This window comes from Acrocarpospora corrugata (assembly GCF_009687845.1).
Classification (GTDB): Bacteria; Actinomycetota; Actinomycetes; order Streptosporangiales; family Streptosporangiaceae; genus Acrocarpospora; species Acrocarpospora corrugata.
In genome coordinates, this window is record NZ_BLAD01000095.1 from 5,049 (window position 1) to 50,684 (window position 45,636).

At 68.6% G+C, this 45,636-nt stretch carries 40 protein-coding genes; 21 read left to right on the forward strand and 19 right to left on the reverse strand.

What is annotated here, in order from left to right:
• The 5 genes from Acor_RS42515 to Acor_RS35865 all read left to right on the forward strand — a co-directional run.
• Positions 1 to 276: hypothetical protein (locus tag Acor_RS42515; RefSeq protein WP_170317245.1), on the forward strand; the 276-nt coding region annotated here is incomplete at its 5' end.
• Entirely contained in the window at positions 269 to 682 is a 414-nt protein-coding gene (locus Acor_RS35850) for a roadblock/LC7 domain-containing protein (RefSeq protein WP_155341222.1), read from the forward strand. The genes Acor_RS42515 and Acor_RS35850, both read left to right, overlap by 8 nt.
• Positions 672 to 1,025 carry a DUF742 domain-containing protein gene (locus Acor_RS35855; RefSeq protein ID WP_155341223.1) on the forward strand — a complete coding sequence of 118 codons (354 nt, stop codon included), beginning with the start codon at positions 672 to 674 and terminating at the stop codon, positions 1,023 to 1,025. Before Acor_RS35850 ends, Acor_RS35855 begins: the two co-directional genes overlap by 11 nt.
• Complete coding sequence (locus tag Acor_RS35860) at positions 1,006 to 1,584, forward strand: GTP-binding protein (protein ID WP_155341224.1); 579 nt, start codon at positions 1,006 to 1,008, stop codon at positions 1,582 to 1,584. The genes Acor_RS35855 and Acor_RS35860 overlap by 20 nt, the downstream gene beginning before the upstream one ends.
• 291 nt (positions 1,585 to 1,875) lie before the next feature.
• A complete protein-coding gene (locus Acor_RS35865) occupies positions 1,876 to 3,702 on the forward strand; it encodes a hypothetical protein (RefSeq protein WP_155341225.1) in 1,827 nt (608 codons plus the stop codon).
• 20 nt (positions 3,703 to 3,722) lie between these two features.
• On the opposite strand, the gene Acor_RS35870 is transcribed toward Acor_RS35865, so the two are convergent.
• From Acor_RS35870 to Acor_RS35885, 4 genes are all read right to left on the reverse strand, one after another.
• Complete coding sequence (locus Acor_RS35870; protein WP_155341226.1) at positions 3,723 to 4,193, reverse strand: hypothetical protein; 471 nt, start codon at positions 4,191 to 4,193, stop codon at positions 3,723 to 3,725.
• 170 nt (positions 4,194 to 4,363) lie between these two features.
• Positions 4,364 to 6,262, reverse strand: a complete 1,899-nt coding sequence (locus tag Acor_RS35875; RefSeq protein WP_155341227.1) for a WD40 repeat domain-containing protein — start codon at positions 6,260 to 6,262, stop codon at positions 4,364 to 4,366.
• Between the two features lie 73 nt (positions 6,263 to 6,335).
• Positions 6,336 to 8,159 carry a WD40 repeat domain-containing protein gene (locus Acor_RS35880; RefSeq protein WP_155341228.1) on the reverse strand — a complete coding sequence of 608 codons (1,824 nt, stop codon included), beginning with the start codon at positions 8,157 to 8,159 and terminating at the stop codon, positions 6,336 to 6,338.
• Positions 8,160 to 8,260: 101 nt separating this feature from the next.
• Positions 8,261 to 11,722, reverse strand: a complete 3,462-nt coding sequence (locus tag Acor_RS35885; protein WP_246239585.1) for a discoidin domain-containing protein — start codon at positions 11,720 to 11,722, stop codon at positions 8,261 to 8,263.
• Positions 11,723 to 11,997: 275 nt separating this feature from the next.
• Here Acor_RS35885 and Acor_RS35890 point away from each other — a divergent pair, with 275 nt between their 5' ends.
• From Acor_RS35890 to hisG, 3 genes are all read left to right on the forward strand, one after another.
• Positions 11,998 to 14,403: a glycoside hydrolase family 3 C-terminal domain-containing protein gene (locus Acor_RS35890; protein WP_155341229.1), complete on the forward strand. Its 2,406-nt coding sequence runs from the start codon at positions 11,998 to 12,000 to the stop codon at positions 14,401 to 14,403.
• A 312-nt stretch (positions 14,404 to 14,715) separates the two neighbouring features.
• Complete coding sequence (locus tag Acor_RS35895; protein ID WP_155341230.1) at positions 14,716 to 16,068, forward strand: DUF1996 domain-containing protein; 1,353 nt, start codon at positions 14,716 to 14,718, stop codon at positions 16,066 to 16,068.
• Between the two features lie 189 nt (positions 16,069 to 16,257).
• Positions 16,258 to 17,109: an ATP phosphoribosyltransferase gene (gene hisG, locus Acor_RS35900; RefSeq protein ID WP_155341231.1), complete on the forward strand. Its 852-nt coding sequence runs from the start codon at positions 16,258 to 16,260 to the stop codon at positions 17,107 to 17,109.
• Here hisG and Acor_RS35905 read toward each other — a convergent pair whose 3' ends face one another.
• Complete coding sequence (locus Acor_RS35905) at positions 17,110 to 18,306, reverse strand: RNA polymerase sigma factor (protein ID WP_155341232.1); 1,197 nt, start codon at positions 18,304 to 18,306, stop codon at positions 17,110 to 17,112. It abuts the gene before it with no gap.
• Positions 18,306 to 18,650 carry a YciI family protein gene (locus Acor_RS35910; RefSeq protein WP_155341233.1) on the reverse strand — a complete coding sequence of 115 codons (345 nt, stop codon included), beginning with the start codon at positions 18,648 to 18,650 and terminating at the stop codon, positions 18,306 to 18,308. The genes Acor_RS35905 and Acor_RS35910 overlap by 1 nt, the downstream gene beginning before the upstream one ends.
• A gap of 151 nt (positions 18,651 to 18,801) precedes the next feature.
• Here Acor_RS35910 and Acor_RS35915 point away from each other — a divergent pair, with 151 nt between their 5' ends.
• Both Acor_RS35915 and Acor_RS35920 read left to right on the forward strand, forming a co-directional pair.
• Positions 18,802 to 19,674, forward strand: a complete 873-nt coding sequence (locus Acor_RS35915) for an SIR2 family NAD-dependent protein deacylase (RefSeq protein WP_170317246.1) — start codon at positions 18,802 to 18,804, stop codon at positions 19,672 to 19,674.
• A 39-nt stretch (positions 19,675 to 19,713) separates the two neighbouring features.
• A complete protein-coding gene (locus Acor_RS35920) occupies positions 19,714 to 21,480 on the forward strand; it encodes an nSTAND1 domain-containing NTPase (RefSeq protein WP_340163131.1) in 1,767 nt (588 codons plus the stop codon).
• On the opposite strand, the gene Acor_RS35925 is transcribed toward Acor_RS35920, so the two are convergent.
• Complete coding sequence (locus Acor_RS35925; RefSeq protein WP_155341236.1) at positions 21,464 to 22,531, reverse strand: pentapeptide repeat-containing protein; 1,068 nt, start codon at positions 22,529 to 22,531, stop codon at positions 21,464 to 21,466. The genes Acor_RS35920 and Acor_RS35925 overlap by 17 nt on opposite strands.
• Before the next feature lie 240 nt (positions 22,532 to 22,771).
• Between Acor_RS35925 and Acor_RS35930 the strand changes: the two genes are divergently transcribed.
• On the forward strand, positions 22,772 to 25,066 hold the full coding sequence (locus Acor_RS35930) for a M48 family metalloprotease (RefSeq protein ID WP_155341237.1): 2,295 nt from the start codon (positions 22,772 to 22,774) through the stop codon (positions 25,064 to 25,066).
• Here the strand turns inward: Acor_RS35930 and Acor_RS35935 are convergent.
• Together Acor_RS35935 and Acor_RS35940 are read right to left on the reverse strand one after the other, a co-directional pair.
• Positions 25,044 to 26,258 carry a hypothetical protein gene (locus tag Acor_RS35935; RefSeq protein WP_155341238.1) on the reverse strand — a complete coding sequence of 405 codons (1,215 nt, stop codon included), beginning with the start codon at positions 26,256 to 26,258 and terminating at the stop codon, positions 25,044 to 25,046. The genes Acor_RS35930 and Acor_RS35935 overlap by 23 nt on opposite strands.
• Before the next feature lie 27 nt (positions 26,259 to 26,285).
• Positions 26,286 to 28,988 carry a CHAT domain-containing protein gene (locus tag Acor_RS35940; protein ID WP_155341239.1) on the reverse strand — a complete coding sequence of 901 codons (2,703 nt, stop codon included), beginning with the start codon at positions 28,986 to 28,988 and terminating at the stop codon, positions 26,286 to 26,288.
• A 262-nt stretch (positions 28,989 to 29,250) separates the two neighbouring features.
• On the opposite strand from Acor_RS35940, the gene Acor_RS35945 reads away from it, so the two are divergent.
• Both Acor_RS35945 and Acor_RS35950 read left to right on the forward strand, forming a co-directional pair.
• A complete protein-coding gene (locus Acor_RS35945) occupies positions 29,251 to 32,148 on the forward strand; it encodes an AAA family ATPase (RefSeq protein WP_170317247.1) in 2,898 nt (965 codons plus the stop codon).
• 33 nt (positions 32,149 to 32,181) lie between these two features.
• Positions 32,182 to 33,198: a DUF4124 domain-containing protein gene (locus tag Acor_RS35950; protein WP_155341241.1), complete on the forward strand. Its 1,017-nt coding sequence runs from the start codon at positions 32,182 to 32,184 to the stop codon at positions 33,196 to 33,198.
• A gap of 61 nt (positions 33,199 to 33,259) precedes the next feature.
• Here Acor_RS35950 and Acor_RS42520 read toward each other — a convergent pair whose 3' ends face one another.
• Entirely contained in the window at positions 33,260 to 33,409 is a 150-nt protein-coding gene (locus tag Acor_RS42520; protein ID WP_170317248.1) for a GPGG-motif small membrane protein, read from the reverse strand.
• Positions 33,410 to 33,575: 166 nt separating this feature from the next.
• Here Acor_RS42520 and Acor_RS35955 point away from each other — a divergent pair, with 166 nt between their 5' ends.
• Together Acor_RS35955 and Acor_RS35960 are read left to right on the forward strand one after the other, a co-directional pair.
• Entirely contained in the window at positions 33,576 to 34,271 is a 696-nt protein-coding gene (locus tag Acor_RS35955) for a ThuA domain-containing protein (protein WP_155341242.1), read from the forward strand.
• 124 nt (positions 34,272 to 34,395) lie between these two features.
• Complete coding sequence (locus Acor_RS35960; RefSeq protein WP_155341243.1) at positions 34,396 to 35,490, forward strand: Gfo/Idh/MocA family protein; 1,095 nt, start codon at positions 34,396 to 34,398, stop codon at positions 35,488 to 35,490.
• A gap of 290 nt (positions 35,491 to 35,780) precedes the next feature.
• Here Acor_RS35960 and Acor_RS35965 read toward each other — a convergent pair whose 3' ends face one another.
• The 3 genes from Acor_RS35965 to Acor_RS35975 are packed head-to-tail and all read right to left on the reverse strand — an operon-like array spanning position 35,781 to position 38,127.
• On the reverse strand, positions 35,781 to 36,056 hold the full coding sequence (locus tag Acor_RS35965; protein WP_155341244.1) for a hypothetical protein: 276 nt from the start codon (positions 36,054 to 36,056) through the stop codon (positions 35,781 to 35,783).
• A 19-nt stretch (positions 36,057 to 36,075) separates the two neighbouring features.
• Positions 36,076 to 36,426 (reverse strand): MmcQ/YjbR family DNA-binding protein, encoded by a 351-nt coding sequence (locus Acor_RS35970; RefSeq protein ID WP_174876242.1) that lies wholly within the window; start codon positions 36,424 to 36,426, stop codon positions 36,076 to 36,078.
• 33 nt (positions 36,427 to 36,459) lie between these two features.
• Positions 36,460 to 38,127, reverse strand: coding sequence for a serine/threonine-protein kinase (locus Acor_RS35975; RefSeq protein ID WP_155341245.1), 1,668 nt, complete (start codon positions 38,125 to 38,127; stop codon positions 36,460 to 36,462).
• 238 nt (positions 38,128 to 38,365) lie between these two features.
• Here Acor_RS35975 and Acor_RS35980 point away from each other — a divergent pair, with 238 nt between their 5' ends.
• Positions 38,366 to 38,725, forward strand: coding sequence for a peptidase inhibitor family I36 protein (locus Acor_RS35980; RefSeq protein WP_155341246.1), 360 nt, complete (start codon positions 38,366 to 38,368; stop codon positions 38,723 to 38,725).
• A 56-nt stretch (positions 38,726 to 38,781) separates the two neighbouring features.
• On the opposite strand, the gene Acor_RS35985 is transcribed toward Acor_RS35980, so the two are convergent.
• A complete protein-coding gene (locus Acor_RS35985; RefSeq protein WP_155341247.1) occupies positions 38,782 to 39,024 on the reverse strand; it encodes a type B 50S ribosomal protein L31 in 243 nt (80 codons plus the stop codon).
• 3 nt (positions 39,025 to 39,027) lie between these two features.
• Positions 39,028 to 39,192 (reverse strand): 50S ribosomal protein L33, encoded by a 165-nt coding sequence (gene rpmG, locus Acor_RS35990; RefSeq protein ID WP_155341248.1) that lies wholly within the window; start codon positions 39,190 to 39,192, stop codon positions 39,028 to 39,030.
• Positions 39,193 to 39,312: 120 nt separating this feature from the next.
• Here rpmG and Acor_RS35995 point away from each other — a divergent pair, with 120 nt between their 5' ends.
• From Acor_RS35995 to Acor_RS36015, 5 genes are all read left to right on the forward strand, one after another.
• On the forward strand, positions 39,313 to 39,513 hold the full coding sequence (locus Acor_RS35995) for a hypothetical protein (protein ID WP_155341249.1): 201 nt from the start codon (positions 39,313 to 39,315) through the stop codon (positions 39,511 to 39,513).
• A gap of 109 nt (positions 39,514 to 39,622) precedes the next feature.
• Positions 39,623 to 40,207, forward strand: coding sequence for a hypothetical protein (locus tag Acor_RS36000; RefSeq protein ID WP_155341250.1), 585 nt, complete (start codon positions 39,623 to 39,625; stop codon positions 40,205 to 40,207).
• A gap of 30 nt (positions 40,208 to 40,237) precedes the next feature.
• Complete coding sequence (locus Acor_RS36005) at positions 40,238 to 40,993, forward strand: alanyl-tRNA editing protein (RefSeq protein ID WP_155341251.1); 756 nt, start codon at positions 40,238 to 40,240, stop codon at positions 40,991 to 40,993.
• A gap of 54 nt (positions 40,994 to 41,047) precedes the next feature.
• Entirely contained in the window at positions 41,048 to 41,356 is a 309-nt protein-coding gene (locus tag Acor_RS36010) for a hypothetical protein (RefSeq protein WP_155341252.1), read from the forward strand.
• A gap of 208 nt (positions 41,357 to 41,564) precedes the next feature.
• Complete coding sequence (locus Acor_RS36015) at positions 41,565 to 42,422, forward strand: PASTA domain-containing protein (RefSeq protein ID WP_155341253.1); 858 nt, start codon at positions 41,565 to 41,567, stop codon at positions 42,420 to 42,422.
• On the opposite strand, the gene Acor_RS36020 is transcribed toward Acor_RS36015, so the two are convergent.
• The 4 genes from Acor_RS36020 to Acor_RS36035 all read right to left on the reverse strand — a co-directional run bounded on the left by Acor_RS36020 (position 42,391) and on the right by Acor_RS36035 (position 45,497).
• On the reverse strand, positions 42,391 to 43,068 hold the full coding sequence (locus tag Acor_RS36020; RefSeq protein WP_218034691.1) for a hypothetical protein: 678 nt from the start codon (positions 43,066 to 43,068) through the stop codon (positions 42,391 to 42,393). The two genes, Acor_RS36015 and Acor_RS36020, sit on opposite strands and share 32 nt — an antisense overlap.
• Positions 43,065 to 43,733 carry a class I SAM-dependent methyltransferase gene (locus tag Acor_RS36025; RefSeq protein ID WP_155341254.1) on the reverse strand — a complete coding sequence of 223 codons (669 nt, stop codon included), beginning with the start codon at positions 43,731 to 43,733 and terminating at the stop codon, positions 43,065 to 43,067. Before Acor_RS36025 ends, Acor_RS36020 begins: the two co-directional genes overlap by 4 nt.
• A gap of 18 nt (positions 43,734 to 43,751) precedes the next feature.
• Positions 43,752 to 44,612, reverse strand: coding sequence for a helix-turn-helix transcriptional regulator (locus tag Acor_RS36030; RefSeq protein ID WP_246239588.1), 861 nt, complete (start codon positions 44,610 to 44,612; stop codon positions 43,752 to 43,754).
• Between the two features lie 129 nt (positions 44,613 to 44,741).
• Positions 44,742 to 45,497 (reverse strand): SDR family NAD(P)-dependent oxidoreductase, encoded by a 756-nt coding sequence (locus Acor_RS36035; RefSeq protein WP_155341255.1) that lies wholly within the window; start codon positions 45,495 to 45,497, stop codon positions 44,742 to 44,744.
• Positions 45,498 to 45,636: the final 139 nt, after the last annotated feature.

The following is a 45,636-nucleotide window of genomic DNA, read 5'->3' on the forward strand; positions in this document are numbered from 1 at the left end:
GTACGGCAGCCGCCCCCGCCGCCCCCCATCACCGTCGAAGACGACGACCTGGAAGAGCTGGAAGGGCTGCCGCAGCGAGTGCCCCAGACGCACCTCGCCACCCAGCTACGCGGGACCGAGCCGGCGCGGCCCACCGAAGAAGTCGACATTGACGCGTCCACGGCGGAGCGGCGGGCCGGTCTGATGACCGCCATGCAGCGCGGCTGGGAACGCGGGCGCAGGGAAACGGGTCAGCCCGACCTGTACGGCGGACGAAAGGACAGGACGGATGGCTGAACTCGTGAAGGAACTGGACTGGCTGCTCGACGATCTGATCCGGCGCACGCCCGGCGTGCTGCACGCGATCGTGCTCTCCGCCGACGGGCTGCCGATGGGCGGTTCCCAGGGCCTCAACCGGGAAGACACCGAGCACCTGGCGGCGATCGCGGCGGGCAGCCACAGCCTGGCCCAGGGGGCGGGCCGCCGGTTCGGGGCCGGCGGCGTCCGGCAGACGATCATCGAGCTGGATTCGGCGTTCCTGTTCGTCACCGCCGCGGGGGAGGGCGCCCGGCTGGCCGTCATGACCACCTCGGACGCCGACCTCGGGGTCGTCACCTACGAACTGACGATGCTGGTGAAACGGGTCGGGGAGCATCTGAGCACGCGACCACGGGCCGCGAGTGGGCAGGTTCATGGGCGCTGACGAAGACCCGGGCCCGCTGGTCCGCATGTACGTGGTCACCGGCGGGCGGGCCCGGCCGATCGGGGAGGCGTTCGACGTCGTCGCGGTGGTGACGACGCTCGGCATGCCGTACGAGCAGGCGGGACTGTCGCCGGAGCACCTCACGGTGCTGCGGATGTGCGTCCGGCCGGCCACGGTGGCCGACATCGGCGTGTACCTGCGCCTGCCGCTCAACATCATCCGGGTGCTGCTGAGCGACCTGCGGCGGGAGGGCCTGGTGTCGATAGACCGGCCGGCCGTCTCCGCCGCCGCCATGAACGAGCGGATCTATCAGGAAGTGCTCAATGGACTACGCGCGCTCTGAGACCTTGGCGATCAAGATCCTGGTCGCGGGCGGCTTCGGCGTGGGCAAGACCACGATGGTCTCGGCGGTGAGCGAGATCCAGCCGCTGCACACCGAGGAACTGCTCAGCGACCGGAGCGCCGCGGTGGACGACACGACCGGGGTGGAGCAGAAGACGACCACCACGGTCGCGCTCGACTTCGGCCGGATCACCCTCCGCGAGGGCCTCTGGATCTACCTGTTCGGCACGCCGGGACAGGACCGGTTCTGGTTCATGTGGGATGAGCTGTCCATCGGCGCGCTCGGCGCGGTGGTGATCGCCGACACCCGGCGGCTGGGCGAGGCGTTCGCGGCGGTGGACTACTTCGAGCAGCGGAAGATCCCGTTCGTGGTGACGGTGAACTGCTTCGACGGCGCCCGCCGCCACTCACCGGAGGCCGTCCGCAGGGCGCTCGCCCTGCCGGCGCACGTGCCGGTGGTGCTCTCCGACGTCCGCGACCGCGAGTCGGTGAAGGAGATCCTGCTCACCCTGGTACGGCACGCCCGCGAACACGCGCCCTCACTGACCGCCATGCCGTAAAACTCCGGCGAGCGGAAGTGCCGATAACCAAACGGTCTTTCCCGGTTACGGTGGAGTATGGGACCTTCGGCTTGGATCGGTAGGTATCCGCGCGGGAGCGAGGGCCCGGATGGCTGAGATGGCGAATCCGATGCGTGTTCACGCAGGGCGGTGGTGATGCCGCCCTACAGTTCCGAGTTCCGGGGGGTCGACGCCGACCGACTGCTGGCGATGATCAATTCGCTGGACCGGGACGCGGAGGCGTTGCAGGCGTTCGTACGGCGGTTCCGGGGAGAGTTCGCGCGGCTCGGGGTGGAGACGTCGGCGCTGACGGAGCTGGAACGGATCGGCGCGTGGACCCGGGATCAGCTGCCGGTGATGCGCCGCCGCCACGAACTGGCGGCGGCGGCCAACCGGCTGAGCGGAGCCGGGTTCGTGGAGATCCCCGGCGTCACGATGTCACTGACCGAGGCGTATGCCAAGGGCCGGGATCTGGCCGCCCTGTTCGGCACCGGCATCATCTCCAACAACGATTTCACCGCGGAGTTCAAGGGTGAACTGGTGCATCAGCACATCGGTGAACTCAAGCACCTGGCCGGCGACGCGGACGCTTCGGCCGCGTTCGTGGCGGGGCTGTCCGGGCCGGTGCGGCAGGGGTTGCCGAACCTGCTGCTGAACACGGGCAGTTCGACGGCGCGTGCGGATCTGGCGGCGTTCTCCGCCGTGTTCGGCGCGGCGTTGCGGGCCACGAAACCGCCTCCGGGGATGGCCGAGTACCAGCGCGAACTGGCGGCTCCGACGAATGCCGACGCGGCTTGGCAACGGCTGGCGTTGCTGAAGGGCTCGGGCGCGCCTTCGCAGGTGCTGGCGCGGACCGCGCGGCTGGTCCTGGACGAGTTTGCGGCCGATCCTGGGCAGGACTGGTTCGGCGGCGCGCTGGACGAGTACCGCGCCTACGGGTTGCCGGGCGACTCGGTCACGCTGGCGTTGCAGGTGATCGCCGATGACCCGGTGGCGGTCCGGTCGGTGTTCGCCGAGATGGGCCGCCCGCCGGTGGAACTGACCCGCCCGGAGCGGATGAACCTGCTGTTCGAGTACGCCCGGCATCGTGACGCTGACGTTGCTGACGCGCTTGGCCGGACGATGGCGACGGGATCGGGAGTCCACAACGAACAACCAGGCGCGCACAGCGCCGACGCGGCGGCCTTCGCCTTCGACGCGATCACCACGAGTGCGTCCCTGGGCCAGGACATGCCAGCGTCCGCCCAGGGTTCTATGGCCGAACTGGCCGCCTCTTACGGCCACGAAATGATCGCCGGCGCCCGCATCGAGGATGGCGAATCCCGCGACTCCGGCATGACCGCGCCGCCCCACCTCTCGACCATTCCCGGGTTGACACCGAGCTTCTATCTGAGCCCCCAAGGCACCTACGGCTTCCTGAAGACCTTCGCCGCCGAACAGAAAAACACCGACACCTTCGACAAGGCCATGGGCGAACTACGCCATGACCTGCTGGTTCAAGCCGCCCGCCTGGACGGCGAGGCCTTGCGGGGCAGTCCGCCCAAGGATCCCGGCTACTTCGAGGTGACGGCGGGTGGGATCGGCGACCTGGCGGGCATGGAGTACGCGGCGGCGTTGAAGACTCGCGGTGACATGGACGCCTTTGACGAGCAGATGCGCGGCATCGTGACCGATACCGCATCACTCGCGCTGGGTGCGGCACCCAGTCCCGAGAAGGGGGTGCGCTGGTTGATCTGGCAGTTGGGAATGTTCGGCACGGGCAAGGCGCTGGACGCCTGGGAGGACGGGGACCCGGCGGACACAAGGGTGAGCAAACTTGACGGTGCGCGCGACAAATGGATTCTCGCCCAGCGCTATGACATCGCCACCAAGTTGTGGGAGGGAGGATTTCCCGCCGATCCGCCATGGCCGGCCTCACTGATGAAGGACGGCAGGCCACTTCCGCTGGAAGAGCCGCTCAAGGACAGCAAGATCTTCGAGACGTTCTCGGCTTGGTCGGATTCCACGGACACGGATGGTGACGGCTCGACTTTTGACAAGAAGCTCGCTATGGGGATCCGCGGCACAATTAGCCCCGAGTCCGCAGTGACCGCAAAAGGTTACGAAAAGCAGCCGTAACCTCGTTCCTTATCGGCTGGCTACTCGCACTGGGTCTCGCCGGTGATCTGGGCGGCGATCCTGGTGTCCGATGGCAGCGAAATGATGCCGGAGAACCGTAGCCCAGCCTTGTTGACCCAAACGATGGTGCGCGTTGGGATGACGTCTGCTTGGCTGGGCCCGCTGACATCTCTCAGGTATCCCCGTTCGGCGAAACTGAATCCGATCTGCCTGGTCGCTCCGTCGAGCTTGTTGTCCGGATCAGGGTTGAGCGTCGGCAGTTCCGCAGCGGCGGTGAAGACGCGCTTGAACTTGCCATCACCACACGGGACGTCAGTGGTCGCCGGATTCGTGATCTGGACGGACTCGTCCACCCAGTCGTCCCACGCCATGACGTGCCTGCCGTCCGCGGCGAGCCGGGCACCGGCTTCCTCCAAGGACGGGCCGGCGGAACACCCGGCCGCCGCAACCGCTGCCAGCAGGCCGGTAAGGCAACTTCGCGCGAGACGCAAACCGTACCTCCACGATGCCGTGACTCGGCTTTGGCCGGTATTCCCCGCATCAACCCACCTCAGACCCCCGGGCAAGGCGCGGAATACGGAGCCAGGCATTATCGCCACGAACGCGAATGACCAGTCAAGCCGTTGCACCACCCGAGCATGAGGGTGGACCAGAAATCGGCTCATCGGCCGCCCAGGTCCCACAGGCGGACTCGTTCGTCGCGGCCGGCCATGATCAGTAGAGTGTGGCCGTTCAGGTGGGTCAGTTGGATGACGCCGTAGCGGCGGCCGATGGTGATCGGTGGGCCGAGTTGGCGGCCGTCGGTGAGGTTCCAGATGCGGGCGGTGCCGTCGGCGGACGAGGTGACGGCGATCGGGCGGTCGCCGATGAGGCCGGTTCTGATGTGGCTGATCAGTTCGCTGTGGCCGGTCAGCTGGAAGAGTTCGCGGCCGGTGCCGAGGTCCCAGACCCGGACGGCCGCCCCCATGCCGGACAGCACCAGCGTGGTGCAGCGTGCCTGGGCGACGGCGGGGCGGGCATCGCGGGAGCCCAGGGAGCGTACGTCGAGGATGGTGCCGAGGCGGCGGCCGGTCTGCAGGTCCCACATCCTGAGCCGGTTCCGGACGTCGATCACAACGTCCCGGCCGGCCACCTGGGTGAGGAGGACACGGCCGATCGGCTGCTCGCCGGTGACCGGAACGGGCGACCCGATGGGCGCGCCGGTGTTCAGGTCGCGCAGCCGTACCCGCCCGGCCTCCTCGCCGAGGTGCGCGGCCCGCCCGTGGAACGAGATGACCCAGCCGGCGCCGAGCCCGTCGAAGGCGGGTTCGACGGTGCCGCCGGGGTTGAGCCACCAGAAGCGCTGCGTGCCGTCCCAGGTCGCCAGGAACGGCCTCAGCCCGGGGACCTCGGTGAACAGCGGCTGCTTCACGCCGGCCGGGCTGGTCAGCGGCGAGCCGACACGCTGCCGGGTGACCAGGTCCCACACCATGACCGTTCCGTCGGCGCCGCCACTGACGACGACCCGGCGTCCGTCGAGTTCGGCGACGCTGAAGGATTCGACCTCGTCGATATGACCGTTCGGGGTGGTAGCGGCGAGGAGCGTCTCGGTGGTCAGATCCCATAAGCGGAGCGCGTTGTCGCCGCCCCCGGTGAGCGCGACCGGCCTTCCGTCCAGTTCGCCGACGACCAGATGGACCCGATCGTAGATCGATCGCGTGTACCCGCCCTCCGGCTCCTGCGGCGGCGGGTTGCCGCCGAGCCGGCCGATCTCCGTCCTGGTCGCCGGATCCCAGAGAGAGACCGTGCCGACCGGCGGGAACGCGGTGCCGAGCTCGTACTCAACGGCGCCACGATTGACGGTGAGCAGCACGGTCCTGCCGTTGATCGTCGCCTTCCGCACGGTCGAGAAGTCACCACCGATCGTGCCGGTCTCCTTCCCTGTGGCGAGGTCCCAGAGCGTGACCTGGTCGAGGCCGGGATCGTTCTCGTCGCCGCCGTTGTCGTTCACCGCGGCGGTGAGCCGCCCGCCGAGCGTGAACAGCACGAGCGCGCCCACGCTGTTGTCCTCGCCGAGGTGCATCACCCGGCCGACCTGACGGCCGGTGGCGACAGCGACGACACGCATCTCGTCCCCCACGGTCACCCGCACCATCCGCCCGTTCATCCTGGCCGTCGACACGAGCGTGTTGCCCGGGTTCGCCGGAGCGGGCGGCACCTCCACGGTGAGGCCGTCGCCCGGGACGATCTCGCGGGAGCGCGCGGGTTCGCCGATCGGCGTCAGTCCGGGCAGCGCCCAGACCCGCATCGTGCCCTCCTGCCCGGTGCTGACCGCGACCGCCCGTCCGCCGAGCCGCCCGAACGCCACTGCGGTGATGTTGGTGTGCTCGTCACCGCCGAAGGTCGCCGCCGGTCCGAACGCGGCCGGCGCGGGCGTGCCCGGCCGCTGGTCGCAGAGCGTCTCCGGGTACGGCCAGCGTGGCAGACCCGCTCCCGACGCCGCTCCCGACGCCGTTCCGGACGACCCCCGGGGGATCACCGCCACGACCAGCAGGCAAACAGCGACCAGCCATCTCCTCATGCCGGATGAGATACCGAAATATCACCCACAGTTCGAGCCGTGACCTCATCGTGACGCTCTCGGTGATCGAGTTTCACCGGCCAAGGTCCCACCTCCGGACCCGCTCATCGCGCCCCGCGCCGATCAGCAGCGTCCGGCCCTCCCAGTAGGTCAGCTGGATCATGCCGTACCGGAAGCCGACCGCGATCGGCGCTCCGATCTGCTTGCCGTCGGCCAGGTTCCACACCCGGGCGGTGCCGTCCTCCCCCGCCGTGACCGCGATCGGAAGGTCACCGATCGTGCCGTACCTGATCTGGTGCACACGTCCGCCATGCCCGGTCAGCCGGAAGAGTTCGCGGCCGGTGCGCAGATCCCAGACCCGGACGCCGGTGTCGCTCCCGGTCAGCGCGACGGTGGTGCAGCGCGCGTGGCCGACGGCGGGCGGCGCGTTCCGGTGGCCGGACGAGCGCACGTCGGGGATCGTGCCGATACGCCGTCCCGTGTACAGATCCCACAATGTCATCCATTCGCGTACATCGATGAGGACCGGCCGCCCGCCCAACTCGGCGAGCGTCACCTGGGAGAGGGGATTCGGGCCGGTGACCCGGATGGCGGTGCCGATGTGCTCGCGAGTGGCCAGGTCGCGCAGGCGGATCCATCCCGATTGCCCGCTGATGGCGGCGAAGCCGTCGCCGAACGGGACGACCCAGCCGCTCATCAGGGGCAGCAACCGCTGGACCACACCCTGGCCGGTCGGCTCGGCGTCCACCCGGACAGGGGACCCGTCGAGGAGCAGCGGCGGTCGCTCCGGCATCTCGGTGGAGGCGGGACGCCAGTCCGGCTGGAACACCGGCATGCCGAGCCGCGCGCCGGTGACGAGATCCCACATCAGCAGCGTGCCGTTGACGCTCACGCTGACCACCACCCGGCGGCCGTCCTGCTCCCCCACGGTGAACGTGCCGACCTCGTTGACGTGGCCGTTGGGCCGGGTGGCCGCGATCGGGGCGGCCGTGGTCAGGTCCCAGAGCCGTAGCGTGTTGTCGAAGCCGCCGGTCAGGGCGACGGGTTCGCCGTCCATCGTGCCGACGGCGAGACGCACTTCGGTGTTGCTGCTGGCCGAATCCTCCACCACGGGCGGCGGCGGGTTCCCGGGCAGCCGGGCGATCTCGGCCCGCGTGACGGGGTTCCAGATCGAGACGCTCCCGCTGCGCCTGGGGCCGCCTTCCGCCCCCGGGTCGAAGCCGGTGTTGACGGTGACCAGCACGAGCGCGCCGTCGACGGTGGCCGCGCGCACCGTGGAGAAGTGCCCGTCGATCGCGCCGACCAGTTCGCCGGAGGCGAGATCGCGCAGGTCAAGCTGGTCCGCGCACCGGCATTCGTCGCCGCCGGTGTCGGCGATGGCCGCGACGAGCGTCCCGCCCATGGGGAACACGACCATCCCCAGGACCGAGTTGTCCTCGCCCAGCTCCACCACCGGGCCGACCTCACGGCCGGTGCCCGCGTCCAGGACACGCAGCCTGTCGTCGGCGGTGACCCGGACGGGTCGCCCGTTCAGCCGGCCGGTCGGCTCGGGTTCCGGATCGAGGACGAGACCACCGCCGGAAACGATCGTCGCGGACTTCACCGGCTCGCCGATCGGCGTGAGGCCCGGCAGTCCCCACATCCGCATCGTGCCCTCCTGCCCGGTGCTGACGGCGACCGAACGCCCGCGAAACCGCCCGAAGGCGACGCCGGTGATGTTGGTGTGCTCGTCCCCGCCGAAGACCACAGGCGCCCCGAACCCGTCCGGCGGCGCGGTCCGCGCCCGCTCGGCGCAGTCCTTCTCCGGGTACGGCCACGCGGGCACGACCACCGCCGCCGAAGCGCCCGGACTCACGCCCAGAACCAGCAGGCAAACGACGATCAGCAGCTTCTTCACGCGAGTTGAGATACCGGATTCCGGCCGGCGGTTCGAGCCGTGACCTCATCGTGATCTGTGGCGGCCGCCGCGCCCGGCGTGGCGCGACGGCCGTCCCGGCGTCAGCTGTAGACGCCGAACTCCCAGAGCGAGTACCCGTACGCGGTGCCGCGCTGGGTCATGTTCACCCGGACGTATCTGGCCGACACGTTCAGGTCGATGCCGTCGAAACCGCCGTCACCCGTGGTGGTGGTGAAGACGTTGGTCCAGGTGGTGCCGTTGGGCGAGGTCTGGACCTGGTACGACTTGCCGTACGCGGACTCCCAGCCGAGCTGCACGTGCCTGATCGCGGTGGTCGCGCCCAGGTCGACCTGGATCCACTGCGGGTCGGCCCACTCGCTGGCCCACCGGGAGGTGTAGCTGCCGTCGGTGGCCCGGTTCGGGTTGAACGGCCCGCCGTCGCCGGTCGCCTGGAACGTCGACGCGGTGGTCGTCTTGCCGACGGCCACGTTGGTGCCTGCCACCACCGGCGGGACCACCCGGAACGACTTCTGCTCGATGCCGACGTTGCCGTGGCCGTCGTAGGCGTAGACGTACGCCTTCCACACGCCCATCTGCTGCGGCGCCGTCACCGAGAAGCGGCCAGGGGCGGTCTGGGTGAAGCGGACGTGGTCGAAGCCGCGGTTGCCGTTGATGTGCTTGTTGCTGAACATCAGGTTGTAGCGGATCAGGTCGCTGTTCGGGTCGGTGGCGGCGACCTCGACGGTGAACTGCTGCCCGGCGGGGACGGCCGTCTGCGGCGTCACCGTCATGGAGCTGATCTCCGGCGGGGTGTTCGCCGAGGGCTGCCCGGTGTACGCCTGCCGGAGCGCGTGGAAGCCGAGCCGCCGCCAGCCGCCGGTGAGCGTGTTCAGCCAGACGCCGCCGAAGTCGTTCTCCAGCCCGTAGTGGAACTCGGTGGCGCCGAGCGCGACCCCGGTGTGGTTGTGTATGGCGTTCCAGCTGGCCGTGTACTGGGCGCGTTTCTGCAGGTCGGTCGGCTCGGTCGGGACGCCGTTGACGTCGTTGGGGACCTCCCACTCGCCGTCGGGGCCGGCCTCGGTGACGATGTACGGCTTGGTGTAGCCGCCGCTGACCCAGTCGGTGCGCACGGTGCCGATCGCGCCGTAGGAGTTCACCGCGAGCAGGTCGAGCGACGGGGAGTGCGCCTTGTAGTAGGTCCAGGCGTGCGTGTACGCGTCGGTCGAGGTGACCGGGTGGTTGGGGTCGGCGGCGTGGATCGCGTCGGCGACCTCGTTGACGAACTTGGCGTACGCCACCCGGCGGGCCTCCACCACGTCGGCGGCCAGCCCGTGGTCCTGCATGGTCAGGATGACCTCGTTGCCGACGTCCCACATCAGCACGCCCTGCCGGTTCTTCAGGGCGTTCACCCGCGCCACGATCTCGTTCTTCACGCTGGTCTTGTACGCGGTGTCGTTGACGTAGTCGGCGCCCTGGTTGAGCCAGTGCCCGACGATCACCTTGATGCCCTGCTGCGCGGCCCGGTCGAGCAGGGTGGGCGTGTTGGCGTCGTCCACGCCCCAGGTGCGGATGGTGTTCACGCCCATCGCCTTGAGGTCGCGCATGTACCCGTCGGCGGCGGCCTGCGGCGGCCCGTAGGTCAGGCCCTTGATCTCGAACGGCCCGCCGTTGACGGTCAGCTGCCAGTTGCCCTGGGTGCCCGTCACCCGCACCACACTCGGCCCGGCCGGGGTGGCCGGATCGGTCATCGGCGCGGGCGTCGTCCCGGTCTGCCTGGCGACCGACACCCAGTCCACGTTCAGCGTGCCGCCGGAGGTGGTGGCCGCGGTCGGCGTCGTCGTCCCCGCCAGCGCGTTCGGCAGCGAGCCGCCGACGGCGAGGTCGAACCTGAGGTAGAAGCCGTGGTGCACGGCGGCCTGCCAGGCGGTCACGCCGACCTGGCTCTCCCGGACCACCCAGGTCTGGCGGCCGTCCAGGTAGAACCGGATCTCCTCGTCCTGCTTGGTCCTGTCGATGATCTGGGTGTACTCGTGGTAGCCGGTCTGGCAGCCGTCACAGGAGGCGAAACCGCTGGTCCTGCCGCTGTACTCGTTGCACACGCCGTCCGGGGCGGTGCCGCAGTGGAGGGTGTTGGCGAGCTGGCTGCGGCCGTTGACGTTGGTCATGATGTCGGTCTCGCCGACGGTCGGCCAGTTGTTGTAGTTGCCTCGGTAGGCGGCGCCGGTGGCGCGGAAGCCCGGCCAGTAGCCGAGCGGGTTGGCGACGTCGGGCTGCTTCAGGCGGGCGGTGAAGCGGAGCAGCTGGCCCGGCTGGGGGGCGAAGTCGGTGCGCTGGGTCTCGACGCGGCCGGAGGTCCAGTTGCCCGCGCCGTCCTTGAGCGCCTTGATGGCGAGGGTGCCGGCGCCGTCCAGGGCGACGTTGGCGGTGGAGGCGGACATGGTCTCCACTTCGCCGGTGCCCCAGTTGGCTGCGCCGCCGGGGTACTGGGTGCCGGTGCGGAGGAGCCAGTTGGCGGCGCTCGGGGAGGTGTTGGCGGGGCCGGTGAAGTCGTCGCGCCAGACTTCGGTCCAGATGCCGGGGTCAGGGGACGGGGAAGGGCTCGGCGACGGGGACGGAGACGGGCTCGGGCTGGTGATTGTTCCGGTGTAGACGGCCATCTCGTACAGCGAGTAGCCCCAGCCGGTGTTGCGGGCGGTGCCGTGCATACGGATATACCGGCCGGTGCCGGAGATGTTCAGGGTTTGGGTGCCGCCGGTGCCCGTGGTGGTCGAGTAGATGTCCGTCCAGGTCGTCGCGTTGGGCGAGGTCTGGATCTTGAAGGCGGTGGCGTACGCGCCTTCCCAGGTCAGGACCACCCGGCAGATCTGGTAGGTGGCGCCGAGGTCGATCTGAAGCCACTGCGGGTCGCTGTACGCGCTGGACCAGCGGGTGGTGGTCGGGTTGCCGTCGACGGCGGCGGAGGCGGGAGTGCCGGCGTTCTCCAGCGAGGAGGCCGTGGCGGTCTTGCCCTGGGCGACGTTGGTCGTTCCGCAGGCGGTGGGGCTGGGGGACGGGGACGGCGATGCCGTCGAGCCGTACACCTGGAACTCCCAGAGGGAGTAGCCGTAGCCGGTGCCCCGGGCGGTGCCGTTCATGCGGACGTACCGGCCGGTGCCGGTCACGGCGAGGGTCTGGGTGCCGCCGGTGCCCGTGGTCGTGGTGTAGACGTCGGTCCAGGTCGTGCCGTTGGGCGAAGTCTGGATCTTGAAGGCGGAGGCGTACGCGGCTTCCCAGGTCAGGACCACCTGGGAGATCGTCGCGGTCGTGCCGAGGTCGACCTGGATCCACTGCGGGTCGCTGAAGGCGCTGGCCCAGCGGGTGACGGTCAGGTCCCCGTCGACGGCGGCCGAGGCGGCGAAGGCCGCGCCCTCGGCGGAGGAGGCCGTGGCCGGTTTACCCTGCGACAGCAGTGTGTCGGCGGCCAGGGCCGGGGTGATGAGGGCCAGGCCGGCCGCGATGAGTGCGGCGATCATGGCGGTGACCAGGCCTAATCGGAGTCGGCCTGAACTGGGGGACGGGTGCACGGGCTCTCCTCGGAACGGGCGGCACCGGCCGCGGGGCCGTGCCGGGAACTTTGGGGAGAGCGCTCTCCATACCGAGAGATTGGCGCTGAGGAACAAGCCTTGTCAAGGGGGAAACGTCCGAATCCGAAATGTTCTGCTCACTTTCGCGACACACGATTTTTCCGAATTTATTAGTGTGCGGGTTGAGGGCGGGGCCATTGACACAGCTTCGGGGTGGGCTTGAACCTTGGCCTTGATGGAGAGCGCTCTCCGTACTCGACCCGAGAGGACCTGGCGTGATCGACGACGAGCTCGACCCCCTGGTGGAGAAGCTGGACCTGGCCCAGAAGGTACGGCTGCTCGCCGGTGCGACCGTGTGGCGCACCCACGCCGAGCCCGCCATCGGCCTCCGCGAGATGCTCACCTCCGACGGTCCGGTGGGGGTGCGCGGGGAAGGCTGGGACGAACGGCACACATCGCTGACCCTGCCGTCGCCCACAGGGCTGGCGGCCAGCTGGGACGAGGAGCTGGTGGAGCGGCTGGGCGCCCTGCTCGCGGCGGAGGCCCGGCGCAAGGGCGTCCGCGTCCTGCTCGCGCCCAACCTCAACCTGCACCGATCCGCGCTCGGCGGCCGGCACTTCGAGTGCTTCTCCGAGGATCCGCTGCTCACCGGCCGGATCGGCGCGGCCTACATCCGGGGTGTGCAGTCCGGCGGGGTCGCGGCTACCGCCAAGCACTTCACCGCGAACGACTCGGAGACCGACCGGATGACCGTCGACGCCCGAGTCGATGCCCAGACCTTGCACGAGCTCTACCTGGCCCCCTTCGAGGCGGCGATCGAGGCGGGCGTGTGGGTGGTCATGTCCGCTTACAACGCGGTGAACGGCACCACGATGTCGGAGAACACGCTGCTCACCGACCCGCTGAAGTCCCCCTGGGGCTTCGACGGCGTGGTCATCTCCGACTGGGGCGGCGTCCGCTCCACCGTCCCGTCCGCCCTGGCGGCACAGGACCTCGCGATGCCGGGCCCGAACCCATGCTGGGGCGACGCCCTCCTCGCGGCGGTGGAATCCGGCGAGGTCCCCGAGTCGGCCGTCGACGACAAGGTCCGCCGCATCCTCCGGCTGGCCATGCGCGTGGGCGCGCTGGACTTGGAGGAGCAGCAGGACGACGTCACGCCGGCATCACACGAATCGGGCGATACCGCGCTGTTGCGTCAGGCGGTGGCCGCCGGATGCGTGCTGCTGCGGAACGAAGGCGGGCTGCTGCCGCTGGACGCCCGGAAGCTGGGGCGGGTCGCGGTGATCGGGCCGAACGCGGCCGTCGCCCGGATCCAGGGCGGTGGCAGCGCGGGGGTCTATCCGGAATCGGTGGTCTCGCCGCTGGATGGGATTCGGGTGGCGCTGTCCGGAGTCGCCGAGGTCGCGTACGCCCCCGGGATGGCGACGAGCGACCTTCCCACGCCGCTGGAGGCCGCCAACGCGCGTGATCCCCGGACAGGGGAACCAGGCGTGCTGGTCCGGATCCTGGACGCCGATGAGAGGGAGGTCCACGCGGAGCACCGCCTGACCGGACGGCTGCTCGAACCGACCCTGGCCGAAGCCGCCGCCACCGTCGAAGTCCGCGCCCTGCTGCGGCCGGGAGTGGCCGGGGAGTGGCGGCTGGCGATCGCCGGATGGGGCAGGGTCTCCCTGGAGGTCGACGGAACGCTCCTGCTCGACGAAGAGATCCCCCGCAACACCGACGACCCGGCCACCGTGCACCTGCACCCGCCGTTCCGTACCGTCTCCGTACCGCTCGGCACCGGGGCGGACGTCGAACTGGTCGCCAGGCGGGAACTCGCCCACGACACCGGACGCGCCACCGTCCTGGCCGCCGACCCGCCCCGCCTCGACGACGACCGCGAACTCGCCGCCGCGGCCGAGCTGGCCAGGAACTCCGATGTGGCCATCGTCGTCGTCGGCACCACCGAGGAGATCGAAAGCGAGGGCCGCGACCGCACCGGCCTCGACCTTCCCGGCCGCCAGAACGACCTGGTCGCCGCCGTCGCCGCCGCCAACCCGCGCACGGTCGTGCTGGTCAACTCCGGCGGCCCGATCGCCATGCCCTGGCACACCCGGGTCCCCGCCCTTCTGCTGACCTGGTTCCCCGGCCAGCAAGCCGGGCACGGCCTCGCCGACGTCCTGTTCGGGGCGGCGGAACCCGGCGGACGGCTCCCCACCACCTGGCACGAGACCGCCATCGCCGCCACCACCCCGGTCGCCGGCGTCCTCGACTACGCGGAGGGCCTGCACATCGGGTATCGCGCCTGGGCGCAGCGCGCCGACTCTCCCGCGTACTGGTTCGGCCACGGCCTCGGCTACACCACCTGGTCCTACGAAGCCATCTCCGCCGACGACCCGCTCACCGTCCGGGTCCGCCTCCGCAACACCGGCCCCCGCCCCGGCCGCGAGGTGGTCCAGCTCTACCTCTCCCGCCCGCACACCACCGTCCCCCGCCCCCACCACTGGCTGGCCGCCTACACCACCGCCACCGCGAACCCCGGCGAGTCCACCGAGGTCACCCTCCACCTGACCGCCCGCGCCTACCAGCACTGGTCCCCCGCCCACGCGTCCTGGCAGACCGAACCGGGCTCTTTCACCCTCTCCGCGGGCCCCAACGCCAACGCCCTCCCTCTCGCCACCGCCACCGAGGCCCCTTGACCGGGCTCCACAACCCTGCCACCAGGCCATTTGACAGTGGAGAGCGCTCTCCACCCGCGCGACGGACCGATCCAATGCGATGGGCTCTAGCTGCGGATTCTCCGTACCCTCCCGAAAAGAGCGATCCGACCGCGCGGCAGGCACTGACAGCGGGGGTGAGTCCGTTTCAGGGGTGTGAACTGGGAGTTTCGGATTGGTGTTGTGAGGTGTCTTGACAAGTCCGGACAATCGGGGCCAATCTCACTGGAGAGCGCTCTCCCCCTCGTGGTCCGTGCCGGACGGCGAGGCACCCCCCATGCATAAGGAGAGGCCGTGCATCCATCCAGAAGTCCGGGTCGCTACCAATTGGGCCTGATCATCGCCACCCTGGTCGCGCTCGTCGCCGCGGGTCTGACGGTGGTCTCCACCGCCGCGTCGGCAGCCGACGCCCTGTTGTCCCAAGGCCGCCCCGCCTCCGCCTCCTCCACCGAGGGCGGCGGCTACGGCGCGGGAGCCGCGGTCGACGGCAACAACGGCACCCGCTGGGCCAGCGCGTTCAGCGACCCGCAATGGCTCCAGGTCGACCTCGGCGCCAGCGCGACGATCTCCCAGGTCGTGCTCGCCTGGGAAGGCGCGTACGGCAAGACCTTCAAAATCCAGACCTCGACCAACAACACCACCTGGACGGACATCTACTCGACCACCACCGGCGCCGGCGGCACCCAGACCCTGAACGTCACCGGTTCCGGCAGATACGTCCGCATGTACGGCACCGCCCGCGGCACCGGCTACGGCTACTCCCTCTGGGAATTCAAGGTGTACGGCACCGGCGGCGGCGGATCCACGCCCATGCCCAGCCCGACCTTCACCGACGAGGTCACCCACCACGAGTTCCAGGCCAACTGCAGCTTCACCCAGAACCGCCCCGACGACCCGATCGTCTACCCGGGCCTCCCCGGCGCCTCCCACATGCACACCTTCGTCGGCAACCGCACCACCAACGCGAGCAGCACCGCGGCGTCCCTGCTCGCGGGCACCACCTCGTGCACCAACCCGCACGACCGCTCCGCGTACTGGTTCCCGAGCTTCTACAAGGGCGCGGACCTGATCCAGCCCATCGGCGACCAGGTCATCTACTACAAGTCGGGCATCCTCGAATACTGGCGCGTCCAGAACTTCCCGCAGGGACTGCGCTTCGTCGTCGGCAGCCCGACCGCCACCCTGGAGCAGTTCCGCGACTCCCCCGGCACCGTGGAAGGCTTCGAATGCGGAAGCATCTCCTTCAGCTGGGACATTCCGACGAACTGCCCCGCGGGTAGCCAGGTGAACGTCCGCTACCAGTCGCCCAGCTGCTGGAACGGCGTCAACCTGGACAGCGCCGACCACAAGAGCCACATGTCCTACCCGGTCAGCGGCTACTGCCCCGCGTCCCACCCGGTCCCCGTGCCGATGCTCGAGTTCAAGATCGCCTTCCCGGCGAGCGGCGACCTCAGCCAGGCCCGCCTGGCCAGCGGACGCGGCTATACCTGGCACTACGACTTCTTCAACGCCTGGGACAACCCCGCCATCCTGCAAGCCCTGGTGACCCACTGCATCAACGGTGGCCTCCAGTGCAACCCGCGCGGCTACGACCAGTACAAGCCGCACCGCGGCGCGGCCCTGACCCCCGCCTTCGAACTGCCCTGACCACCCTCGACGCACGTCCCGGACCCGGCCCCCGGCGCACCCGGGCCCGGGGACGTGCCCCCTCCAGCTGACTCCCCTGGCGAGATGGTGACAGCGTGGACGCCGTCGACCTCGCCTCCCTCGTCTCCGCGGAAGCCTGTGGCACTATCGGTAATGGGATCTTCACGTACCGAGACCAGAGGACATCTCATGCTGCGCATCGCCATCCCCAACAAAGGTTCCCTGTCCGAACCGGCGTCCGCGATGCTGGCTGAGGCCGGTTATCGCCAGCGCGCGCAGGTCAAGGACCTCGTGGTGGTGGATGAGGCGAACGGGGTGGAGTTCTTCTTTCTCCGCCCGCGCGACATCGCCGTCTACGTCGGTTCCGGCCGGCTCGACGTCGGCATCACCGGGCGTGATCTGCTGCTGGACTCCGGGGCGGCGGCCGAGGAGATCATGCCCCTGGGCTTCGCCCGCTCGACCTTCCACTTCGCCGGGACGCCCGGCGTGGCCGCCTCGGTCCATGACCTGGAGGGCATGCGGATCGCCACCTCCTTCTCCGGCCTGGTCGCCAAACACCTGGCCGACAAGGGCGTGACGCCCGCCGCGATCGTCCACCTGGACGGCGCGGTCGAAACCTCGCTGCGCCTGGGCGTCGCCGAAGTCATCGCGGACGTGGTCGAAACCGGCTCCACCCTCGCCGCCCTCGGCCTGAAGATCATCGGTTCCCCCATCATGACCTCGGAAGCCATCGTGATCCGCCCCGTCGGCGCGCAGCCCGCCCACGAGGCAGAGCAGCGTTTCCTGCACCGCCTCAAAGGCGTCCTGATCGCCCGCAAATACGTCCTGATGGACTACGACATCCGCAACGAACACGTGGACCACGCCATCTCCCTCACGCCCGGCCTCGAATCCCCCACCATCTCCCCGCTCCACCGCCACGGCTGGACGGCCGTCCGCTCGATGGTCCCCGCCGACCAGGCGCAGACCATCATGGACGAACTCGAATCCGCCGGCGCCCGCGCCATCCTGATCACCCAGATCCACGGCTGCCGCACCTGATCATCGCGGCCCGAGCTCGTCCAGGCTCCGGCGCAGGAACTCGCGTTCGACCTCGTTCTCCGTCCTGGTCAGCGCCGTCTCATAGGCGGCGGCCGCCTCTCCGTCCCGGCCGAGGCGCTGGAGCAGGTTCGCGCGGATCGCGTGGAACAGGTGGTAGCGGTCGAGATCGAGTTCGTCGACGAGGCCGAGCGCCTCCGCCGGCCCGCGCAGCTCCGCCACCGCGACCGCGCGATTGAGCGCCGCCACCGGCGAGGGCGCCACCACCAGCAACTGGTCGTACAGCTGGAGCACCTGGCCCCAGTCGGTGCCGCCCGCGTCCGTGTGCACCGCGTTGATCGCCGCCTGGATCTGGTACGGCCCCGGCCTGCCCCGCCGCAGGCACCGCCGGACCAGCGCCCGCCCTTCGGTGATCAGCTCCCGATCCCACCGGCCGCGATCCTGCCCGGCCAGCGGCACGAGCACGCCCCCGGCGGCCCGCGCGTCCCGCCGCGCCTCGGTGAGCAGCATCAACGCGAGCAACCCCACCGCCTCCGGCTCGTCGGGCATGAGCTCGACCAGCACCCGGGCCAGCCGGATCGCCTCCGCGCACAGATCCTCCCGGACCAGCCGGCCGCCCGACGTGGCGAGATACCCCTCATTGAAGATCAGGTAAAGCACCGCCAGGACCGCCCGCACCCGATCGGGCAGATCCACCTCACGCGGCACCCGGTACGGAATGCCCGCGTCCCGGATCTTCCCCTTCGCCCGGACCAGCCGCTGCGCCATCGTCGGCTCCGGCACCTGGAACGCGTGCGCGATCTCCGCCGTGGTCAGCCCGCCCAGCAGCCGCAGGGTCAGCGCCACCTGCGCGGCCGTCCCCAGCGCCGGATGGCAGCAGATGAAGACCAGGCGAAGCCGGTCGTCGCGCACCACGCCCTCCTCCATCGGTTCCGTCTCGGCGTGCAGCAGCGCGGCCTGCGCGTGTTTGGCGTCCCTGGCGGCTTCCTTGCGGAGCCGGTCGACCGCCCGGTTCCGGGCGGTGACGATGATCCATCCGGCCGGGCTGGGTGGTTCTCCGTTCTCCGGCCAGAGCCGTACGGCCGCGGCGAACGCGTCCTGGACCGCTTCCTCGGCGATGTCGAGGTCGCCGAAGACGCGGGCCAGGACGGCCACCGCGCGGCCGTACTCGGCCCGGAAGATCCGTTCGATCTCGTGCATCAGCCCTCGTTGACGGGGCGCACCTCGATCGGCAGCGTGGTGATCCGGCTGAGCTTGCCGCCCCATTCGAGCGCCGCGTCCAAATCCTCGGCCCGGATCACCGTGAACCCCCCGAGATGCTCCTTGCCCTCCACATACGGCCCATCGGTGAACAGCAGGTCGCCGTCCTTCGCCCGGACCACGGTGGCGGTGCTCGCCGGATGCAGTCCTCCGGCGAACACCCACGCGCCCGCGTCCCGGAGCTCCTGGTTCCACACTTCCAGCTCGCGCATGATCGCCCCCAGATCGACCTCGGGCGGCGGGTCGCCGTCGGGCTGATAGACGCTGAGCAGGTACTGCTTCATCTCGAATCCCTCCTAGTCCAGCTTCTCACCCCCTAGACGAACGACCTGGGCCCGGATCGACACCGCTGAATGCGCACCCGGAACGCCCGCCGATCATGCGGTTTCTGACGGCATAATGGCCAGATCGGGTCACCTGGCTGCGGAGTACCGTGTGGACGAAAAGGACTGGAACCGGCTGGTCCATCAGCTACGCCACGGCGACTGCACGCCTTTCCTGGGCGCGGGCGCGGTGGCGGGCACGCTGCCGACCGCCCGTGAACTTTCCGAGGATCTGGCCGCACGTTACGACTATCCGTTCGGCGACTCGCACAACCTGGCGCGAGTAACCGAATACGCCGTCGTCTCCCAGGGCTACGACTCCGTAGAGACCAAATTCGCGTTCGCCGACCGCTTGAATCACTATCCACGGCCGCTGGCCGAGGCACACGAACCGCATACCGCGCTGGCCGCCTTTCCCATCTCCGTGTACATCACGACCAACTACGACGACTTCATGTTGAACGCGCTGCGGGCGGCGGGGAAGGCTCCCCAGCTGGCGATCTGCCCCTGGAACGAGCCGCGCTGGGATGAGGAAGTCCAGCTGGCAGCCTGGGATCCCACGCCCGAGCAACCGCTGGTCTTTCACCTCCACGGGCAGGCCCAGTCCCCCAGTTCACTCGTTCTCACCGAGGGTGATTATCTGGATTTCCTGATCCGGCTGGCCGAGGACCGGAGCACTGGGAAAGGGGAACTGCTGCCGCCGACGGTGCTGCGCGCGCTCACCACGCAGCCGTTGCTCTTTCTCGGGTACGGGGTGCAGGACTGGCCCTTCCGCACCGTCTTCCAGGGTTTGCTGCGGACGATGCCTTCCATGAACAGAAGGCGAAGCATCAGCGTCACGCTGATGCCGCCGACCTCGTCGCCGGGCCAGCATGACGCCGTCAGGAGGTATCTCGCCAAATACCTCGACGGCTGGAACATCAGCATCTACATAGGTACCGTCAAGGAATTCTTCAGAGAATTGCATCAGCGGGCGGGCGGTTAGACGACCGTGCCCGCTTCCTTTCCTCTGGACCACCCCTACGTGGGGCCTCGGCCCTACTCCTGGGCGGATCGGACTCAGTTCTACGGCAGGAAGCACGAGAACAGGCGGGTCCGAGACCTCTGGGAAGGGTCTCGATTCTTGGTGCTCCACGGTCCGCGAGGGTGCGGAAAGTCCTCGCTGCTGGCTGCCGGAGTCATGCCGGCCCTGAACGACAGCAACGTGGTGCTGCCGATCGGGCGGATTTCGCTGGGGGCCGGTGGGGTCACTCCGAATCATGGCATCGGCAATGTGCACACCTTCTCCTTGTTGTCCTGCTGGTCTCCGGAACAACGGCCCGTCGAGATCCAGGACATGACCCTCGTCGACTACTTCAGGAACCTGCCGTCCAGCCTCGACGAATACGGCGAGTCCCGGACCGTGCTGGCGGCGATCGACCAGTTCGAAGACCTTTTCACGGCCTATCCCGGGCGTTCCGCGGACCGCGTGGAATTCATGGACCAGCTCTCCACGGTCATGCAGGAGTGGCCCACCCTGCACGTCCTGGTCACACTCAGGGACGAGTTCTATGCGGATTTCCTGGCCTATGAGGACAAGCTGCCCCGGCTTGAACTGGCGCGCGAACGTCTCCTGCCGCTGTCGGCGTACGGGGCCGTACAGGCGATCACGGGCCCGCTCGGCGGCACAGAACGGTTCCTCGCGCCCGGCCTGGTGGAGTCCTTTGTCGCGGACCTCTCCTCCCAGCGATTCTCCGACGGGCTGGGAGATTCGGTCACGATATCCACGGACAGAGTCGATCCGATCCGCCTGCAGACCGCGTGCTCGACCTACTGGACCAGCCTCAACAGTGACCTGCACCAGATCGAGGCGGGCCATCTCCCGGCGTTGAGTGAACCGCGGGAGGAACTCCTCGCGTGGTACCGGGCGGCGGTCGCCCGGGTGGCCGGCCGGCTCGACCTGTCGGCTCACCTGCTACTGGCCTGGGTCAGCGCCACCTTCCTGGCGCACGATGGGCGCGCGCGGTGCGCGCTGGAAGGCCCGGCCGCGACCAGGGGGATGGCCCACCACGTGCCCGCCGCCTTGGAGCGTGAGAATGTTCTGGTCGCGCACCACCGTCTCGGCTCCCGCTGGTACGGCCTGGCGCACGCCTTGCTCGCGGAGCCGGTCAGGGTGGCGCTGCCCGGAGGCTGCGGCGACCATCCCCAGACCTGGCGTCACCTCGCCGCCGCCGAAGACGCCTGGAGCCAGGGAGCCGCCGCTGCGGCCCGCTATCAGTGCACGATCGGCCTGAAAGCGGCGACGGAGCCGATGGCCGTCATCGACCTGCACGCCCTGCTCGGTCTCATGGCCGACGTGGACAGCGACCTGCCGACCGCGAGATCTCACTACGCCGAGGCGCTCAACGTCGCCAAATCCACCCAGGACACGGCACGCACCGTGAATCTGGCCCTGGCCATGGGCCGCCTCGAACGCAAGGCCAAGCAGGCGGCGAGCGCGATCGCCTGGCACCAGCAGGCGGTGGACCTCGGCCCGTCCGATCCCCGCGCGTTCCGTGAACTCGGCGCCAGCTGTTACGAGGCGGGCGATCGCCGCGAAGCCCTTGAGGCGTACAACGCCAGCCTGGTTCTGGACGCCCGCTCCTTCGAGGCGTTGGAGGCCACGACCGGCCTGCTGATCGATCTCGGCTGTGACCGGGAGGCGGTGGAGCAGGCCGCGCGGGCACTATCGGTGGCCCCGGACCCGGTGGCGGCCGCACGGATCAAGGAGCTCCGGCTGGTCGCGCAGCGGAGAATCAGTCAGGGGAACTGAGCCAGCCAGGTGGGAGATCGACGCCACGGGACTTCCTGGCCGCGTCGGCAAGACCGCGTGGTGCCTGGCCGGTCGCGAGCCTGAAGTCGGTCCGGCCGTCGGCACCCACCGTCAGCCCGGCGAAACTCGCCACACCGGTGCCGAATTCAGCGCCGGCGAACATGATGGTCCCTCGGGCCACTGTCGCCGCGTCGAAGTCGACGCTTCCCGACAGAAACTTCGCCCTGGAGAAGTCGATGTCCGCCGAGAGGTGCGCCCGGCGGAATTGAACCCGCGCACCCACGACGACGATGTCCGCGAAACTCACCGCGCCAGTGAAGATCGCCCTCGTGAAGTCGACCACTCCGCCGGAGAAGGTCACACCCGCGAAGTCGTCCTCGTCGAATTCGACATAGCTGAAGTCGAAGTCGTATCCGTGCCACGAATTCGGCGCCTCGTCCCGGAGGCGGGCGGTGACGATCCGGAGGATGGTGCGGCGGATCTCCCGCATGGCGCCGAACTCCAGGACGTCGGCGGGGGATGGCTGACCCTCGGTCAACGCCCGGTTGGGGACACGGAGGAAGGCGCACAGCACGTCGATCATGGTTTGCCGTAGTCCCCTGCTGGGCGCCTCGTCGGCCAGCCCGGCCAGCGCGTGAATCCCCGCCAGCCGTACCGCCGGGGAGTCGTGACCGAGCTGATCGGCGGCGGTGGCGAAACGCTCGTTGAACAGCTTGGTGTCCTCGCGGCGTTCGGCGCGCTGCTGGCGACGTTCCGCGGCTTCCAGGACCTTCTGCCGCCGGTACGCGACGACCAGCGCGATCGTCCCGCCCACTCCAGCGATGATCCCGAAGCTCAGTTTGACCAGGTCGAGCAGACGAGCCAGCGGCAGGCCAGCCGTCCCGACTGCCGCCAGCGCGGGAAACCCCATCACCCACAGCGACGCGAGCAGCAGCCCTGCCCCCAGGGCGACAGCGCCGGTCAACGCCAGCGCCAGCACGGGCCCGAGCCGGGCAAGCCGGGGTTCCGCGACCGCCTCCACCGGATCGGCCAGTTCGGTCTTCTTCGCCACCCAACCACGATGAGGCATCCGTACCGAAATGTCTGCCCAACCAATCGTGGATCTGTTGACCGAATAGAGGTCTTGACTAGCGGACGGAGGCTGTGAATAGGTTGCCGCCTCTATTTGGCGCCAGTTGATAACCGCAGGGATTGAGTCGGTGTTGTAACGAATGCAACGTTCCAATAGTTAAGGGGTGGCATTTCGCGATAATGGTGGCGGTGTTGTTGGAGCCTATGTGCGGAGGGCTTCATGGATGTGGTCGCTGTCTGGTCGCGGCGGATCGCGGCGGACGTCACTCCCGGGGAAGTGGGGGTGGCGGAGGTCGTGGGGGCGGCCTATGTCGCCGGCGGGAAACGGCGGCGGGAGCTGTTCGGCCGCGGGGGTGGCGGCGAGCCGGGTGGGTTCGGGGCGGGGCTGGGGCCGGGGGATCTGGCGCTCATTCTGGATGCGCTGCGGTTCACGTCCGATCATCTGCTTGACCTGGTCGTGGAGAATCCGCTGGCCAATCTGATGGTGTTGCTCGCCATGCGGCAGGGGATGCGGCGGCGGGGGGTTCCGGCGGCGGGAGCAGTACAGGATGAGGGGTTCGATCGGGTTGTCGGGGGGTTGGAGGAGCGGCTGCGGGCGCGGGGGGTGGCTGCGGAGCGGGCCGAGGAAATGACCTATGAGACGTTGAAGGTGGTGTTTCAGCCAGAGCGGGATGCGGCGGAGATCCGGGCGTTTCTGGGGGCTTTGTCGGGAAGTCAGGCGGCTGAGCGGGTTTCCGCGGAGCGGCTGCCGGCACGGCGGGAGGACGGGCCGGGATGGATGTTGCCGCCCTGGCTCTGGCTGTATTTTCTGGGGATCAGCGCGCCGTCCATGCCGGCACTGGTGGATAGCGTCCAGGAGGATCTGGACGGGATATCCAGTCTGGTCGGGTATCTGACAGCGGGAGCGCGGGAGGCGGCGGAGACGCTGCTGACGGGGACCGGGCTTTTTGAGCTTTTTCCGGCTTTGCTGCTCTTGTCAGGAATTTTGGGGGTGCTGTTTCCGGGGGCCCGGGGGCGTTGGGCGGAGCGGCGCCATCGGCTGCGGGTGAGCACGGATCCCGCCGTCCTGGAGATGACCGCGCTGGTACGGCGGCACGCGCCCGGCATCGAACTCCGGCTCGGCGAACGGCTGGACCGGATGGCGCGGGTGTACCCGGTGGGATGGCGCGAGGCCCGGATCGCGATATATCCGCCGATGCTGCGAATGTGGCATACGGATCGGGACGCCGCCACGGCGGTGCTGCTGCACGAGGTCGCGCATCTGCGGCAGGGCGACCACCTGATCGTCGGGCTGGCGAGCCCGTTCGTCTGGCTGGTACGCGGCTGGAGCGTGCTGCTCACGGCGTTTGTGGCGATTCCGGTCGTCCTGTACCTGTTCACCGATGACCCGGCGGCGCGGATGGTCGTGGCCTCGCTGCTCCACGACACGATGTCGGTGCCGATCGCGCTGGTCCTGCCGGTGGCGGGACTCTGGGTCGCCGAACTCAGCGCCGACCGGTTCGCACTCCAGGAAGCCGGACCGGACGCGCTGCGGCGCGCGCTGGGGACGACCGGGCGACGCGGTTTCCTGGCCGGAATCGGGGCTCTGCTCAACTCGCTCACCCATCCGCCGCGCGCCCTCCGGCTGAAGGCCGCCGCCATGTGGCCCGGCGGCACCGCGGCCTTCGCGGCCCTGTGGCCCGCCGCCGTCCTGGTGAGAATCGCGTTGATCGCCCTCTACGGGGTCCTCGCCCACCAGTTGAACGGCTCGTCCTTCGCCGAGGCGTTGAGCACGGTCGGCACGGGCATTCTGGATGATCTGTCCGGCGCGCAGGTCGTCCTGATCGAGATGCTGGTGCTCCTGGTCAACTGGCCGCTGCTGGCCCCGCTCTGGATGCGCATCTGGACGCCGGTGCCGGCCGCGCGGCAGCGGTTCGCGCCCTATCTGGCGTCGGCGCTGGTCCCGGCGGTCCTCGCGGTGGGCAGCCTGACCGGCGGCGACGTGCCGCCGGGCCCCGGGCCGGTGCCTCCCGCGTCCACGAGCGCGGCGGCGCAGCCGACGAGTGCCAGTCCCGAAGCACAGCCGACCGAGGAGCGTACCGAAGCCGTGGACACGCGGCCGTGGGCCGGACGGCAGTTGCCGGTGCAGTTGCGGTTCACGAGTGCGCAGCCGCTGATGCAGCTGTCGGGGCCGTCGCAGGCGCTGGGGTCGGCGGTGAGCTGGCTCGGGGCCGGGATCTGGCGGGCGGAGCGGGACGGGCGGTTGTCGTTCGAAAACCTGGCCGGGCGGACCGACATCCGGCCGGGTGAGGGATTCTGGCTGCGCATCGGTGACGTGATCACCTTCTGGATGGCCGTCGAGATGGACGTCGACGGCCGCCCGGTCACCACCGAGATCAACGGCGAGATCAACCTGGCCACCAGCGCCATGGACGCGACCTGGATGCCCAAACTCACCTCGGGCGACCCGGCTCAGCTGATGACCGCGCCCACGTTCCAGATCAGCAGCACGGTCAGTGTTGATCCGGCTCCCTGACGGGGACGTGGATCCAGCAGTGCTCGGTGAAGCCCTTATCGGGGACCACGGCCGTGATCTGGTTGAACCGCCAGGTCGGATCCCCCTCGAAGGCGCTCATGACGGACTCTTCGTAAATATCGTCGGAAACGATGACGACGTGGTAGCCGGAGGCGGTGGCCAGGGCTTCCTTCGCGGCCGCGGAGTCGCGCATGCGGCAGGCGCGGATGATGCTGTGGCCGCCGTACCCGTTCGCGCCCAGCAGGACGACGCCTTCGTCGAGGGCGACCCGCATCCGTACCACCAGTTCGGGGCGGACCGGGCGATTCGCGGCGGCGAGCCCGCTGGCCAGCTCGCGCAGGAACCAGCGCACGACCCGCGGCTCGTCGATGCCCGGGGGCATCACGACGAGCCGCCCGTCGCCCTGCTCCTGGACGTGGCAGCCGCGCATCGGCCGGAGCGCCGCCGCGAGCGCGCCGTCCAGCACCCGGACGAGAACCTCCTGCAGCCGTAGCTGCTCCCCCGGCGGCCGTTTGCTGTACGCCTCGATGTCCACCGCGACACACAACCGCCGGGCCCCGCTCACAACCTGCGGATCCGGGTCAACCGGCTCCCTGACCGACATGACCGGCGAATACGTGCCGTCCACCAGGCTGAGGACGAACGGCTGCCGTTCCGGCGTGGCCGCCTCGACCTCCAGGCCCAGCTCGGGGTCGGCCAGTTTCGCGGACACGGCGATCGTCCCGGTCAGCGAGGTCACCCCCGGCGGGACCTGCAACAACACCCGCGCCACCCGGCTACCGTCGGTCAGCCCGGCCGACCCGGCGGCCGGGCGCAGCCGCCAGCGGAATTCGGCCCGGCCGTCCCCGAACGTGGTCAGATTGCCCAGCGCGTCCGCGTCGTCGTAACGGCTGGCCGACAGCTGCCGCCCGACGACCTCGCCCCCGTCCAGGGAGACCTCGAAAACGGCCTCCAGATACGTCATTCCCTCGGTCGGTTCCTCAAGGTCGAACGGGAAGAGCAGTTGCAGATACGACCAAAGGTGCGCGCCGCGCGCCGCCGCGACCTCCGGCGGCAGCTCCTCCGGCGCGACATCCAGCACGGACGGCCGCCCCAGGCTGATCGCGGCCTCCCGGTTGAACCGGGTCCCCGCCCCCATCAGCGGCTCCTCGGCCCCCAGGTCGAGCTGGACAAGCACGTCATATCCATTCACGCGACACCTCCTGGTTCGGTTACACGGTCACTGCGGCAGCCCGAACAGGGTGAAAGCCGCCCAACTCTGCGGCGACGCCGCCACCATCGAACACTGCGCGGCCCGAAGCGCCTGCGCGGTGCCGAGCGGTGTGTTCAGGTGTACGTCGTGGAAGCGGCGAAGCAGCCGCAAACTGTCCCGCTCGATGACGGGCCACAGGGTCATCAGCACGGCCACCGGTCCGGCGCTCAGGAACGCCCGGCTCAGCCCGATGACGCCGTCCCCGGTGACCTGCCCCGACCCGGTTTCGCAGGCCGCGAGCACGACGAGCGGAACCGGGAGGTCGAGCGTGTGCACGACGTCCGCGGTCAGCTTGCCGGACGCCAGCGCGACAAAGGACGCCATCGGGTCGGCCGGCAGCGCTTCCGCGTGCGAGGCCAGGCAGAGGACGCCCGGGCGGCGGGAGACTCCGTCCAGCAGCGCTACGTCGGTGGCCTCGGCTCCCCGATAGATCTCCGCCTCGGCGAACAACTCGCTCACCACCCGGAAACCGTTCCGCAGGATCGGCAGCCGCCGATATCCCGCCGGCATCGGCTCCGGGTCGACGAGCGCGCAGATCCGCGAAGGCTTCTCCCCGCTGGTACGGCGGGCCAGCAGCGGCGGCAGGATCGAGGCCGCCGGGAGGACCGTGGTGGCGTGGCGTTCCACCAGATACTTGCCGTCGGCGTCGCGCAGCGCGTGGAACGGGACGCTCAGCAGTGCGTCGTGGGGCACCAGGGTGACGACGGTCTCCGGGTCCTCGGGCAGCAGGTGCGCGATCGGATCCCAGAGGATCTCGCCGAGCGCCCGGAACAGGTCACGTACCCGCAGGTCGTCGACCTTGGTGACCCGGAACCAGTGCTGCAACTCCTCGGTCAGTGCGGTGAGCGCGGGGCCGTCCACCTGGCTGTCGACGGTTTCGACCGTGCCGTCGGGGTCTGCAACGAAGATGATGAGGCGGTCCTCGAACCGGAAGTATTCGACGATCGGCCTGTCGTATTCCGCCAGGAGCGCCGTCATTCGGGCGGGAGTCAGGGCCGGTGCCGCGTCCCTGCCGGTCATCAGGTCGGCGAACGCCCGCGCCCGCGCCATTTCCGAAGCGGCCAGGGCGTCGATCGGCGCGCCCAGGTCCAGCATCGTCCCGACCAGGCATCCGTGCAGCTCACGGGCCTGCTCCATCATCAGGATGCGTTCCCAGTCGGTGACGATCCTGGCCCGCCATTGCTCGATATATCGCCCGAGCCGGGCGATCACCTCCGTGTTACTCGCCCGGAACAGCCGCGCGTTCCCGACCGGATCGAGCCGCTGAAGGTACCCGCGATAGTGCTCCAGCCGCGCGACCGCCCCGGTGAGCACAACCGCCGCATTCTTCACGACCATGACCAGCCCAGCGTCATCACCCTGCCGGACAGCGCCACCATGCCCAGCCGCGACCCCGTTCCCTGCAACGTCGCCGCGCCCAGCCTCGTAACCGCCCCCCGCAACATCACCGTTCCCTGCAACGTCACCGCGCCCAGCCGCGGCCCCGTTCCCCGTAACGTCGCCGCGCCCGGCCGCGTAACCGCCCCCCGCAACATCACCGCGCCCAGCAACATCACCCCGCCCAGCCGCGGCCCCGTTCCCCGTAACGTCGCCGCGCCCGGCCGCGTCGCTGGACGGCAGGGCAGCCCCGATGTGCGAATCATCGCGGAACGGCGCTTCATCGCCGGAGGGCTGCGCGCCTGCCGGCGCCGAAGATGGCGCGCTGTTCGCCGGGGGGAGTGATGCCGCCTGGGCCAGTCGGCGTTCCCATTGTTGTTCGTGGGCGTCGAGTTCTTCTGGGGAGGCGCCGGATACCAGGCGGGCGAGGAGGGCTTCACGGTTGGTGCGGAGAGGGTGGGTTGGGGGGAGTATGTGGAGGTCGGCGGCCAGGGCTTCGGAGATGCGGGCGCGTAGGTGTGTGGCCAGGTGAGTGAGTTCGCCGGCTACTGCGGAGACTTCTCGGGTGAAGGTGGGCAGGTCGGATGGGGCTCGGTCGAGGCGGGCCAAGCGGGCGGTCGCGGCTTCGATTTCGGTGCTGGACTTGCTGAGGGGTGAGCCGAGGTGGCCGGAGGACGCGAGTGCTTCGATGAGATGTCGGTCGAATGCGAGGGACTCGTTCACATCGTGCAGGAAGCGCCGCCAGGCGCCGGTCACCAGTTCGCCGAAGCTGATCTCGCGACGTAACTCGGTCGCGTCGTGCAGGCCCGCCATGAGGGCGGAAAGGTCCCCCAGGGCGAAATTTCGGGATATGCGCTGGTCGAGGATTCTCAATCGCGCGAAGACCGATCCCGGTTCGTCCTCCCCCGATTCGTCGCCGGCGGAGGGTACGCGCCGGCCGTGGTCGTTATTTGGGTCGCCGGGAACGGAGCGCTCCAAAGTCGCCGCGGCGTCGTCGGATTCGGCGTTGATGGTGGCTTCGTAGTGGGTTGGGCGGCCGTCGAAAGTCAGGCCGGCCAGGGTGACCGTGCCACGCAGGGCTGAACCGTTCACGTGGAGGCGTGCCGTACCCGCCGTGGCTTGGAGGGGGAGGTCGAACGCTGTCCCCATCGGACTCGTCACCGTGTTCCACCACATGGGCGGAGCCGTCGGCGCGTGAAGTGCGCCGAGAGTCGCCGTTATGCCGGAGCCGTCCGCCGTGAGGTCGGCGTCTTCGTCGCCGGATATCACCCAGGTCAGACTGCCGGGTTCCATCCCGGGAGAGTTCAACAGGAATTGCGGAGAAAGATCCCACTCGACGGTTATGCCGACAGCAGGACAGGGAACCCCGTCGATCACAGGCGAGGCCGTACCCGCAAAGCGCCACCCGGAGTGAGACTCTGGCCGTTCCGCCACGATTGTTGATCGTAGAGAGTTACGTCCAAGTACGCCAGGTCCGACCAGAATGCTCCGCCTTCAATCCTGTTCAGCGGTTCAATCGGGGAGTACGGCGGATGTCACGAAGGCGAGGCGACACGTGCGAAACGAACCCGACGGCGCTGGGATCGTCGCGAAAAGTGGATTTGTCGGGCGGGAGCGTGAACTCGCCCTGCTCAAACAGGCCTGGAAGAGCACCCAGAACAACGAGACCCGAATCATCAGTATTGAGGGCGATCCGGGCATCGGTAAAACCGCATTGATACGTCGATTCCTCCGCGAAATCACCCCGGAATCTCTCGTCTGGGCCAGCGGTGACGAAGCCGAAACCAACCTCCCCTGGGGCGTACTTTCACAAATCGCTCAGGTATTGGGAACGCCGGGCGGCCCGTGGGAGGCCCGCGCCGATCCCGTCTTCGTCGGCCCGGCCCTGGCCCGGGAACTCCAGGACTGCAAGGACTTGGTCCTCGTCATCGACGACGCCCAGTGGGCGGACCGCCTGTCGCTGGCCACGCTCCGCCTGGCCGCACGCCGCCTCCTCGCCGACCCGATCATGCTCATTATGATCCACCAGACCCCCGCCGCCCTCGATCGCCTCGTCCACGACCACCCGGCCCCCGACCTGGACGACGGCTGGCGCCGCCTGTTCGACTCCGACCGCGGCCTGCGCATCCCGCTCACCGGCCTGCCGGCTCCCGACCTGATCCGCCTGGCCGTCGACTCCGGCCATCCCGGCCTCTCCCCCGGCGGCGCGGCCCGCCTCCACGCCCACACCGACGGCCACCCCCTGCACGCCCGCCACCTGCTCGCCGAACTCCCCACCCACGCGATCAGCTACGGCCACGGCCCCCTCCCCGCCCCCCGAACTCTCGCCACCGCGATCAGATCCCGCCTGGCCAGATGCGCCCCCGACACGTACGCCCTGGTGGCCGCCGCCGCCGTCCTCGGCAACAAGTCCACCCTCACCGCACTGCGCGACCTGACCGGGAACCCATCCTGGGACGCCATCGCCGAAGCCGTCGAAATGCGGCTGCTGGAGGAGGTTCCCGGGTCAGCGGGGCTCGAACTCGGGTTCCCCGGGGCGATGGTCAGGGGCCTCGTCTACCACGAGGTCGACCGGGGCCGGCGGCGTGAGCTGCATCGGCGTGCGGCGGCGCGAGGCGGGGCAGGCGCGCTGTGGCACCGGATCGCGGCCGCGGACGGCCCCGACGAAGAACTCGCCGACGACGTCGAACGAGAGGCACGCACCCAACTGGCACACGGCCAGATCCCTTTGGCCGCCACCCAGTGGCGACATGCTCTGGAACTGACTCCACCGGGCGCGACCCGCGCCCCCCGGCTGCTGGGCGCGGTCGAAGCCCTGCTCGTCGCCGGCGACATCGCCACCAGCCTGGAGTACCAGGGAGAGGTCGCCGCGCTCGGAGACGCAGGTCGGGACGGGATCGTCCAGGAATCGACAGGCAGTGGGCCGGAAAGCCGGAATGAGATTGTCGGGGAAGCGGCAAGTGGCATCGGACGGTGGGCCGACTATGTGGTCGGATATCAGCTGATGTTGACCGGGCATGTCGCCGAAGCCGCGGCGACGCTGCTGCGGGCGTTGGGTTCGGCCGAGCGTCATTCGCGGGAACCGGTAGATCTGGAAGCCAGAATCGCGTCTCAGCTGGTCATCATCGGCGTGCTCACCGTGTCGTACCCGGAAATGGTCGAGCACGCCACGACAGCGGTACAGAAGGCACGGGAGCCGTGGGTTGCGGCGTTCGCGTGGTTTGCGAAGTCGCTTGCGCTGGCGGTGGTCGGGCGGGGTGGGGAGGCGCTGGACGCGCTGGCGGGGGTGGACGCGCCGGGGGCGCCGTCCGGGCTGGACGGGCTGGTCGCGAGGGGAATCATCCGGCTCTGGACCGATGATCCCGCGGGTGGCCGTGATGATCTCGCGGCCGCGGTGAATCGGGCCGCGCGGGGCGAATCGCTGCGGGTGGGGCAGGCGCTGGGGTTTCTGGGGGAGGCCGAGTATCGGCTGGGAGCGCTCGGCGAAGCCGTCCTGCACGCGGAGCTGGCGGTGGGTGACGCCGAGGACAACGGGCGCATGTGGGATTACGCGATGTTGCACGCCATCGCGTGTTATCCGCTGGCGGCGCAGGGGGCGTGGGAGCGGGCCGAGGCGCATGCGGAGCAGGCCAGCAGGTGGGCCCGGCTGGTGGGGACTCCGGCCGCGGTGGTCTACGCGGCGATGGCGCAAGCCGTACTAGCGCAGGCCAGGAATGATCCGGCGTGGCTGCTGGTCGCGGCGGAGGAGGTGGCGAACATCTATCCGACGCCGGAGCCGGGCACGCACCTGTTCGGGCCGGTCCGCGCGGACGCGCTCGCCCAGCTGGGGCGGATCGCCGAAGCCGAGGCTGCGCTGGCGGCGTTCCAGGCCAGGCTCGGGACGACCAGGCGGGGGTCGATCGAGATGTGCGCGGCCCGGGTACGCGCCCAGATCGCGACCGCGTCCGGACGGCATCACGACGCGTTGCACGAATGCCGTATCGCCCTGCAGATCGCCCGCGAGATCGGGTTACGCCTGGAGGCGGCGCGGATCGAGTTGCTCACCGGCAGGTGCCAGCACGCGCTCGGCCGTCGCGCGGCGGCCGAGCGGTCCTTCCGTTCAGCGATGGAACACTTCACCGCGATCGGCGCGAACGCCTACGTCACCCAGACCCTGGACGCCGCCCACGCGGCCGGCCTGACCCTGGACGCGCCCCCGGCCGCGCTCGGCTCGCTCACCCCGGCCGAGCGCGCGGTGGTCACCCTGGCCACGGCGGGGAACTCCAACCGGGAGATCGCCGAACGCCTGGTCCTCAGCGTGAAAACCGTCGAATTCCACCTCACCAACGTGTTCAGGAAGCTCGACATCGGCACCCGCGACGAGCTCCGCCGGGTGCTCCCCGAGCCAGGGTGGCCGCCCGAAATCCCTGGGGTCCGACCCGGAAGTCCCCGCCCGGTCCGCCACCTACGCTGAGCGCACATCCACCCGTAGGAGGCCTGACCCCTCATGCGCAGCCGCTCCATGATCGCCCTGATCACCACGGCGATCCTGGCCGTCCCCGGCCACTCGCTCGCCTCGACCCACCAGGACCCCACCAACGGCTTCTCCGCGAAGGGGCCGTGGAATACGAAAATCCCGCGCCATGTACGGCTTGCGCCCAACTCCCAAGCCATCGTCAACAACATCAAGCTCGACAAAGAGCAGAATTTCGGCTCGTGGGCCATCAACACTGACGAATACTCGGCCCCCATCTACAAAGTCGGCCGCCACACGCCCAAGAAGAAGTGGACGTTCTCCGACTGCCTGAACCTGCCCCACCTGGCCCCGGTGATCGCCGACAGCCTCGCCGCCGTCCCGACCCCGGCCGACCTGATCGTCTCCAAGGGCACCGACGCCTCGGTGGCGATCTACCAGCCGTCCACGGACACGTACTGGGACTTCTGGCGGGCCGAGAAGGACGCCGCCGGGAACTGGTCGGCGTGCTGGGGCGGCAAGATCGAGCGCTACTCCAAGAACCCCGGTATCTTCACCAACCCGCTGGGCGCGACGGCCACCGGCCTGCCGTTCGGCGCGTTCTCCATCCGGATCGAGGAACTCCGCCGGGGCCGCATCGACCACGCGCTCAACATCGTCACGGTACGAACCCGGGCGAACTGCAACTCCTGGCCGGCCACGCGCAACGATGGCTGGGTCGAGGGCGCCGACATCCCATGCGAGGGGCAGCGTTTCCGGCTGGATCCCACTTTCGACGTGAACACGCTGACCAGCCCGGCTGCGCGGACGATCGCGCGGGCCATGCAGGAGTACGGCCTGATCATGACCGACAAGGGGGGCGCGCTCGTCACGTACGCCGAGGATCCCCGTCCGTACATGGCCGCCAACGGCGGCGTCGACCCGTACACGCTGCTTTTCGACCCCACTGACCTGGTCCCGGACGGTTCCGAGAAATACCTGGTCCTGTCCGAGATCCCGGTCGAGCGCCTGCAGGCCCTCCCCATGGACTACGGCCGTCCCCGGCCGTGATCAACAGGTCCGGGCGGCGGGCCCCACAAGCCGCCCGGACCGCACGGCGACCGGTCCCTCGCTAGACGTGGAAAATACTGACGCCGCCCGGTCCCACCAGCAGGCCGACGACGATGAGGACGATCCCCCAGAGGATGTCCCGACGAGCCAGGATGACGTAGATCCCGGCGATCACGAGTACTACGGCGATAAGCCAAAGCAGAGTAGCCATAGGCTCCCACTGCCCTGAGCAAGAGGCCACTAACTCACCCAATCGGAATAAATAGGCATATATCACCCCTGGATCCGCCCTAAGCTTCCTGCGGCGCTGGGGGTTCAACTGATCCACTTATTAGGGGATAATTCCGGCAGAAGATCCTCCCGACCGGATAGGCCTCGTGAACGAGAACCGGAACGCGCTCGTGGTCCGCGGCGGCTGGGAAGGACACCAGCCGGTCGCCGCCACTGACCTGTTCATCCCCTACCTCCGCGATCAGCAGTTCGACGTACGGGTGTCCGACTCGCCGGAACCGTACGCGGACGCCGACTACATGACCACCGTCGACCTGATCGTCCAGTGCTACTCGATGGGCGAGATCACCGCCAAGGAATGTGCTGGCCTCTCGGCGGCGGTGGCCGCGGGCACCGGCCTGGCCGGTTGGCACGGCGGCATCGTGGACGCGTTCCGCGCCAACCCGGACTATCTGCACCTGGTGGGCGGCCAGTTCGCCTGCCACCCCGGGAAGCTTCCGGACGAATGGGTGCCCGACGCCCCGGACAACTGCTTCATCCCCTACCGCGTGACGATGCTCCCCGAAGCCGCCGACCACCCGATCACCGCGGGCCTGCCCGACTTCGACCTGGTCACCGAGCAGTACTGGGTTCTCACCGACGAGTACAACGACGTCCTCGCCACCACCACGCACCCGGCCCGCGCCCCCTGGCATCGTGAGGTCGTCGCGCCCGCCATCTGGACCAGGAACTGGGGCGAGGGCCGCGTCTTCGTGGCCACACCGGGCCACGATCTGGACGTGCTCCGCGAACCCACCGTCCGGACCATCATCGAACGCGGCATGACCTGGGCCAGCCGGTAACTCACATCACGGCATGACCTGGACCAGCCGATAACGCACATCGCCGCATGACCTGGACCAGCTGATAACGCACGATCGCGGCATGACCTGGGCTGGCCGGTAGCACGATCAAGGAGGAGATGGCGTGGTCAAGCCAGTGAACGTGGGAATCGTCGGGTGTGGGGCGATCTCCGCGGCGTACACGACAACGATCGCCCGGCTCGCCGGGCTGCGCCTGACCGCCGTGGCGGACCTCGACGCCGCCCGCGCCCGGGCGACCGCCGAGGCCAACGGCACCCGCGCCCTGTCGGTGGCCGAACTGCTCGCCGACCCCGACGTGGACATCGTCCTCAACCTGACCATCCCCGCCGCCCACGCCGACGTCGCCCTGGCCGCCATCGCCGCCGGCAAGGACGTGTACGGCGAAAAGCCCTTGGCCACCACAAAGGCAGAGGCGCTCCAGGTCCTCCAAGCCGCCGACACCGCCGGAGCACGCCTCGGTTGCGCCCCCGACACCGTCCTCGGCACCGGCGTCCAGACCGCCCGCTGGTACGTCGACAACGGTCTGATCGGCAGACCCGTCGCCGCCACCGCGATCATGAACCACCCCGGCCACGAACGCTGGCACCCCAACCCCGACTTCTACTACACCCCCGGCGGCGGCCCCCTCTTCGACATGGGCCCCTACTACATCACCGCCCTGATCACCCTCCTCGGCCCCGTCAGCAAAGTGATCGGCGCCGCCAGCCGCACCCGCTCCGAACGAACCATCGTGACCGGCCCCCGCGCGGGCACGACCGTACCTGTCACCACCGACAGCCACGTCACCGGAATCCTCATCCACGACTCCGGCGCCCTCTCCACCCTCGTCATGAGCTTCGACTCCGCCGCGACCCGCGCCCCCAACATCGAACTCCACGGCGAGCAGGCCACCCTGCACCTCCCCGACCCCAACCATTTCGACGGCGAAATCCACGCCCACCCAGTCGGCGGCACCTGGACCTCCCTCCCCACCCGTGCCGGCTACCAGGACGCCGCCCGCGGCTACGGCCTCGCCGACCTCACCACCACCCCACCCACCCAACTCCCCCGAACCTCAGCAGCCCTGGCCCTCCACGTCCTCGACATCATGGAGTCCCTCCTCACCTCCACCACCACCGGCCAGGCAACCGCACTGACCACCACCTGCGACCGCCCCCCACCGGTCCCCCTCGGCCCCCTGGAACCCCGAACAGAATGAGCGGGCCACCGAGTATCCGGTCGCAGATGGAGACCGCGGCCGACCCGGACGCCTGGCCCGGGCGACTCTTGAGTACGCGCGTCCGGGACATGGAGCGGTGGCAGGAGCAGCTGCGACGACCCCTGGAACGTGCCTCGGGTAGCGCGTTTCTGCGTGTCCGGTTGGCGGTGGAGTGGCCGGCGGCCGCAGCGCACCCGGGGAGTCGCCAGACGAGCGAACCCCGCAGTCAGGCGGCGAGATCGGGGGATTCCGCGCCATTTCCGACGCCCCCTGGAGTCGTCGCCCGGCGGTCAAGCGACGAGGTTTGGAGGTTCGGTGTCATTTCTCAGGGTGATGGTGATTCGGCGGCCGTTGGCGTAGCTGTTCACGGGGCGTTGGAGGGTGTCGCCTACCCGGCGGGCGATGCGCTGCCAGCGTTCGCGGCTTTCGGCCGTGTCGGCGGTGATGCTGAAGGTGCCTGAGGCCGTGAGGTGGCGGATCACCTCGTCGGTCATGACGGCCAGGAAGCGGAGTTCTTCCTCGTTGGTCAGGGGTGTCGTCTGGACTCGGGTGTGTTCGGGGGTCACCGGGAGCTCCATGGAGGGATCAGGGGTGGTCGTCGAAGCCGTGGATTTCGAGGAGGCGTTTGGGGGCGGTGAGGCGCCAGGCCTCGGTGACGAGTTCGAGGAGTTCCTCGCGGTCGATCTTCGCGAGATGCACGACGACCCAGCCGAACCGCCCGGCGGTGAACTGGATCTCGAAGATATCGGGTCGTTCGGCCACCAGAGCTAACTGCTCCTCAATCGTCGCCTTCAGCCCCAACGTCTGGGTTCTCTCCCAGATATAACCGAAGCCCTTGCCGCGCACCTTCAAGGAGACCCACTCGCTGCTGTGCCCCTGCGTGACCTCGGGCAACTCGGTCAGCATCTCCAGCAGCTCATCAATGCTCACACCCATGGCCCAACATCTACCAGACGCCTCCGACAACTCTCAGCCGCTCTCGTTGAGCATGCCCAGCGAGATGGGCCGGTACTGCTGCCGCCAGACCACCGTCGCCGCCCACCCGGACCACCACGCCGCCGCCAGCCCGCCCACCTGGGCCAGGAGGAGGACTGCGGGCAACCGGAGCAGGGGCGTACCGGACCAGAGTTCGATCAGGCCGACGGCCATGCTGACCAGGTAGGTGGCCGCGCCGACCAGCGGCGCGACGGCGGCGACCGGGCTGAGCCGCCAGGTGATGACGCTGAGGTAGCCGAGCCAGACGCCGCCGCCGATCACCGCGATCTGGAGGGAGGCCGAAGCGGCGAGCAGCACGGCCGCGGCGGCGAACGGCAGCAGGGCGCCGCCGACGAGCGCCCAGCGTTGCCAGCCCACGTCGGGCGTGAGCGATTCGGGCAGCGACGGCACACCCAGGACCAGCAGGGCGACGAGGACGGGCGGCAGAACGAGCATCCCCTGGATCGGCAGCGGCACGGAGAGCGCGACGAGCAGCGCGGCCGACATGGTCAGCAGGGCGGCGGCGAAGCCCGCCTGAGCTCGCGGATCCTTCAGACCCAGCATGATGAAGATACGAGATTTCCGGACATGTCGGCCGGTGGCGGGGGTGCGGACGACGTCCGGAGTGCCGTACGTCGCCGCGAGCCAGGCGGCCCAGCGGGCGGCGCGGTCGCGGACCAGAGCGGTGCCCCGATCCCATCCGGTCGCGCCATGCGCACCCCGCCTGCGCCGAAGCCCATCGATCGCCGCTTCGGAACCCACCCCAGCGACCGGTTCGCGACGAGTGAACCAGGCGAAATCCCCCGAAGGCACAGCCTCCGGAACCTGCGGAATCTCCCGTTCCAGATCCGCGACCGCGATCGTCAGCAGCTCGACGGCCTCCTCGGCGGTGATCCGCGAGGCCCGATCCCGCCGCAGCAGCCCGAGAATGACGGGACGGAGCAGCCACGTCCGCTGCACCGGCGGCGGCCCCTGATGCATCGTGCCCACCGGATCCGCCCGGTCATACGGCGGCGCGCCCTCGACCGCCGCGAACAGCGTCGCCCCGAGCGACCAGAGATCGCTGTCCGCGGCCCCCTCCTCGCCCCTGATGCGCTCCGGCGACAGATACGACAACGACCCCACGAGCTCCCCGCGCGTGTTGATCATTGGATCTCCGGACGGCGGCGCGATGCCGAAATCCGACAGCACCACCTCGCCATCGGCGCCGAGCAGGATATTTCCGGGTTTCACCGCCAGATGCATGATTCCCGCCGCATGGGCGACCCGTAACGCGTCCAGCACCCGCAGCACGATCCGGGCGGCCTCCCGCTCGGTCAGCGGCCCCTGCCGCGCCAGCCGCTCCTCCAGCGACTCCACGTCGAGCAGTTCCATGACGATCCACGGCCCGTCCGTGTCGTCGACCACGTCGTGCACCCGGATCACCGACGGATGCCGCAGCCGCGCCGTCGCCCTGGCCCAGCGCCGGATCCGGCGGGCCGCCTGCTCCCGGGCGTCGCGCCCGGCGTGCACCGGCACATGGACCCGTTTGAGCGCGACGTCCCGATCGAGCACGTCGTCGTGGGCCTGCCACACCGAACCCGTGCCACCGCTTCCCAGCTTCCGTACCAGCCGATAACGACTGGCGACGGCGCGGGCCTGCCTCACTCCCGAGTCCGGCATGTCCCGGAAATTACACAGACGGCCGCTCTACGTCCAGACTCTTCGAGTCAATGTCTCGCTGAACCTTTCATCAGGCGTCCCACCCGTACGCAATAAGCCAGGTCAGGCCGACAGAGCAGGTGACACCCCATACACCGAAATTTCCTAGCAAATTGGTCGGTCGCCCGACTATCTCACTCCTTGGCCGCCGCCACCGCGCCCTGATAAGACCGGCATCAATCAACCAACAGGAGGCGTCATGCCGGGAATGTGGGTCCGAACCGCCCTAGCCGTCACCGCAGCCATCGCCTTGCTGCCAGCCCCGGCTAGTGCGGCCAGTCCATGCCCGTTCCCCGGTTCCCTCTGCGTATACGACGGCCCGGGATTCACCGGCGCGGTCTTCACGGCCAGCGCGCTCACTCCGGCCGGCGTATGCGTCAACCTCAGCGCTCACGGCTGGGGCGGCGGCCGGGTGAAATCCGCCGTCAACCGCAACGCCAAAACCGCCGTACTCTACGCCACCACCAACTGCACCAACGGCGGCCCATTCCAGTACGTGTTCCCCAACCAGCTCGTCTCCCCCGTCGGCCTCTCCGCCAACAGCGTCTACGTGTATTAGCCCGCCGGCTTTCAAAAGCCCAGGGTCACGCGCGTGACCCTGGGCTTTTTCTCGTCCTAACGGCCGTAACGGCGGCGGAACTGCTCGACGCGGCCCGCGGTGTCGAGGGTCCGGCTCTTCCCGGTGTAGAACGGGTGACTCGCCGAGGAAACGTCAACGTCCACCACCGGATACGTCTTGCCGTCCTCCCAGACGATCGTCTTGGCGCTGTTGACGGTCGAACGGGTCAGGAACGCGAACCCCACGCTCGGGTCGCGGAAGACCACCGGATGGTAGGACGGGTGAATGTTCTTCTTCATCGGTCATCGCTCCTCTCGGAAGAGCACGTGCTTACGGACGATCGGGTCGTACTTCATCAGCGTCAGCCGATCCGGGTGCTCCCGGCGGTTCTTGCTGCTCACGTACGTGAACCCGGTCCCAGCCGTCGACCGGAGTCTGATCACCGGCCGGAGGTTGCTTCTCGCCATCGGTACTCCTTCCAGGCGGTGAAATGCTCTGGCAACCGTTTTCATTCCCAGTCGCGTACCCACACGCCGGAGCCGCTGGAATTGGCTAGCTTTGAAGCCAGCCCCCGGGAGGAGAAGGCCATGATCTGGCACCGCCTGAGCACCAAACAGCAGGACCAGGCGACCGATTTCGCGAACGAACTCCGCGTCCTCGGCGTCCCCGACGCCGAACCCCGCCAGTGCGGCGAACACCTGAACAACTGTTTCCAGTGGAAACGTTCCGAGATCACGCTCACGCAGCTCTGCCAGCAGGCGGGCTGGACCATCCCCACCGACCGCTGACCCCGGCCCCGAACTGGGCCTCTCTCCCCACGTTACGCCCCGCGCCATGATCTGGTATCGGCCGACGGGTCGTGCGATCTTGAGAGGGCCCCCGACTCCGGAGCCAACGATGTCCAACCCGTACGGGTACGAAGGCCAGACTTACGGCCCGCAATCCGGGTACGGCTATCCGCCACCCCCACGCGCCGGCAACAACGCGCTTCTCATCGTCACCCTGCTCACGGTCGCCTTCCTCATGTTCGCCGGCGGCGGCTACACCCTTTTCGCGGTCCTCACCGACGACCCCTCCGACCGCCGGCCCACGACTCCGGTGGAAACCCGGGAAGCCGTCATCCAGCCGAGCCAGACCCCACCCGAATCGCAGCCCACCCAGAATTCCCCGTCCCCGCCCCCCGCCACGAACGGCCAGGTGCTTCTCTCCGACAACGGCACCACCAACAAGACGACCGCGCAATTCACCGTCGACGCGACCTGGCAGATCCACTACACCTACGACTGCTCCGCCAACCCGATCGGCACCGGCCACGTGTCCGCCGCCATCAAGTCCGGCGCCGAAACCATCGACACCCCGCTCACCGAGATAGGCACCAAGGCCGACAAGACCACGCCGCTTCAGACCCGCCCGGGAACCTTCACCCTTGAGGTCACGTCCATCCTGTGCTCCTGGACGATCGAGGTAATCGACGTTCCCTAGCCTCATCGAATGCTGAACTAGGCTTCGGGGATGGACGCGCACGGCCGTACAGAGCGGCTTGAACTCGCTGATCAGAATCTTCGGGAATGGGAAGCGACGGTTCTCGACGCCACGCCCGAGGGCATTGTCCTGAACCGGTCGGCCTTCTATCCCGGTGGCGGTGGCCAACCGGCGGACGAGGGCACGCTGCTGTGGCAGGGAGTCGAAACCCGGATCGCCGGAGTACGCAAGGGCGACGACCTCTATCTGATTCCCGCCGAGGGTGACCCGCTTCCCGCGATTGGAACCGTCGTTCGGGCCGCCCTGGTCGACGAACGCCGGTCGGCGCTCATGCGGACGCATTCCGGCCTGCACGTCCTCTGCGGCGTGGTCTTCCGCGACTACGGCGCGCTCGTCACCGGCGGCAACATGGAACCCGCCACGAGTTCCCAGACGGGGATCGTCGGAACCGCCCGGATGGATTTCAACCTGCCCGAGGTTCCCCCCGGATTCAAAGAGGCCGTCGAGGCCGCGTGCAACGCCGAAATCATCGCCGACCGCCGCGTGGACATCCGTGTCCTCCCCCGCGATGACGCGTTCGCGATCCCGGACATCATCCGCACCGCGACGAACCTGATCCCCGAGAACGTCAAGGAGATCCGCATCGTCGACATCGTGGGCCTCGACTGCCAGGCCGACGGCGGCACCCACATCGCCTCGACCCGCCAGATCGGCCGCATCCGCGTCGCCAAAATCGAAAGCAAAGGCAAGGGCTTCCGCCGCGTACGCCTGGAAGTCGGCGACTAAAAGAAACCCCGCAAAGTATCCCAAATGTGACCACTCAGCATTAGCGTGATCACCGTGCGCAAATTGATCACCGCGACCCTTGCCGCAGGAACACTGCTGCTCGCCGCCGGCACCCCCGCCTTTTCGGCCACCTACGCCCATTCGCACGCCGCCTCAGCCGCTTGGTGCAAAAAGAAGCAACCCTCAGGCAAGTACTACTACGCGCACAAGAAGCACTGGGACTGCGTCTCACCGGGCGCCTACTGCGCCAAATCCCAGTACAACGACTACGGCTACTCCATGCGGGCCGCCGCCCACACCAAGCGTTACAAATGCGTCCGGTACCCCAGCAACACCTGGCGCTGGAAGCCCGTCAACGCCTGACAACTCACGGAGATCGCGCACCCGATCGGCGCCACTGTGCCATTTGACCGCTTTGCGGGCCTATTAACCAATAGATCACGCAACCGTGAATATGCGCCCAGGTAAGCGTTCCGCGGATTTCTCACGACAATCGCAATCTCATAACGCACGGCAACCTCGCATCACCAAGAAACGTCTCTCTCAGGCATCCCCAATTCCTGGAGCGACAATGTCAAACCCGTACGAGCCCCCGCATTACAGCCCACTCGAAAGACTACAGACCCACCCCGGGCCACCAACCACCTACGACCACCCACCACCCCCACCCAAACAGCGCAAAAGGCGCACCCTCCCGCTGATTCTCGGAACCGTCCTGGCCCTGGCCGGTGGCTACATAGCCTTCAACGGCACCACCAGCGACAAACAGCCGGCAGCAGCACCCACCGCCGCGCAATCCACCGAACCCATCTCCTCAGACGAACCCACCCCACCCAGCGAAACCACCACCCCCACAATCACCTTCGAAGTCGAGGGCAGTTCAGGCGCCGTCCGCGCCCAGACCATCACCCGGACCATCGGCTCCGACCTGAAGCAGGAAACAGCCGTACCACTCCCTTACTCGGTCACCGTGAACGTCGAAGACCTGACCGACCCCGTCTCGTTGTCGGTCGACAACGCCGACGACACAGGCAAGATCATCTGCCGGATCAAGGTCAACGGCAGAACGATCAGAGAAGACATCTCCACCGAAAAATTCGACCAATGCCACGCCCAGGCCTCCTCCGCCGACCAGCCACCCCCCGCGACGACCGATCCCGCCGAAGCCCAGCCCGCCACCCAAACCCAGGAACCACAGACCACGACCCAGGCCAACCTGCCATCCGTCGTGGGCATGAACCTCCAGCAGGCCCAAGACACGATGCAGGCCGCAGGCTTCTACCTCCTCCGCGACCGCGACGCCACCGGCCAGAACCGCTTCCAGGTCAACGACCGAAACTGGATAGTCACCCGCCAGGAACCCCCAGCCGAACAGACGGTCCCCATCTCCACAGTCGTCACCCTCTGGGCAAAGAAGATCGGCGAATAGCGTCCGAGCACGGCGTAGCCGCCAGGACGCCCACTCCGCTCCACGGTGTGTCGGCCGTGAGGACCAGCGGACTCACGCCGAGCGCTGAGGCTATCTCCGGGGCCAGCCCGAACGCGGCGCAGAGCCACTCTTCGTCATCCTCCACGGCCGGATCCCACCGGATTGGCAACCCCAACTCGATCCGCTTCGCCTGCTCCACGGGTAGGGGTTCGCCGAGGGCCAGCAGTTCGTCCCCCGGCTCCCCGGCGGCGGCGAACCGCCGTACCACCATGCCGTTCTCGGTCACGAGCCACGCCGAACCGTCGTCCTGCTCGCCGTAGTAGTAGGCGTGCGCCCGGCCATAACGTTCGCTGAGTTTCGTACACAGCCGGAGCACGTCTTCGCGCCGCTCAGCGCCGTAGGGATCACACCAAGCACCCATGACGAGCGTCCAGCCGCCGACTTCAGGTGTCACGAACACGCGGCCCAGATACCCATCGTGGCTGTCAGTGTCGATGATCTCCTCGGCGGCCGCGAACGACACGGGCTCGTGCTCGGTCAGCCCCAAGATCTCCATGACGCCCGCCTGATCGCCGGTGGAAACCGCGATCCAGTAATTCCAGCAGGCCGACAGCGGCTGGGGGTGATCATCTACGGACTCGTTCACGAACTCACCGTTCCAGACGGCCTGTGATGCCAGACCAGCGTGTACCGCCAGAACAGCCGACGACGCAACCGCACGCCGGGCAGTACTCGACTGGCTTCGCGGACGATATCGGGAAATGTCATGACCGCCGGTCGAGTCGGGGCGGTCATCGAGACCGGCCTGACGGCCCTGCGGCCCTTGTTCTTGAGCCAGCCCATAACCAGGTTCAGCGGAACGGCTGCGAGCCCCAGCAAATGATCATTCAGACTGTGCGCGCGGGACACGCCAACGATCACCAAGGTTCCACCGGGCGCCAACTGCCGGCGAAACAGGGTGATCGCGTCCGTGAACGGCAGATGATGAACCACAGCGACGCACGTGATCACGTTGTACGGACCGGGCGGCGTATCGGTCAGCGCGTCCCCAACCGAGAACCGCACCGAAGCCGAGAAGGTCGAGTCCCGCGCTCGGGCAACAATCGTGGCGTTGGCGTCGATTCCGTACACCGATTCGGCGCAGGTAGCCAAGAGCCGGGCCAGATCACCACTGCCAGAGCCGACATCGAGGGCCTTCCCGAACCTTCTCGGAAGCTGGCGCAGGATCCAGCGGTGATAGTGAGCGTTGTGGTCCCAAGGATGGGCGGCATTGAACCGGTCAAGCGCTTGAAGAACACGGGACGGTGTCATGCCGGTGATTCCACCAGGCTAAAGGTGCGGTTGGCGATCTCCGACCGCGGACAGGAGCTTGAGTTTCTCGTAGCTCTCGGTTCCCGGGGTCGCGGTGTAGACCAGGAGCGCCTGTCCCTGGTCGGGGTCCTGCAGCGCCTGGCAGTGCAATTCGAGAATGCCGAGGTCAGGGTGGCGGATGCGTTTGGTGTCGCTGCGAGGAATGCCGATCTCATGCGCACTCCACAAGGCCACGAACTCGGAACTCTGCTCCAGCAACGCGGTGACGATCTGCCCGGCACGAGAATCCGTACCCAGACGCGAATAGGCGGTGCGAAGCTCAGCGGTGAAGATCCGCCCATGCTTCGGATAGTCCTCTTCCGGGAAGATCCGACGCGCCAGCGGGTCAGTGAACCACCGGTAGAAGATGCTGCGCGCCAGGCCGGTGAAATGCGTCTCATCACCGACCAGAGCGACCGCGGGCCTGGTCTGCAAAAGCGCTTCCCCGAGCAGCGTAACGACCTGAGCAGGCGTATCGGCCAGCCGATCAAGAATCCGCATGATCGCTGGCGCGATGTGGTCGGTACGGGGATTCCGGCTCGGAGTATTGTGCCCAGCCATCCGAAAAAGATGATCACGTTCATCCAGCGACAAATGCAATCCCCGGGCAATCGACGCGAGCATCGGCTCCGAAGGCTGCGGTCCCCGCTGCTGCTCCAGCCGGCTGTAATAGTCCGCCGACATGCCACACAGCGCCGCCACCTCTTCGCGCCGCAGCCCGTGGGTACGCCGCCGCTGACCACGCGGCAACCCGACATCCTCGGGCTGCAGAGCCTCACGCCTTGTACGGAGAAAGTCCGCGAGTTGCGCTCGATCCACCAGCTCAGTCTTCCTGCTCATCGGAACTGCTCGAGCCACCAGACGGCACTGCGCAGCTCATTCCCCGGTTTCTCACACGCTACGGAGCAACCCGCGCGGCCAGCGACCTCAGCGTTGCGTGAAGGCCACACTCACATGTGGCCTGCACCGCTACAGGAAAGTGCCACCGGATGCTTCGACGCGCTGCCCGGTCACCCACCCGGTGTTCGGCGACAGCAGCGCCGCGATCACCCCGCCGATGTCCTCCGGCTGCCCCACCCTGCCCAGAGCCGTCTGGCTACCCAGCATCGCCTTGAGCTCCTCGTTGTCCCGAATCCGACCCCCACCGAAGTCGGTCGCCACCGGCCCCGGCGCCACCGTGTTGACCGAGATCCCACGCGGCCCCAACTCCTTGGCGAGGTAGCGCGTGAGCACCTCGACCGCACCCTTCATCGAGGCGTACGCAGCACCACCAGGCCCTGTGAAGCGGGTCAGCCCAGTCGAGATGTTGATGATCCGCCCACCATCGGCCAGATTCGGCACAAGCTTCTGAGTCAGGAAGTACACCCCCTTGAAGTGCACCCCCATGAGCAGATCGAACGCCTCCTCAGTCGTCTCCATGAACGACGCAGGCGCCGAAAGCCCCGCATTGTTGACCAGGAAGTCGAAGTCCTCGCGCCCCCACCGCTCCTTCAGCACCCCCCGCACCTGCTCCGCGAAGCCCTCGAACGACCCGATGTCCCCCGCATCCAACCGCAACGCCACCGCGACCCGCCCCAGCTTCTCCACCACCGCGACGACCTCCTGCGCCTCCTCCGGATGCGTCCGATAGGTGAAGATCAGATCGGTCCCGTCCTCAGCGATCCGCACAACCGCGTCCCGCCCCAGCCCCCGGTTCCCACCGGTAACAATCGCGATCTTTCCCATGATCCCAGCCCCTTCACAACGAGACAGCCCCCGTGTGACCTCCACACGAACCCAAACCGCCCGCCGTGATCAATCATTGGCCCACCACCAACCCAGATGAAGGGCGCACCTATCCAGGGAGCGCCGCTCCCCCCTACGC

Bases quoted from the DNA above. Each gene is read 5' to 3' on its own strand.
- Acor_RS35940 (WP_155341239.1), bottom strand. From the start codon at position 28,988: ATGGAACCCGGCAGTCTGACCTGGGTGATATCCGGCGACGAAGACGCC.
- Acor_RS36005 (WP_155341251.1), top strand. From the start codon at position 40,238: ATGGACGCGCACGGCCGTACAGAGCGGCTTGAACTCGCTGATCAGAAT.
- Acor_RS35850 (WP_155341222.1), top strand. From the start codon at position 269: ATGGCTGAACTCGTGAAGGAACTGGACTGGCTGCTCGACGATCTGATC.
- Acor_RS35995 (WP_155341249.1), top strand. From the start codon at position 39,313: ATGATCTGGCACCGCCTGAGCACCAAACAGCAGGACCAGGCGACCGAT.
- Acor_RS36025 (WP_155341254.1), bottom strand. From the start codon at position 43,733: ATGACACCGTCCCGTGTTCTTCAAGCGCTTGACCGGTTCAATGCCGCC.
- rpmG (WP_155341248.1), bottom strand. From the start codon at position 39,192: ATGGCGAGAAGCAACCTCCGGCCGGTGATCAGACTCCGGTCGACGGCT.
- Acor_RS36030 (WP_246239588.1), bottom strand. From the start codon at position 44,612: ATGAGCAGGAAGACTGAGCTGGTGGATCGAGCGCAACTCGCGGACTTT.
- Acor_RS35905 (WP_155341232.1), bottom strand. From the start codon at position 18,306: ATGCACGAGATCGAACGGATCTTCCGGGCCGAGTACGGCCGCGCGGTG.
- Acor_RS36000 (WP_155341250.1), top strand. From the start codon at position 39,623: ATGTCCAACCCGTACGGGTACGAAGGCCAGACTTACGGCCCGCAATCC.
- Acor_RS42520 (WP_170317248.1), bottom strand. From the start codon at position 33,409: ATGGCTACTCTGCTTTGGCTTATCGCCGTAGTACTCGTGATCGCCGGG.
- Acor_RS35930 (WP_155341237.1), top strand. From the start codon at position 22,772: ATGGATGTGGTCGCTGTCTGGTCGCGGCGGATCGCGGCGGACGTCACT.
- Acor_RS35855 (WP_155341223.1), top strand. From the start codon at position 672: ATGGGCGCTGACGAAGACCCGGGCCCGCTGGTCCGCATGTACGTGGTC.
- Acor_RS35975 (WP_155341245.1), bottom strand. From the start codon at position 38,127: ATGCCGGACTCGGGAGTGAGGCAGGCCCGCGCCGTCGCCAGTCGTTAT.
- Acor_RS35985 (WP_155341247.1), bottom strand. From the start codon at position 39,024: ATGAAGAAGAACATTCACCCGTCCTACCATCCGGTGGTCTTCCGCGAC.
- Acor_RS35875 (WP_155341227.1), bottom strand. From the start codon at position 6,262: ATGAGGAGATGGCTGGTCGCTGTTTGCCTGCTGGTCGTGGCGGTGATC.
- hisG (WP_155341231.1), top strand. From the start codon at position 16,258: ATGCTGCGCATCGCCATCCCCAACAAAGGTTCCCTGTCCGAACCGGCG.
- Acor_RS36015 (WP_155341253.1), top strand. From the start codon at position 41,565: ATGTCAAACCCGTACGAGCCCCCGCATTACAGCCCACTCGAAAGACTA.
- Acor_RS35980 (WP_155341246.1), top strand. From the start codon at position 38,366: ATGCCGGGAATGTGGGTCCGAACCGCCCTAGCCGTCACCGCAGCCATC.
- Acor_RS35970 (WP_174876242.1), bottom strand. From the start codon at position 36,426: ATGGGTGTGAGCATTGATGAGCTGCTGGAGATGCTGACCGAGTTGCCC.
- Acor_RS35860 (WP_155341224.1), top strand. From the start codon at position 1,006: ATGGACTACGCGCGCTCTGAGACCTTGGCGATCAAGATCCTGGTCGCG.
- Acor_RS35910 (WP_155341233.1), bottom strand. From the start codon at position 18,650: ATGAAGCAGTACCTGCTCAGCGTCTATCAGCCCGACGGCGACCCGCCG.
- Acor_RS35950 (WP_155341241.1), top strand. From the start codon at position 32,182: ATGCGCAGCCGCTCCATGATCGCCCTGATCACCACGGCGATCCTGGCC.
- Acor_RS36035 (WP_155341255.1), bottom strand. From the start codon at position 45,497: ATGGGAAAGATCGCGATTGTTACCGGTGGGAACCGGGGGCTGGGGCGG.